The sequence below is a fragment of the Lolliginicoccus lacisalsi genome (assembly GCF_014841105.1).
Taxonomy (GTDB): Bacteria; Actinomycetota; Actinomycetes; order Mycobacteriales; family Mycobacteriaceae; genus Lolliginicoccus; species Lolliginicoccus lacisalsi.
This window is the reverse complement of record NZ_JACYWE010000002.1, coordinates 90903-147892: the sequence shown is the minus strand read 5'-3', so window position 1 is coordinate 147892 and position 56990 is coordinate 90903. Positions and strand designations below refer to the sequence as shown.

General features: G+C 69.0%; 53 protein-coding genes and 1 pseudogene (2 of these 54 cut by a window edge). 38 read left to right on the top strand and 16 right to left on the bottom strand.

Going from position 1 to position 56990, the window contains the following annotated elements; translation table 11 throughout:
* On the top strand, positions 1-676 hold the end of the coding sequence (locus tag HT102_RS04160) for a S9 family peptidase (RefSeq protein WP_333473274.1). The gene continues 1379 nt to the left of window position 1, outside the view; the window shows 676 of its 2055 coding nt (coding positions 1380-2055); the start codon falls outside the window, past its left edge; its stop codon occupies positions 674-676.
* A 3-nt stretch (positions 677-679) separates the two neighbouring features.
* Here HT102_RS04160 and HT102_RS04155 read toward each other — a convergent pair whose 3' ends face one another.
* Positions 680-1657 carry a pirin family protein gene (locus HT102_RS04155; RefSeq protein ID WP_192038157.1) on the bottom strand — a complete coding sequence of 326 codons (978 nt, stop codon included), beginning with the start codon at positions 1655-1657 and terminating at the stop codon, positions 680-682.
* 110 nt (positions 1658-1767) lie between these two features.
* Positions 1768-2118, bottom strand: coding sequence for a hypothetical protein (locus HT102_RS04150; RefSeq protein WP_192038156.1), 351 nt, complete (start codon positions 2116-2118; stop codon positions 1768-1770).
* Between the two features lie 176 nt (positions 2119-2294).
* On the opposite strand from HT102_RS04150, the gene HT102_RS04145 reads away from it, so the two are divergent.
* From HT102_RS04145 to proB, 9 genes are all read left to right on the top strand, one after another.
* Positions 2295-4919, top strand: a complete 2625-nt coding sequence (locus tag HT102_RS04145) for a valine--tRNA ligase (protein ID WP_408611310.1) — start codon at positions 2295-2297, stop codon at positions 4917-4919.
* Between the two features lie 63 nt (positions 4920-4982).
* Positions 4983-6476 carry a bifunctional tetrahydrofolate synthase/dihydrofolate synthase gene (gene folC / locus HT102_RS04140; protein WP_192038154.1) on the top strand — a complete coding sequence of 498 codons (1494 nt, stop codon included), beginning with the start codon at positions 4983-4985 and terminating at the stop codon, positions 6474-6476.
* A 65-nt stretch (positions 6477-6541) separates the two neighbouring features.
* Entirely contained in the window at positions 6542-6916 is a 375-nt protein-coding gene (locus tag HT102_RS04135; protein ID WP_192038422.1) for a DUF4233 domain-containing protein, read from the top strand.
* A gap of 34 nt (positions 6917-6950) precedes the next feature.
* The gene (gene ndk, locus HT102_RS04130; RefSeq protein WP_192038153.1) at positions 6951-7364 is read left to right on the top strand and encodes a nucleoside-diphosphate kinase; all 414 of its coding nucleotides are present in this window, start codon (positions 6951-6953) and stop codon (positions 7362-7364) included.
* 467 nt (positions 7365-7831) lie between these two features.
* Complete coding sequence (locus HT102_RS04125) at positions 7832-11311, top strand: translation initiation factor IF-2 N-terminal domain-containing protein (protein WP_408611301.1); 3480 nt, start codon at positions 7832-7834, stop codon at positions 11309-11311.
* Positions 11312-11793: 482 nt separating this feature from the next.
* Positions 11794-12102, top strand: coding sequence for a 50S ribosomal protein L21 (gene rplU, locus HT102_RS04120; RefSeq protein ID WP_149361451.1), 309 nt, complete (start codon positions 11794-11796; stop codon positions 12100-12102).
* A 47-nt stretch (positions 12103-12149) separates the two neighbouring features.
* The gene (gene rpmA / locus HT102_RS04115) at positions 12150-12413 is read left to right on the top strand and encodes a 50S ribosomal protein L27 (protein ID WP_192038152.1); all 264 of its coding nucleotides are present in this window, start codon (positions 12150-12152) and stop codon (positions 12411-12413) included.
* A 283-nt stretch (positions 12414-12696) separates the two neighbouring features.
* Entirely contained in the window at positions 12697-14160 is a 1464-nt protein-coding gene (gene obgE / locus HT102_RS04110) for a GTPase ObgE (protein ID WP_192038151.1), read from the top strand.
* Positions 14157-15254: a glutamate 5-kinase gene (gene proB, locus HT102_RS04105; protein WP_192038150.1), complete on the top strand. Its 1098-nt coding sequence runs from the start codon at positions 14157-14159 to the stop codon at positions 15252-15254. Before obgE ends, proB begins: the two co-directional genes overlap by 4 nt.
* A 22-nt stretch (positions 15255-15276) precedes the next feature.
* Here the strand turns inward: proB and HT102_RS04100 are convergent, their stop codons facing one another.
* The 9 genes from HT102_RS04100 to HT102_RS04060 all read right to left on the bottom strand — a co-directional run bounded on the left by HT102_RS04100 (position 15277) and on the right by HT102_RS04060 (position 22271).
* On the bottom strand, positions 15277-15705 hold the full coding sequence (locus HT102_RS04100; RefSeq protein ID WP_192038149.1) for an arsenate-mycothiol transferase ArsC: 429 nt from the start codon (positions 15703-15705) through the stop codon (positions 15277-15279).
* A complete protein-coding gene (locus HT102_RS04095) occupies positions 15702-16112 on the bottom strand; it encodes an arsenate reductase ArsC (protein ID WP_192038148.1) in 411 nt (136 codons plus the stop codon). The genes HT102_RS04100 and HT102_RS04095 overlap by 4 nt, the downstream gene beginning before the upstream one ends.
* Positions 16109-17200, bottom strand: coding sequence for an ACR3 family arsenite efflux transporter (gene arsB / locus HT102_RS04090; RefSeq protein ID WP_192038147.1), 1092 nt, complete (start codon positions 17198-17200; stop codon positions 16109-16111). The genes HT102_RS04095 and arsB overlap by 4 nt, the downstream gene beginning before the upstream one ends.
* 34 nt (positions 17201-17234) lie before the next feature.
* Positions 17235-17561: an ArsR/SmtB family transcription factor gene (locus HT102_RS04085; protein ID WP_192038146.1), complete on the bottom strand. Its 327-nt coding sequence runs from the start codon at positions 17559-17561 to the stop codon at positions 17235-17237.
* Between the two features lie 81 nt (positions 17562-17642).
* On the bottom strand, positions 17643-18509 hold the full coding sequence (locus HT102_RS04080) for a Sir2 family NAD-dependent protein deacetylase (protein ID WP_192038420.1): 867 nt from the start codon (positions 18507-18509) through the stop codon (positions 17643-17645).
* A 347-nt stretch (positions 18510-18856) separates the two neighbouring features.
* The gene (locus HT102_RS04075) at positions 18857-19255 is read right to left on the bottom strand and encodes an ectoine synthase (RefSeq protein WP_192038145.1); all 399 of its coding nucleotides are present in this window, start codon (positions 19253-19255) and stop codon (positions 18857-18859) included.
* Between the two features lie 89 nt (positions 19256-19344).
* Entirely contained in the window at positions 19345-20652 is a 1308-nt protein-coding gene (gene ectB / locus HT102_RS04070) for a diaminobutyrate--2-oxoglutarate transaminase (protein ID WP_192038144.1), read from the bottom strand.
* Positions 20653-20727: 75 nt separating this feature from the next.
* Positions 20728-21249 (bottom strand): diaminobutyrate acetyltransferase, encoded by a 522-nt coding sequence (ectA, locus tag HT102_RS04065; RefSeq protein ID WP_192038143.1) that lies wholly within the window; start codon positions 21247-21249, stop codon positions 20728-20730.
* Positions 21250-21410: 161 nt separating this feature from the next.
* A complete protein-coding gene (locus tag HT102_RS04060) occupies positions 21411-22271 on the bottom strand; it encodes a ribokinase (protein WP_192038142.1) in 861 nt (286 codons plus the stop codon).
* A gap of 75 nt (positions 22272-22346) precedes the next feature.
* Between HT102_RS04060 and HT102_RS04055 the strand changes: the two genes are divergently transcribed.
* From HT102_RS04055 to HT102_RS04040, 4 genes are read left to right on the top strand one after another with little or no spacing between them, the layout of a single operon-like run.
* On the top strand, positions 22347-23633 hold the full coding sequence (locus HT102_RS04055; protein ID WP_192038141.1) for a glutamate-5-semialdehyde dehydrogenase: 1287 nt from the start codon (positions 22347-22349) through the stop codon (positions 23631-23633).
* Positions 23634-23692: 59 nt separating this feature from the next.
* The gene (locus HT102_RS04050; protein WP_192038140.1) at positions 23693-24571 is read left to right on the top strand and encodes an AAA family ATPase; all 879 of its coding nucleotides are present in this window, start codon (positions 23693-23695) and stop codon (positions 24569-24571) included.
* 10 nt (positions 24572-24581) lie between these two features.
* Positions 24582-26027, top strand: a complete 1446-nt coding sequence (locus tag HT102_RS04045) for a vWA domain-containing protein (protein ID WP_192038139.1) — start codon at positions 24582-24584, stop codon at positions 26025-26027.
* Positions 26028-26066: 39 nt separating this feature from the next.
* Positions 26067-26366, top strand: coding sequence for a DUF1905 domain-containing protein (locus HT102_RS04040; RefSeq protein ID WP_192038138.1), 300 nt, complete (start codon positions 26067-26069; stop codon positions 26364-26366).
* Positions 26367-26372: 6 nt separating this feature from the next.
* Here the strand turns inward: HT102_RS04040 and HT102_RS04035 are convergent, their stop codons facing one another.
* Positions 26373-27533 (bottom strand): adenylate/guanylate cyclase domain-containing protein, encoded by a 1161-nt coding sequence (locus HT102_RS04035; protein WP_192038137.1) that lies wholly within the window; start codon positions 27531-27533, stop codon positions 26373-26375.
* 251 nt (positions 27534-27784) lie between these two features.
* Here HT102_RS04035 and HT102_RS04030 point away from each other — a divergent pair, with 251 nt between their 5' ends.
* The 9 genes from HT102_RS04030 to holA all read left to right on the top strand — a co-directional run bounded on the left by HT102_RS04030 (position 27785) and on the right by holA (position 36000).
* Positions 27785-28126, top strand: a complete 342-nt coding sequence (locus HT102_RS04030; RefSeq protein ID WP_192038136.1) for a 2-oxo-4-hydroxy-4-carboxy-5-ureidoimidazoline decarboxylase — start codon at positions 27785-27787, stop codon at positions 28124-28126.
* Between the two features lie 70 nt (positions 28127-28196).
* The gene (gene nadD, locus HT102_RS04025; RefSeq protein WP_192038135.1) at positions 28197-28913 is read left to right on the top strand and encodes a nicotinate-nucleotide adenylyltransferase; all 717 of its coding nucleotides are present in this window, start codon (positions 28197-28199) and stop codon (positions 28911-28913) included.
* Complete coding sequence (gene rsfS, locus HT102_RS04020) at positions 28910-29305, top strand: ribosome silencing factor (protein WP_192038134.1); 396 nt, start codon at positions 28910-28912, stop codon at positions 29303-29305. The genes nadD and rsfS overlap by 4 nt, the downstream gene beginning before the upstream one ends.
* An 88-nt stretch (positions 29306-29393) precedes the next feature.
* Positions 29394-30074: a histidine phosphatase family protein gene (locus HT102_RS04015; RefSeq protein WP_192038133.1), complete on the top strand. Its 681-nt coding sequence runs from the start codon at positions 29394-29396 to the stop codon at positions 30072-30074.
* The gene (gene octT / locus HT102_RS04010; RefSeq protein WP_192038132.1) at positions 30064-30819 is read left to right on the top strand and encodes a diglucosylglycerate octanoyltransferase; all 756 of its coding nucleotides are present in this window, start codon (positions 30064-30066) and stop codon (positions 30817-30819) included. The genes HT102_RS04015 and octT overlap by 11 nt, the downstream gene beginning before the upstream one ends.
* A gap of 16 nt (positions 30820-30835) precedes the next feature.
* Positions 30836-31669, top strand: coding sequence for a DegV family protein (locus HT102_RS04005; RefSeq protein WP_192038131.1), 834 nt, complete (start codon positions 30836-30838; stop codon positions 31667-31669).
* 93 nt (positions 31670-31762) lie between these two features.
* Positions 31763-32671: a ComEA family DNA-binding protein gene (locus HT102_RS04000; protein ID WP_192038130.1), complete on the top strand. Its 909-nt coding sequence runs from the start codon at positions 31763-31765 to the stop codon at positions 32669-32671.
* On the top strand, positions 32652-35051 hold the full coding sequence (locus HT102_RS03995) for a DNA internalization-related competence protein ComEC/Rec2 (RefSeq protein WP_192038129.1): 2400 nt from the start codon (positions 32652-32654) through the stop codon (positions 35049-35051). Before HT102_RS04000 ends, HT102_RS03995 begins: the two co-directional genes overlap by 20 nt.
* A 1-nt stretch (position 35052) precedes the next feature.
* Positions 35053-36000, top strand: a complete 948-nt coding sequence (gene holA, locus HT102_RS03990) for a DNA polymerase III subunit delta (RefSeq protein ID WP_333473273.1) — start codon at positions 35053-35055, stop codon at positions 35998-36000.
* A 181-nt stretch (positions 36001-36181) separates the two neighbouring features.
* Here holA and rpsT read toward each other — a convergent pair whose 3' ends face one another.
* Positions 36182-36445, bottom strand: a complete 264-nt coding sequence (gene rpsT, locus HT102_RS03985; RefSeq protein ID WP_192038128.1) for a 30S ribosomal protein S20 — start codon at positions 36443-36445, stop codon at positions 36182-36184.
* 642 nt (positions 36446-37087) lie between these two features.
* On the opposite strand from rpsT, the gene HT102_RS03980 reads away from it, so the two are divergent.
* The 4 genes from HT102_RS03980 (at position 37088) to HT102_RS03965 (ending at position 41375) form a co-directional block, all read left to right on the top strand.
* Positions 37088-37675 carry a hypothetical protein gene (locus HT102_RS03980; RefSeq protein ID WP_192038127.1) on the top strand — a complete coding sequence of 196 codons (588 nt, stop codon included), beginning with the start codon at positions 37088-37090 and terminating at the stop codon, positions 37673-37675.
* Between the two features lie 301 nt (positions 37676-37976).
* Positions 37977-39551 carry a circularly permuted type 2 ATP-grasp protein gene (locus tag HT102_RS03975; protein ID WP_408611309.1) on the top strand — a complete coding sequence of 525 codons (1575 nt, stop codon included), beginning with the start codon at positions 37977-37979 and terminating at the stop codon, positions 39549-39551.
* A gap of 13 nt (positions 39552-39564) precedes the next feature.
* Positions 39565-40536: an alpha-E domain-containing protein gene (locus HT102_RS03970; protein ID WP_192038126.1), complete on the top strand. Its 972-nt coding sequence runs from the start codon at positions 39565-39567 to the stop codon at positions 40534-40536.
* The gene (locus HT102_RS03965; protein WP_333473272.1) at positions 40533-41375 is read left to right on the top strand and encodes a transglutaminase family protein; all 843 of its coding nucleotides are present in this window, start codon (positions 40533-40535) and stop codon (positions 41373-41375) included. The genes HT102_RS03970 and HT102_RS03965 overlap by 4 nt, the downstream gene beginning before the upstream one ends.
* On the opposite strand, the gene HT102_RS16240 is transcribed toward HT102_RS03965, so the two are convergent.
* The gene (locus tag HT102_RS16240) at positions 41359-42609 is read right to left on the bottom strand and encodes a peptidoglycan recognition protein family protein (RefSeq protein WP_192038125.1); all 1251 of its coding nucleotides are present in this window, start codon (positions 42607-42609) and stop codon (positions 41359-41361) included. The genes HT102_RS03965 and HT102_RS16240 overlap by 17 nt on opposite strands.
* A 251-nt stretch (positions 42610-42860) precedes the next feature.
* Between HT102_RS16240 and lepA the strand changes: the two genes are divergently transcribed.
* The 4 genes from lepA (at position 42861) to HT102_RS03940 (ending at position 47255) form a co-directional block, all read left to right on the top strand.
* Positions 42861-44732, top strand: a complete 1872-nt coding sequence (gene lepA, locus HT102_RS03955; RefSeq protein WP_192038124.1) for a translation elongation factor 4 — start codon at positions 42861-42863, stop codon at positions 44730-44732.
* A gap of 164 nt (positions 44733-44896) precedes the next feature.
* A complete protein-coding gene (locus HT102_RS03950) occupies positions 44897-45793 on the top strand; it encodes a potassium channel family protein (RefSeq protein WP_192038123.1) in 897 nt (298 codons plus the stop codon).
* A gap of 32 nt (positions 45794-45825) precedes the next feature.
* A complete protein-coding gene (locus HT102_RS03945; protein ID WP_192038122.1) occupies positions 45826-46761 on the top strand; it encodes an NAD(P)H-dependent flavin oxidoreductase in 936 nt (311 codons plus the stop codon).
* Positions 46762-46880: 119 nt separating this feature from the next.
* Positions 46881-47255 (top strand): hypothetical protein, encoded by a 375-nt coding sequence (locus HT102_RS03940; RefSeq protein ID WP_192038121.1) that lies wholly within the window; start codon positions 46881-46883, stop codon positions 47253-47255.
* A 258-nt stretch (positions 47256-47513) separates the two neighbouring features.
* On the opposite strand, the pseudogene HT102_RS03935 reads toward HT102_RS03940, so the two are convergent.
* A pseudogene (locus tag HT102_RS03935) lies at positions 47514-49403 on the bottom strand (glycoside hydrolase family 15 protein); the annotation flags it as partial.
* A gap of 251 nt (positions 49404-49654) precedes the next feature.
* Between HT102_RS03935 and HT102_RS03930 the strand changes: the two are divergent.
* The 7 genes from HT102_RS03930 to HT102_RS03905 all read left to right on the top strand — a co-directional run bounded on the left by HT102_RS03930 (position 49655) and on the right by HT102_RS03905 (position 56435).
* Positions 49655-49891: a hypothetical protein gene (locus HT102_RS03930; RefSeq protein ID WP_225443258.1), complete on the top strand. Its 237-nt coding sequence runs from the start codon at positions 49655-49657 to the stop codon at positions 49889-49891.
* Positions 49776-50135: an Ms4533A family Cys-rich leader peptide gene (locus HT102_RS16385; RefSeq protein ID WP_408611300.1), complete on the top strand. Its 360-nt coding sequence runs from the start codon at positions 49776-49778 to the stop codon at positions 50133-50135. Before HT102_RS03930 ends, HT102_RS16385 begins: the two co-directional genes overlap by 116 nt.
* Before the next feature lie 159 nt (positions 50136-50294).
* Entirely contained in the window at positions 50295-51344 is a 1050-nt protein-coding gene (locus tag HT102_RS03925; protein WP_192038119.1) for an extracellular solute-binding protein, read from the top strand.
* A gap of 4 nt (positions 51345-51348) precedes the next feature.
* Entirely contained in the window at positions 51349-52179 is an 831-nt protein-coding gene (cysT, locus tag HT102_RS03920; RefSeq protein WP_192038118.1) for a sulfate ABC transporter permease subunit CysT, read from the top strand.
* Complete coding sequence (cysW, locus tag HT102_RS03915) at positions 52176-52985, top strand: sulfate ABC transporter permease subunit CysW (protein ID WP_192038117.1); 810 nt, start codon at positions 52176-52178, stop codon at positions 52983-52985. The genes cysT and cysW overlap by 4 nt, the downstream gene beginning before the upstream one ends.
* Positions 52982-53947: a sulfate/molybdate ABC transporter ATP-binding protein gene (locus tag HT102_RS03910; protein WP_192038116.1), complete on the top strand. Its 966-nt coding sequence runs from the start codon at positions 52982-52984 to the stop codon at positions 53945-53947. Before cysW ends, HT102_RS03910 begins: the two co-directional genes overlap by 4 nt.
* Positions 53948-54053: 106 nt before the next feature.
* Entirely contained in the window at positions 54054-56435 is a 2382-nt protein-coding gene (locus HT102_RS03905) for a hypothetical protein (protein WP_192038115.1), read from the top strand.
* 137 nt (positions 56436-56572) lie between these two features.
* Here HT102_RS03905 and HT102_RS03900 read toward each other — a convergent pair whose 3' ends face one another.
* A protein-coding gene (locus HT102_RS03900) for a sulfate adenylyltransferase subunit 1 (RefSeq protein ID WP_192038114.1) crosses the window boundary here: on the bottom strand, positions 56573-56990 show its end. Its footprint extends 875 nt past the window's final position; the window shows 418 of its 1293 coding nt (coding positions 876-1293); its start codon lies beyond the right edge, outside the window; its stop codon occupies positions 56573-56575.

Below are 56990 nucleotides of genomic sequence, written 5' to 3'. Positions count from 1 at the left end.
GTGGCTGATGGTCGCGCGCGGATACGCGGTCCTCCTGCCGGACCCTGCGCTGTCGACAGGATTCGGGCGCAGGTTCATCCAGCGTGGCTGGGGCGAGTGGGGCAAGGCGCCGTTCACGGACCTGATGGCGCTGACCGATGCGACGGAGCAACTGCCGGAGATCGATGAGGCGCGCACCGCCGCGATGGGTGGCTCGTTCGGTGGCTACATGGCCAACTGGATCGCTGGGCACACCAACCGGTTCCAGGCCATCATCAGCCATGCGGGCCTGTGGGCTCTCGATCAGTTCGGGCCCACCACCGATGCGGCGTGGTACTGGGCCCGGGAGATGACGCCAGAGATGGCAGTGGAGAACTCGCCCCACCTCTACGTCGCTGATATCACCACTCCCATGCTGGTCATCCATGGTGACAAGGACTACCGCGTGCCCATCGGGGAGGCGCTGCGACTGTGGTACGAGCTCAATTCCGAGTCCGGGCTGCCCTCCGATGATCACGGCATCTCCGAGCATCAGTTCCTGTGCTTCCCCGATGAGAACCATTGGATCCTCAAGCCGCAGCACACCAAGGTCTGGTATGAGACGATCCTGGCGTTCCTCGCGGACCGGATGGGGGCCGGTGCCGCCGCGCTGCCGGATGTGCTGGGCGTCGAGTTGCCCGAGGACGACGAGGAGTGATGCCTACCGGCTCGACGGGTTGCGGCGTGGCTTGAGCTGGGCGTTGGGCAGCGGGGGAGCCGGGATGCGCTCGGTCTTGCCGACGTAGCCCTCCACGGCGCCGAACCGATCGGAGCGCTCTTCCCAGTCCTCGCGGAAGCGGGCGATCTCCTCATGGGTGCGGCCGACGAAGTTCCACCACATGATGATCTCCTCCTCGAAGGGAGTGCCGCCGAGCAGGATGATCCGGGTGGGGCCTTCGTGCGTGTTTTCCAGCGTGATCGTGCTGCGCCCCGTGGGCAGGTAGGCGAGAGCGCCCGGGGCGATGCTCGTGGCCCCGGCGCGGGCCTGGCCGGTGTCGACGAGGATGCCGTGCTCGAAAGCGGGGTCGACCTCGAGCTCGACGGTGCCGCCGGGCTCGAGCACGAGCTCGGCGCCCAGGAGGGGGGTGTGGGTGCTGACCGGCGAGGTGCTACCGGCGAGGCTGCCGAGAAAGACCCGGAGGCTGGCGCCGTCGAGCTCCACGAGATCGGGGGAGTGGTGCTGGAACTCGCGGGGGGCATCGCGCGCGTGCGCGGGCAGCGCCACCCAGAGCTGCACGCCGTGCAGGGTGGGGGTGTTGCTGGTGGAGACCTCGGAGTGGCAGATGCCGTGGCCGCCGGTCATCAGGTTGATCTCGCCCGGCCGGACGAAGCCGTGCACGCCGCCGCTGTCGCGATGCTCGATCTCGCCGGTGAACAGCCAGCTCACGGTTTGCAGCCCGGTATGGGGGTGGGGGGCGACGTCCATCCCGCCGCTGCTGGCGACGTCCTCGGGGCCGTAGTGGTCGGTGAAGCACCACGCGCCGGTGAAGGAGCGCTGGCGCTGGGGGAGGGTGCGGCGCACGCGCATGGCCCGGGGGCCACCGAGGGGCACGTCGCGCGGTTCGAGGATCTCGACCTCGCCGTGGCTGCTCGTGGCGGTGCAGGTGAGTTCCGCGGGGTGGGCTTCGGTGTTGCTCATGGCTATGCTCCCGGCTTCGTGGGCCCAGGGCGGGGCCCGGTGCGGATCGGCTCCGAGTCCGATCATATGTGGCGCGCCGGGGCCTCCGATGGGCGACCATCCAGCGTGGTCTACCACATGGTGGCGAGGAGGATATTGATGGTGGTGAGCGCGCCGATGCTGCCGAGCACGGCGGGGGCCACCGTGGTGGCCTTGCGCTTGGCGACGACGAGCACGAGGACGGCGAGCAGCACGATCAGCTTGATGCCGATCTTCATGTGGTTGACGTCCGCGTCGTTCATCTCGTTGAGCCCGACGAGGAGCAGTCCCGTCACGAGCATCGTGAGGGCACCGTGCAGCATGCCGGGGGCGATCCGGGCTGTCCCCGCCTTGATGTCCTTCATCTGGTAGAGCACCCCGCCGAGCAGGGCGACGATGCCGATGATGTGCAGGGCGGCGAGGAACCCGATCGCGATATCCATACGACGCACTGTAGTAGATCGTGTGCTTTGCTGCTCTTGGAGGAACGGATGTGACCCCGGGCAGTGCTGTTCCCTAGAATCGCGGGGTGACCAGTGCAGCGCCAGACCCCCAGGACACCGCCACCCCCAGCGGCACGAGCCCGCAAGGCTCGAGCCCCGAAGGGTCCAGCCCCGCCGTGGACCTGCCCAAGGCGTGGGAGCCGCAGGCCGTGGAGGCCGGGCTGTACCAGCGCTGGGTCGACGCGGGATACTTCACCGCGGACCCGCGCAGCGACAAGCCGGGCTTCTCGATCGTGCTGCCGCCGCCCAACGTCACCGGCAGCCTGCACATGGGACACGCGCTCGATCACACGCTCATGGACATCCTGTGCCGCCGCAAGCGCATGCAGGGCTTCGAGGTGCTGTGGCTGCCCGGGATGGACCACGCCGGCATCGCCACCCAGATGGTCGTGGAGAAGCAGCTCGACGCCGCGGGCACCAGCCGCCACGAGCTGGGCCGCGAGGCGTTCGTGGAGCGGGTGTGGCAGTGGAAGGCCGAGTCGGGCGGCGCCATCATGGAGCAGATGCGCCGCATAGGAGACGGGGTCGACTGGGGCCGCGAGCGCTTCACCCTCGACGAGGGCCTCTCGCGCGCGGTGCACACGATCTTCAAGAAGCTCTACGACGCCGGCCTGATCTTCCGCGCCGAGCGGCTGGTCAACTGGTCACCGGTGCTGCAGACCGCGATCTCCGACATCGAGGTCAAGCACGAGGAGGTCGAGGGCGAGCTGGTGTCGCTGCGCTACGGATCCCTCGACGACGACGAGCCGCACGTCATCGTCGCCACCACCCGTGTCGAGACGATGCTCGGCGATACCGCCGTCGCGGTCCATCCCGAGGACGAGCGCTACCAGCACCTGATCGGCATCACCGTCTACCACCCGATCACCGAGAACCAGATCCCCATCGTCGCCGACGACTACGTCGACCCCTCCTTCGGGTCCGGCGCGGTGAAGATCACCCCCGCGCACGATCCCAACGACTTCGAGCTCGGCCTGCGCCACGACCTGCCCATGCCCACGATCATGGACGAGCACGCCCGCATCGCAGGAACTGGCACCGAGTTCGACGGCATGGATCGTTTCGAGGCCCGCGCCCGCATCCGCGAGCAGCTCGCCGCCGAAGGCCGCGTGGTCGCCGAGAAACGCCCCTACGTGCACAGCGTCGGCCACTCCGAGCGTGGTGGCGAGGTCATCGAGCCGCGACTGTCCAAGCAGTGGTGGGTCAAGGTGGACGAGCTCGCACGGATGGCAGGCGATGCCGTCCGCGATGGCGATACCGTCATCCACCCCAAGTCGCTGGAGCCGCGGTGGTTCTCCTGGGTCGACGACATGCACGACTGGTGCATCTCCCGCCAGCTGTGGTGGGGCCACCGCATCCCGATCTGGTACGGGCCCGACGGCGATGTCGTGTGCCCCGCGCCCGGGGAGACAGCGCCCGAGGGCTACGTGCAGGACCCCGACGTGCTCGACACCTGGTTCTCCTCGGGGCTGTGGCCGTTCTCCACGATGGGCTGGCCCGAGCGCACCGATGAGCTTGCCAAGTTCTATCCCACGAGCGTGCTCGTCACCGGCTACGACATCCTGTTCTTCTGGGTCGCTCGCATGATGATGTTCGGCCGGTTCGTCGGCGAGGACACCGAGCAGGGCCCGGGCGGCAAGGTCCCGTTCCACGATGTGTTCCTGCACGGCCTCGTGCGCGACGAGCAGGGCCGCAAGATGTCGAAGTCGCGCGGCAACGGCATCGACCCGCTCGACTGGGTGGAGCGATTCGGCGCGGACGCCCTGCGCTTCACCCTGGCCCGGGGCGCCAACCCGGGCGCTGACCTGCCCGTCGGCGAGGACCACGCGCAGGCGGCCCGCAACTTCGCCACCAAGCTGTTCAACGCCACCAAGCTGGCCCTGATGAACGGGGCCGCCCCCGGCGACCTGCCGGCCCGGGAATCCCTCACCGACCCGGACCGGTGGATCCTCGACCGCCTCGAGCACGTGCGCGGAGAGGTCGATGCCGCGTTCGATCGCTACGAGTTCGGCAAGGCATGCGAGGCCCTCTACCACTTCGCGTGGGACGAGTTCTGCGACTGGTACCTCGAGCTCGCCAAGGTGCAGTTCGCCGACGACGCCATCGCCCCCGCCACGCGCATCGTCGTCGGCACCGTCCTCGACACCTTGCTGCGCCTGCTGCATCCCGTCATCCCGTTCGTCACCGAGACGCTGTGGACCAAGCTCACCGGCCAGGAATCCGTCGTCATCGCGGACTGGCCCGGAACGCTGGGCGCGGACCGCGACGAGCACGCCGCCCGCCGCATCGAGGACGTCCAGCACCTAGTGACCGAGATCCGCAGGTTCCGCTCCGACCAGGGCCTGCGCCCCGGCCAGCGCGTGCCCGCCCGCATCGTCGGCCTCGACCAGGCGGACCTCGCGGCGCTCGACCCCTACATCGCCAGTCTCTCGCGGCTCACCCCCGCCGAGGAAGGGTTCACCGCGTCGGCCGCAATCGAGGTGCGCACCAGCCGCACGACCCTGCACGTGGAGCTCGACACCTCCGGCACCGTGGACCTCGAGGCGGAGAAGCGTCGCCTCGCCAAGGACCTCGCCGCCGCGGAAAAGGAGCTCGCGCAGACCTCCGCCAAGCTCGGCAACGAGGCATTCCTCGCCAAGGCGCCGGCGCACGTCGTCGAGAAGATCACCACCCGCAAGGCAATCGCCGAGGAGGAAGTGCAGCGCATCGGCGAGCGGCTCGCCGCGCTGGGCGCACGATGAACCGTGGTGCATGATGAAGCAAGCGCACCTCGAGGCCGGGCACGCCACCAACATGGGAGCACGATGAATATCGATGACCTCGACGGACCCGACCTCCTCAAGGCGCTCGGGGTGCCGGACGACGAGTCCAAGCCGGACCCCGATACACCGATCTACATCCCGCCCACCGCGGAGGACCTCGCCGAGCTCGCCGAGGTGGAGGCCGAGCTCGACCAGCGCTGGCCCGAGACCAAGATCGAGCCGAGCCTGACGCGGATCTCCCTGCTGCTCGACGTGCTCGGCGGCCCGCACACGGCGTACCCGTCGATCCACATCGCCGGGACCAACGGCAAGACCTCGGTGGCCCGCATGATCGATGCGCTGCTCACTCGCATGGGGCAGCGCACCGGCCGCACCACGAGCCCGCACCTGCAGCTCGTCACCGAGCGCATCAGTGTCGATAACGCGCCCATCAGTCCGCGCACCTACATCGATACCTACCGCGAGCTCGAGCCCTACATCGGCATGATCGATGAGAAATCGGTCGCCGCCGGCGGTCCACGCATGAGCAAGTTCGAGGTGCTCACCGCGATGGCGTTCACCGTCTTCGCTGATGCCCCCATCGACGTCGGTGTCATCGAGGTCGGCCTCGGCGGCACCTGGGACGCGACCAACGTCGTCACCGGGGACGTCGCGGTGATCACCCCGATCGGCCTCGACCACACCGAGTACCTCGGGTCGACGCTCACGGCCATCGCTTCCGAGAAGGCCGGCATCATCAAGCGCGCTCCCGAGAAGCTGATCCCCACCGACACCGTCGCGGTCATCGCCGAGCAGGAGCCCGAGGCGATGGATGTGCTGCTGCACCAGGCCGTCGACGCCGATGCCGCGGTGGCCCGGGCCGGCAGCGAGTTCCTCGTCCTCGAGCGGCGCGTGGCGATCGGGGGCCAGCAGATCACCCTCCAGGGGCTCGGCGGCGTCTACGACGACATCTTCCTGCCGCTGCACGGCGAGCACCAGGCACGCAATGCCTCCCTCGCGCTCGCCGCGGTCGAAGCGTTCTTCGGAGCGGGCAAGGATCGCCGGCTCGATATCGACGCGGTGCGCGAGGCCTTCGCCACCGTGGCCAGCCCCGGACGGCTCGAGCGGGTCCGGCCCGCCCCCACCGTGTTCCTCGACGCAGCGCACAATCCCCACGGCGCTCAGGCCCTTGCCCGCACGCTCACCGACGAGTTCGATTTCCGACGCCTCGTTGGCGTGGTCGCCGTCATGGCGGACAAGGACGCGGCCGGCATCCTCGACGCCCTCGAGCCAGTGCTCGACGAGATCGTCGTGACCACCAACTCCTCGCCCCGCGCCATGCCTGCCCAAGATCTCGCCGAGCTCGCCATGCCGCGGTTCGGCGACGATCGCGTCATCATCGCGCCCGTGCTGGCCGATGCCATCGAGACCGCGGTGGAGCGGGCCGAGGAAGTCGCCACGGGCGACGAGCACGTATCCGGGGCGGGAATCGTCATCACCGGTTCCGTCGTCACCGCCGGCAACGCGCGCAGCCTGTTCGGAAAGGAACCCTTGTGACCGAGACAACCGCAAGCACTGGTCCCGGGGCGGCCCCCGACCCCTGGAAGGGCCTGCGGGGCGTGATGGCCGGCACGCTGATCCTTCAGGCGATCGTCGTGCTGCTCGCCCTGCCCGCCGTATGGCGAGTCGGCGACGGCATCACCTGGCTATCGGGCAGCTACATCCTCGGGCTCGCTGGCTTGATGATCATCGGATCCGGCCTGCAGCGCCGCCCGTGGGCGCTGCGCTTCGACTTCGCCCTGCAAGCGCTGATGGTCGCCACGTTCTTCTTCAGCATCGCGCTCGGCGTCCTTGGCCTGATCTTCCTCGCGGTGTGGGTGTATATCCTGTACCTGCGCAACGACATCCGCAAGCGCATGGCCGAGGGATTGCTCCCCGCTCAGCGACACGACCAAGCGGACACGGCTGCCAGGGAGAACGATGCGCAAGGGCGATGACGCAACGCGTGGCGGGAGCCGCTAGGCTAAGCGCGTGAGTGAGCGCACCCTAGTACTGATCAAGCCCGACGGCGTGGCCCGCGGCCTCGTCGGTGAAGTCATCTCCCGCATCGAGCGGCGCGGCCTGAGCCTCGCTGCGCTGGAGCTGAAGAATGTCACCGAGGAGACTGCCGCCCAGCACTACGCCGAGCACCAGGGCAAGCCCTTCTACCAGTCCCTGATCGACTTCATCACCTCCGGGCCCCTCGTGGCCGCAGTGATCGAGGGACCGCGCGCGATCGCCGCGTTCCGCCAGATCGCCGGTGGCACCGACCCCGTGGAGAAGGCCGCGCCCGGTTCCGTCCGTGGTGACTTCGCCCTCGAGGTCCAGGAGAACATCGTGCACGGATCGGATTCCACCGAGTCCGCCGTGCGCGAGATCGCCCTCTGGTTCCCCGGCCTGGGCTGACCCAGGCCCCCATCGCGGCCCGCGCAGGGCCGTGCCACACCGAGGCTCGGCAGCACCGGCTGCGTGCATGCGCACCAGCCACGCTGCCGAGTCTTTCCCATCGTGGCGAGCCTGGCCCGAGGAGTGTGGGATAGTAGGAGGCAGTGGCATCACATCCGCCGCGACGGGACGGGGAACGATCTCGTTCCAGCGAGGATGACACGGTGCCGCTGCAGGGCTTCCGAGGGGGAGCCCGGCACGTTCCCGGTACCGGTTCAGGCGCGGCATGACGGTCATGCCAGGCGCCGAGCCCAACGGAGGATCGAGCCGGGCGAGCCACGGTGCCCGCAGCGATGACCCGCTGGATCCTTTTTCCCGGCGAGGCACCGCTGGCAGACCTGACAATGAACTCGCGCCGGTACGCGCGCGAGAAGGCTTATGCCCCTGTGTGGCCGCGTCCTACGCGCCCGGGGGCGCGAGGAGTATACGTGGCTGATCACGTGGCGCCCGATGACGCTACCCAACTGAACACCAGCGGTGAATCCGCAGCTCAGTCCGCCGACAGTGAGGACTCACGCCCAGTGTTCCCCGCCAAGATGCGCGTTCACGCGCTCGCCAAGCTTCTAGGGCAGACCAGCAAGCAACTGCTCGCCAGCCTCAAGGAACAGGGCCACGAGATGCGCAGCGCGCATTCCACCGTGGAACGATCGCTCGCCGAGCAGCTGTGGGACGATGCGCAAGCAACCGCGGGCCCCGAGAAGGCTGCTGCCGCAGAACCAGGCCCGAGCACTACCGAGCCCGCGCCGTCGGCCGAGGCGGAGGGGCCCGCGAAGCGATCAGGACCCGAGGGCTCTCCCTCGCTCTTCTCGGAGCCAGCGGCAAAGCGCGAGGCCGCAGCGGCCCAGCAGGGCTCGGTCGACGAGCCCGCGGTCGACGTGGGCCCGCCCCTGTTCCTGTCGCCGCCGGAAGTGGACCGCGATGAGGAGCCCCGGTCCCGGTCCCGGGCTCGCAAGCCCAAGCGCGCGAGTGAGGAGCAAGCACCGGAGCAGGGCGAGTCGAGCACGACCAGTGATGCCAAGGCCGAGCCGGCCAAGTCGGACGGCGCCAAGGCTGCCAGTGGCAAGGGGGATGGCGGCAAGGGCGCCAGCGCCAAGGCCAGCGAGCCCGACGAGGACGAGGACGAGACCTCGGAATCCGGTACCGACGACGATGACGGCGGCAAGCGGAACAGGCGCCGTCGCCGGGGACGCCGCGGCCGGGGCCGGGGCAAGGGCGAGAACACCTCGGGCGACGAGGGATCCTCGGAGAGCGACAGCGACACTAGCGCCGAGCAGTCCGACGATGCCCCCAGCGCCAAGGACTCGGGCTCGTCGGGCACGGACCAGCCTGGTAAGGCCGAGCCTGCGCAGGGCGGTAGCGACACGGCCAAGGCCGCGGCGGATGAGCCCGGCGACAGCGAATCCACCGACGAATCCTCGGGGGACGACAGCGATGAGACGTCCGGCTCCTCGAGCAGTCGCCGTCGCCGTCGCCGTCGTCGTCGCCGGGGCAGCGGTGATGATGCGAGCGATGCCACCCCGGGCGAGGACCCGCCGAACACCGTCGTGCACGAGCGAGAGCCGCGCAGCAAGCCCCGCAAGGACGAGGTGCAGGGGATCAGCGGATCGACCCGCCTTGAGGCCAAGCGCCAGCGTCGCCGGGACGGACGGGAAGCAGTCCGCCGCCGCCCGCCGATCCTGACCGAGGCCGAGTTCCTCGCGCGCCGCGAATCGGTCGAGCGTGTGATGGTGGTGCGCGAGAAGCGTGCCAGCAACCAGCCCGGCACGACCACCCAGATCGGCGTTCTCGAGGACGGGATGCTCGTCGAGCACTTCGTGACCAGCGCCGCATCCGGCTCGATCGTGGGCAATATCTACCTGGGGCGCGTCCAGAACGTCCTGCCCAGCATGGAAGCCGCGTTCGTGGATATCGGCCGCGGCCGCAATGGCGTGCTGTACGCCGGCGAGGTCAACTGGGATGCCGCCGGGCTCGATGGTGGCGCGCGCAAGATCGAGCAGGCGCTGCGGCCTGGCGACCAGGTGCTCGTGCAGGTCTCCAAGGATCCCGTCGGCCACAAGGGTGCCCGCCTGACCACCCAGGTCTCGCTCGCTGGCCGTTTCCTCGTGTACGTGCCCGAGGGCTCGTCCACCGGGATCAGCCGCAAGCTGCCCGACAACGAGCGCCGCAGGCTCAAGGAGATCCTTCGCGAGATCGTCCCCGACGATGCTGGCGTTATTGTTCGCACGGCATCCGAGGGCGTGCCGGCCGAGGAGCTCGCCCGGGACGTCGATCGGCTCCGCAAGCTGTGGGCATCGATCTCCGAGGAGTCGAAAGCCGACAAGGGCAAGGCGCCACGAGCGCTGTACGAGGAGCCGGACCTGCTCGTGAAGGTCGTGCGCGACATGTTCAACGAGGACTTCGCGCAGCTCGTCGTCCAGGGCGATCGAGTGTGGGAGACCGTCGAGGGGTATGTCCGCAAGGTCGCGCCCGATCTGCTCGACCGCGTGCACAAGCACGAGGAGAAGATCGATGTGTTCGAGCGGTTCCGCATAGATGAGCAGATCTCGAAGGCACTCGACCGCAAGGTCTGGCTTCCCAGCGGCGGAACACTGGTCATCGACCGCACCGAGGCGATGACGGTGATCGATGTCAACACTGGCAAGTTCACCGGTTCCGGCGGCAACCTCGAGGAGACGGTCACGAGGAACAACCTCGAGTCCGCCGAGGAGATCGTGCGGCAGCTGCGCCTGCGCGACGTCGGCGGGATGATCGTCATCGACTTCATCGACATGGTGCTCGAGTCCAACCGGGACCTCGTGCTCCGGCGCCTCACCGAGGCATTGGCGCGGGACCGGACCCGGCACCAGGTCTCCGAGGTCACCTCGCTCGGACTCGTCCAGATGACGCGCAAGCGCATCGGCACCGGACTCGTCGAGGCGTTCTCCACCACCTGCGAGCACTGCCACGGCCGGGGCATCGTCATGCACGACGAGCCCGTCGACGCGCAGGCCGAGCCGGACCGGGGCACCAGTTCCCGCCGCTCGCGCCGCACACGCCCCGCCAAGCCAGAGGCAGAGGCGCCCGAGGCCCCGAAGCAGCACACGCAGCAATCCTCGCCCGATGACCTCAAGGCACAGGCGGAGAACCACTCGAAGCATCCGATGATCCTCGCGATGTCAACGTCGCCGGAGGACGCCGACGAGGACGATGCTGGAGCGGCATCCGCTGGGGCGAGCTCGCCGGACAAGGCGCCGGACGCGACCGAGGATGCTGCACCCGAGCAGGCAAGCAGGCCATCGAGGTCTCGTCGGCGCAGCCGTTCGAGTGGCTCTACCAGCGCCGCCAAGCCCGAGGCCGAGCAGCAGGACACCGCATCGCAGGCTGCGGAGCCGCAGGAGCGGGAAGCCGCGGCCACCGCATCCGAACCGGGCGATACGAGCGGGCCGGCAGCCGCCCAGGAACCCGCCGCGGCTGATACGACGAGCGGCAGTTCAGCCACCAGCGCCGGGTCCGATGCTCCTGCGGGAGCAGCCGCGGAGCCCGTGCGCCCCCCACGTCGGCGACGCGCGCGGCGTCCCGCGGGCGGGGCGGCTCCTTCGACTCCTTCGGCTCCCTCGGCTCCGGAGTCCCCGGAGGCCGCAGCCTCGGCATCGGCTGGCCCGGTCTCGGCTGCCTCGGCCCCGGCTGGCCCGGTCTCGGCTGCCAGCGAGGAGCCTGCGCCCGTCGAGCCTGCGCCAGTCGTGACGGTCGTTCCGGCGCAAGAGGCCGAAGTGGTCGCTAGGCCTGTGCAACGCCGTCGGCGCGCAGCAGGACGGCCGTCGGGCCCGCCCGCGGACACGGCCGATGCAAGCCGGGAGACCGCGGGTTCCGAAGCGGCTGGGTCCGAGGCAGCTGGCGCCGATGCAGTTGGGGGCGCCGCCGAGTCCTGATCCGTTGAGCGGCGGTGCGCCGCTTGATGGGGTCGTGGCCGCAAGGCGTCCGTGGCCGCAAAAGCACCGGATACCGTCAAACGCGATAGAAGCAGCAGTGGATTCACTGCTGCTTCTATCGCGTTTGGGGCTGGATCGCGCTGGATCGGCCTGGCTCTGGCTGGAACGGCCGGGATCGCGCTGGATCGGCCTGGCTCGGGGGAGGGGCGGCGGAGCCTGGTTTGACCAGGCTGCCCCCTGTCCACTAGCCTTGGAAAGTCGCTGCCCGGCGATGCCCCTTCATGCTGCGATCGCGCATAGTCAAGTGGTCATGGGAGCCCCGTCTCCCGTGCGCACGATGTGCCCGCGAGACGTGGTGACGGTGTGAACCCCCGTGTTCGCCGCAGGTGCATTGGTGAACTGGGTGGCTAGCATGATGGACCAGTCGTATCGCGCCCTGCGGTACGAGCACACACGTTTGATGAAGCAAGGGGTAGCCCTCCATGTACGCGATCGTCAAGTCCGGCGGCAAGCAGTACAAGGTTGCTGTTGGTGACCTCGTGAAGGTCGAGAAGATCGAGGGTGCTCCGGGCACTGCAGTTGAGCTTCCTGTCGCCCTCGTCGTGAATGGCGCAGAAGTCACCTCCGATTCCGCCGCGCTGGCCAAGGCCTCGGTCACCGGTGAGGTCGTCGAGCAGACCAAGGGCCCGAAGATCCGCATCCACAAGTTCAAGAACAAGACCGGCTACCACAAGCGTCAGGGTCACCGGCAGAAGCTGACCGTCTTGAAGGTCACCGGCATCAACGCGTAAGTCACTGTCTCGATCTCAGTACTTCAGGCCTTCAAGGAGGACCAGCAATGGCACATAAGAAGGGTGCTTCCAGCTCGCGCAACGGGCGCGACTCGAACTCCAAGCGGCTCGGCGTCAAGCGCTACGGTGGCCAGCTCGTCAACGGTGGCGAGATCCTCGTCCGCCAGCGTGGCACGCACTTCCACCCCGGTGTCGGCGTCGGCCGCGGTGGCGACGATACTCTCTTCGCTCTCGACGGCGGAGTGGTCGAGTTCGGCCGCAAGCGTGGCCGCAAGACCATCAACGTCGTCCCCGTCGAGGTATCGGCGTAGCGACACCAAGCACCTCGCAGGGACACGCGTTCAGCGCAGCGTTCACGCTCTCGCAGGGGCGGGCCCGGGCAGCACGCCCGACAGCCCGCCCCTGTTTGCATTACCGCCCGCCGAGATCGGGAACGCAGCGGACGACATGCAGCGGTCCCGCCCAGAGCGCTCACTGATACAGAGCGCCGATTGATACCCAGCACCAAGCGACCCCAGAGCCAAGGGGCACCAGGCGCGGCACCGCCGCGCGGACCAGTACCACCGGCGATCCCGGTGGGAGGAGGATCCACTCGTGGCACGATTCATCGACCGCGTCGTTCTGCACACCCAGGCAGGAAACGGCGGGCACGGCTGTGCCTCCGTCCACCGCGAGAAGTTCAAGCCCCTTGGTGGGCCCGACGGGGGCAACGGCGGCCGCGGTGGCAGTGTCATCCTCGTTGTTGACCCGAACGTGCACACCCTCCTTGATTTCCACTTCCGCCCGCACGCGAAGGCGTCCAACGGCAAGTCCGGCATGGGCAGCAACCGCAATGGCGCGGAGGGCGAGGACCTGATCCTGCACGTCCCCGAGGGCACCGTTGTCCTCGACAAGAATGGCGAGCTCCTCGCGGACATGGTGGGCGCCGGTACGGAGCTTGTCATCGCTCGCGGGGGCCGCGGTGGCCTCGGCAACGCCGCGCTGGTCTCCCGCGCCCGCCGCGCCCCCGGGTTCGCGCTGCTCGGCGAGGACGGCGAGCAGGCCGAGGTCGTGCTGGAGCTGAAATCGGTTGCCGACGTCGGACTGGTTGGCTTTCCTTCCGCCGGGAAGTCCTCGCTCATCTCGGTGCTCTCGGCGGCCAAGCCGAAGATCGCTGATTACCCCTTCACCACGCTGCGACCGAACCTGGGCGTTGTCGAGGCGGGCGATGTCACCTACACCATCGCCGACGTGCCGGGCCTGATCCCCGGCGCGAGCGAGGGCAAGGGCCTGGGCCTGGACTTCCTGCGGCACATCGAGCGGTGCGCGGTGCTCGCTCACGTCGTCGATTGCGCCACGATGGACCCGGGGCGCGATCCCATCTCCGACATCGATGCCCTCGAGGCCGAGCTGGAGGCGTACACGCCGTCCCTGGAGGGCGACGCGAGCCTCGGCGACCTGCGTGATCGTCCGCGCATCGTGGTCCTCAACAAGGCCGATGTGCCCGAGGCCGCTGAGCTCGCGGAGTTCGTCCAGTCCGAGCTCGAGGAACGCGGCTGGCCCGTGCACATCGTCTCGGCGGTGGCGCGCACTGGCCTGCGCGAGCTGTCGTTCGCGCTCGCCCGGATCGTCGCGGAGTACCGGGCAGCCCACCCGAGGGCGACCGAGCGCAGGCAGATCATCCGTCCCGTGCAGTCCGCCGAGGACAGCTTCACCGTCACTCCTGACCCGTCGGAGCCGGGCGGGTTCATCGTGCGCGGTGCCAAGCCGGAGCGGTGGATCAAGCAGACGCAGTTCGACAATGACGAGGCCGTGGGCTTCCTCGCGGACCGGTTGAACAAGCTCGGCGTGGAGGACGAGTTGCTGCGGCTCGGAGCGCAGCCTGGCGCGTCGGTCACGGTCGGCGATGTCACGTTCGATTTTGATCCGCAGACCCCGGCCGGGGCGGATGTCGTGCCCACGGGTCGCGGCACTGATGCGCGCCTCGAGCAGACCGAGCGCGTGGGCGCGAAGGAGCGCAAGCTCGCTAGCCGAATTCGCCGGGGACTGGAGGAGAACGAGAGCGAGCTCGAGCAGTGAGCATCCGCGCGACCATTGCCGGAGCGCGCAGCGTGGTCGTCAAGGTCGGCTCCTCGGCGATCACCACCGTCGAGGGCGGACTTGTCACCGAGCGGATCGATGCGCTCGTGGACGCGTTCGAGGCTCGCATGCAAGCAGGCTCCGACCTGGTTGTGGTGTCCTCCGGCGCGGTGGGGGCCGGTATCGCGCCGCTCGGACTGCGCAAGCGTCCCCAGGATCTCGCCACGAAGCAGGCCGCGGCCAGCGTCGGGCAGCTCGCGCTCGTCGAGGCGTGGAGCGTGTCGTTCGCGCGCTACGGGCGCACCGTTGGGCAGGTCCTGCTGACCGCCGACGATATCGCCCGGCGCGCCCAGCATCGCAACGCGCAGCGCACCCTCGATCGGTTGCGCGCGCTGCACGCCGTCCCCGTGGTCAACGAGAATGACACCGTCGCGACCACCGAGCTGCGCTTTGGTGACAATGACCGGCTCGCGGCCCTCGTCGCGCATCTCGTGGGCGCGGACGCGCTCGTCCTGCTCTCCGATGTCGACGGGCTCTACGACGGTGATCCCCGCAAAGGGGGAGCGAGGCTCATCAACCAGGTGGATGGCCCCGCGGACCTCGATGGTGTGATCGCGGGCAGTGGTGGGGCGCTGGGCACGGGCGGGATGGCCTCGAAGCTATCGGCAGCGCGCCTCGCCGCGGACTCCGGCATTCCCGTGCTGCTCGCCGCTGCCACCGATGCGTCCGCGGCGCTCGCCTCCGCCACTATCGGCACGGCCTTCGTGGCCCGGCCCGAGCGCATGTCCGCGCGCAAGTTCTGGGTGCGGCACGCCGCGGATACCAATGGCTCGCTGCATCTCGACGACGGCGCCGTGAAGGCAGTCCTGGGGCATCGCCGGTCGCTGCTGGCCGCGGGCATCACCGCCGTCGATGGGCGCTTCTACGGCGGCGATGTGGTGGAGCTGTGCGCGCCCGACGGCAGCCGCATCGCACGCGGGGTCGTGGCCTACGATGCGTCCGAGCTCGCGGGCATGCTGGGCCGGTCCACCGCTGAGCTATCCCCGGAGCTGCGACGGCCCGTCATCCATGCCGACGACCTGGTCGCGCACTAGCAGGCCTCGTCCGTAGCCAGGCCTAGGAGTCGCCCAGCGCCACGCCGAGGCGGGTGGCGAGCTCGCGGACGTGCGCATCGATATCGTCGCGCACGAGCCGCATGCGCTCCATTCCGGTGATGCCGCGCTCGGATGGTTCATCTGTGATCCATCGCTCCACCGTGGCCGGGGCATTGTCGATGGTGGCCTCCTCGCCGAGGATCACGACGACATCAGCGGCGGCGAGCAGGTGCGGGTCGATCGGCTTGGGATGCTCGCCCTCCATCGAGGCGCCCAGCTCGGCGATGCTGCGGGCTGATTCAGTGTTGAGCGCGGTGCCGGGGTCCGTTCCCGCCGAGTGCACGACCACGGCGTCTCCGGCATGGTGGCGCAGCAACGCCGCTGCCATTTGGGATTTGCCACCATTCCGGGCGCACACGAACAGCACGCTCGGCGCGGCCACCGGGATCATTGGCGCGCCCCGGTGAGCTCGGCGATGAGCTCCTCGACGCGGCGGCGGATCTCGTCCCGGATCGGACGGACCGCGTCGATGCCTTGTCCGGCGGGATCGTCGAGCACCCAGTCGCGGTAGGACTTGCCGGGGAACACCGGGCAGGCGTCGCCGCACCCCATGGTGATGATCACGTCGGAAGCCTGGACCGAGTCGACGGTGAGGACCTTGGGCAGCGATCCGCTCATGTCGATGCCGTCCTCGGCCATCGCGGCCACAGCGGCTGGATTGATCGCATCGGCGGGGGCGCTACCGGCGGATCGGACCTCGATGCGGCCCGCGGAGAGGTGGGCGAGGTAGGCGGCGGCCATCTGGGAGCGTCCCGCGTTGTGGACGCAGACGAACAGGACGCTGGGTCGGTCGCTCATGCCGTGGTCCTCTCCGGGCTCGACGTATTGCTCCAGTAGCGGCGGCGCAGCCACAGGGAGACGTAGACGAGGCCCACGAGCACCGGTACCTCGATGAGCGGTCCTACCACGCCTGCGAGCGCCTGCCCGGAGGTCACGCCGAACGTGGCGATGGCAACGGCGATGGCCAGCTCGAAGTTGTTGCCCGCCGCGGTGAACGCGAGGGTCGTCGTCCGCTCGTAGCTGAGGCCCAGCATGATGCCGGTGAGGTAGCCGCTGCCCCACATGATCGCGAAGTACAGCAGCAGCGGCAGCGCGATGCGCACGACGTCGAGGGGGTTGGCGGCGATCTGCTCGCCCTGCAGCGCGAAGAGCATCACGATGGTGAACAGCAGCCCGTAGAGCGCCCAGGGGCCGATGCGCGGCAGGAAGGTTGCCTCGTACCACTCGCGGCCGCGAGCGCGCTCGCCGAGCCTGCGGGTGAGGTAGCCGGCGGCCAGCGGAAGGCCGAGGAAGATCAGCACGGAGCGAGCGATGTCCCACGGTGATGCGTCGATGGTGGCCTGGCCGAGCCCGAGCCAGCCGGGCAGCAGGTCGAGGTAGAACCAGCCGAGCAAGGCGAACATGACGATCTGGAAGACCGAGTTCAGGGCCACGAGCACGGCTGCCGCCTCGCGGTCGCCGCAGGCCAGGTCGTTCCAGATGATGACCATGGCGATGCAGCGGGCCAGCCCGACGATGATGAGCCCGGTGCGGTACTCGGGAAGGTCAGGCAGGAGCATCCAGGCCAGCGCGAACATGATGGCCGGGCCGACGACCCAGTTGAGGATGATCGAGCTGGCGAGCAGTCGGCGGTCGCCGGTGACGGTATCGAGGCGGTCGTACCGGACCTTCGCGAGGACGGGGTACATCATGATGAGCAGGCCGAGCGCGATGGGCAGCGAGATGCCGTCGACGGTGATGCTGTCGATGGCGGTGTTGATGCCGGGGACGAAGCGGCCGAGGAGCAGGCCGAGGATCATCGCGGCGCCGATCCAGACGGGCAGGTAGCGGTCGAGGGTGGAGAGCTTGTCGACGACGTGGGTTCCGGTGCTCGGGGGAGCGGTCACTGTGAAGTCCTTCTCGAGTGCCGTGCGGGCGGGGCTAGCAGCATTCGGTGGTGGTCGCGAGGGGCAGTGTGGTGGCTGTGCTGGCACCACTGGCGGAGAGGATCGCGGTGATGATCTCCTTGGCGCGGGGGGGGAGGGTGTAGTGCATCCATGTGCCGTGCCGTTCCGCGGTGACCATGCCAGCGTCGCGCAGCACCTTGAGGTGGTGGGAGACGGTGGGCTGCGAGACGGTGAACAGGCTGGTGATGTCGCAGACACAGACGCTGTCGGTGCTCGCCGCCAGGGTGGTGGCTATCTGGAGCCGGATGGGGTCGCCGAGTGCCTTGAGCAGCGCGGCGAGATCCTCGGTCTGGTTCGACATGTATCTATATTGACAGAAGTCGATATAGTCGGCAATCCGAGGCGGCGGCCACCTCCCCGGGGGAGCCCCAGAGCAAGACCTCTAGAGCAAGACCGCGGCGAGGGCACCCAGCGTCTCCGAGCAGCCCCCGTCGATGCGCGCGCTCGCGAGCTCATCGCCCCGGGTGCCGCCGCGATTGATGACGACGATGGGGATGCCACGCCGGGCCGCGCGGCGCACGAACCGGAGTCCCGACATGACCGTCAGCGAGGAGCCCGCGACGAGCAAGCCATCGGCGGCCTCGACCTCGGCGTAGCAGCGCTCGACGGTCGGGCGCGGAACCGACTCGCCGAAGAACACGATGTCGGGCTTGAGGATGCCCCCGCAATCAGCGCAATCCACCATGCGGAACCGTGCCACGTCCTTGACCAGGGCATCTGCGTCCGGGGCGATCTCGAGGCCGTCGATGGTCGCGGCCCGCGCGAACTCGGGGTTGAGCTGCTCGAGCTGCTTCGCGAGCAAAGCCCGATTGGTGCGAGCCCCGCAATCGAGGCACACCACGGTGCGGTACGTGCCATGCAGGTTGATGACATCGCGGTGCCCGGCGCGGGTGTGCAGCAGGTCGACGTTCTGGGTGATCACCGAGCGGATCACGCCTGCGTCCTCGAGCGTGGCCAGCGCGCGATGCCCAGGGTTGGGCGAGCGAGATTCGATGAATCGCCAACCGATATGGTTGCGGGCCCAGTATTGCTGGCGCGCCTCCCGGCTGCCGAGGAACTGTGAGATCGTCATGGGCGTGCGCCGGGGCGCCGAGGGGCTGCGATAGTCGGGTATGCCCGAGTCGGTGGACAAGCCCGCCCCGGTCAGGGCGACCGCGTTGCGGCCCGCGAGAATCTCGATGGCCCGGGCGAGGCCTTCGTGCCCAATGGCTCTGGGGCGCGGCACGGGCGCCTGGGGCTCGAGGGGCATCGGTGCGGGCGGCATCGGGCTTCTCACCCCGCCCAGGATAGGCCGGGGGGCAGCATCGCCGCACCCCGCTCCGCGAATGGGGGCTTGGCGCACATGGAGAGACGCGGGGCACCTTCCCCAGCTGCCCCGCGTCCTCTTCCGGTATACCAGCCCAGCCAGCGGAATCGTGGATCATCCGGCCATCAGTCCCGGATTTGTTATACCCCGACATCATTCCCGGCCTAGAATTCATATTTCGTTTCCGGTCGATGCGAAACCGTCAACGTTGAGCAGGAAGGCGTGCCGCGCGCGAAAGGCCCGGCGGCTGGGTTGATGCTGGGCCGCCGGGCCTTACGCGCGCTGGGGGATTACTCGTCGAGCGTGATGAGCGGGTACACGCCGTGCTCGTCATGCACCTCGCGTCCCGTGACGGGCGGGTTGAACACGCACATCATGCGCATCTGCTCATCGACCTCGAGGCGGTGCTTCTCGAAGCCATTGAGCAGGTACATGGAACCCGGGCCGATGTCGTAGATGGTGCCGGTCTCGAGGTCGGTGAGCCTGCCGCGCCCCTCGACGAGCCAGACCGCCTCGACATGGTTCGCGTACCAGAAGTCGTTGACCGTGCCGGCCTTGATGACGGTCTCGTGGAACGAGAAGCCGACCCGATCGTCAGCGAGGACGATGCGCTTGGAGCGCCAGTTGCCGTTCTCGGCCTCGACGTCGCGCTCGGTGTTGGTGATGTCCTGGGTGGTGCGAACGATCATGCTGGGTGCCTTTCTCTGCGGTCCGCTCTAGCAGCGCGCCGCCGCGCTGGATATCGCGCGGCGACGGCCTGATGATGGGGTGGCCCGGGTCAGCGCAGGACCTGTCGGGCTGCATCGCTGAGGATGTCGAGCCCGAGGTTGAGCTCCTCATCGGTGAGGGTCAGCGGCGGAAGCAGCTTGACCACCTCGTCGGACGGGCCGGAGGTCTCGGCGAGCATGCCGTTGTTGAACGCGATCTCGCATGCGGCCGAGGCAAGCTCGGGCTCGTCGAACACGAGGCCCTGGACCATGCCACGACCACGGTGCTGGAGCCCGCCGATCTCTTGCGCGAGCGCCTCGAACCGCTCGGCGATCTTCTCCCCCTTGCGGGCCGTCTCGAGCTCGATGGCGTTGTCCGCCCAGAACGTCTCGATGGCGAGCCTCGCGGTGACGAAGGCCGGGTTGTTGCCGCGGAAGGTGCCGTTGTGCTCGCCCGGGGTCCAGATGTCGAGCTCAGGCTTGAACAGGGTCAGCGCCATCGGGAGGCCGTAGCCACTGATGGACTTGGAGATGGTCACGATGTCTGGCTTGATGCCAGCCGCCTCGAAGGAGAAGAACGGGCCGGTGCGGCCGCAGCCCATCTGCACATCATCGACGATCAGCAGGATGTCGCGGCGGGCGCAGAGGTCCGCGAGGGCGCGCAGCCACTCGTAGCGGGCAACGTTGACGCCACCCTCGCCCTGCACGGTCTCGACGATCACGGCGGCGGGGCGGTTGAGGCCCGAGCCGGAGTCATCGAGGACCCGCTCGAACCACTGGAAGTCCTCGGTGACTCCGCCGAAGTAGTTGTCGTACGGCATCGGCGTGGCGTGGACCAGCGGGATGCCAGCGCCGGCGCGCTTCATGGAGTTGCCGGTGACGGAGAGGGCACCGAGCGTCATGCCGTGGAAGGCATTGGTGAAGTTGATGATTGCCTCGCGGCCGGTGGCCTTGCGGGCGAGCTTGAGGGCAGCCTCGACGGAGTTGGTCCCGGTGGGGCCGGGGAACTGCACCTTGTAATCGAGGCCGCGCGGCTTGAGGAGCTTCTCCTCGAACGTCTCGAGGAACTCCTTCTTCGCCACGGTGGCCATGTCGAGCCCGTGGGTGATGCCGTCCTTGCTGAGGTAGTCGAGGAGTGCTTCCTTGAGCACGGGGTGGTTGTGCCCGTAGTTGAGGGAACCAGCACCGGCGAAGAAATCGAGGTACTTGCGGCCGGAGGTGTCGGTGATCCAGGAACCCTTGGCGGTCGTGAACGTCGTGGGCCAGCCACGGCAGTAGCCCCGGACCTCGGACTCCCGGTTGAGGATGATCGACGGGACGCCCGGTCCGGTACCGGGCTTCTCGGACTTATCGTCAGTAGGCAAGTCAGCGATGGTCATGTCTATCTCCTTGAAAATGCGAATCGACGTCAGGGACGTGATGGTGATGCCGTGGCCGCGCTCGGGCGGCCCAGGTCAGCGCGGGGCGAACTCACCGATCCGGTAGAGATCCTCCGCCTCGTGGCTATCGGGGAAGAGGTCCGGCGGGAACAGATCGCTGCGCACGATCTCGGTGTCACGGGAGCGCGCGAGCGAGCTGAACAGCTTGATGGACGCTTCATTGTCCGGGCTGATGGTCGTCTCGAGATGGGTCGCGCGCTGCACCGGTGGCTGGTCGAGCAGCCAATCGAGCATGTTGTGGGCGATCTTGAGGCCCCGGTAGTCGCCGTCCACGGCGACCTGCCACACCATGATGGTGAGCGGGTCCGGCGGACGGAAGTAGCCGGTGACGAATCCGGCCACGCGGCCATCGACCTCCGCGACCACCGAGGACTCCCGGAAGTCGCGGCACCAGAGCACATAGGCGTAGCTCGAGTTCAGGTCTAGCACTTGTGAATCGCGGGCGATTTCCCAGAGTCGAATCCCATCCGAGATTTCTGGAAAGCGGAATCGCACCGCACGGCGGGCGGTGTCTGTGTTTTCGATGTCAGATTTCATCGGTAACCTGAGATTAACAATGCGGCGCCCCGTTGTCAGGGTGCGTCGCGCGGGCAGGGGACTTTAGAGCCTGTTTTCGCTGGACAGCCATGCAATGTGGCCATCGTCACATTGTGATCATAGTTCACATATGCACGGACGGCATCCGTAGCGGTCGCTGCTCAAACCTCATCGTGCTCGACATACTCCGCTACCAGCGTCAACGGTGGCGCGAAAGCTCCGGGCCGCGTGGTTGCCACCGCGCCAGCGGCAGTCGCCCAGCGCAGCGCCGTGCGAGGTCCAGTGTGCCAGAAAGCCGCGAGAGCGCCAGCGAACGCATCGCCCGCCCCGGTCGTATCGACCACATCAACGGCTGGCGGCGCCGTCTCGATCTCGCCCCCGCCAGGCCCCCGGTAGGACGCTCCCGCGCCACCACGGGTGGTCACCACATGCCGGACATGCCGCAGGTCCGCGTGCAGGACCGCGGCCTCATGCTCATTGACGATCAGCACGTCCGTGCTCGACGCGAGATCGCTTGGCAGCTCCCGGGCAGGGGAGGGGTTCAGCATCACCGTGGCGCCTGCCGCGCTCGCGGCCATCGCTGCCTCCGTGACGATGCTGATCGGTAGCTCGCACTGCATCAGAAGCACATCGCACTCAACGATCCGGCGCCGCTCCTCCGGCAGCAGTGCTGTCATGGCGGCGTTCGCGCCCGGGACAACGATGATCGCGTTGTCGCCGGCATGATCGACACTGATGGCCGCGAGCCCGCTGGCGGCGTCCACCGCGCGGGCCTCGGGAAGATGCACCCCGGCCTGCTCCAGCGACTCCCGGAGCGTCCCGGCGAAGCGGTCGGCGCCCAGCGCGCCCAGGAACCACACCTCCCCGCCAAGCCGCGCCGCCGCCTTCGCCTGGTTGGCGCCCTTGCCGCCAGGGATCTCCGCCAGCGACTCGCCCAGCACGGTCTCGCCCACGGCAGGGATGCGGGGAGCCCGCGTCACCAGGTCCATGTTCACGCTGCCCAGCACTGCGATGCGGCTCATCCACCTAGCATCCCACGCGCCTCCAGGGCACGAGGCACGATCCGCGCGCGATCCTGACCCGCTACCCTGGAGGCCATGACGACCGGCTCCACCCTCGCGGGCTCGCCCAGCCACACCTCCACCGACCTGCGCACGCACGTCCACGACGCGGCCCGGCGCGCCCGCTCCGCGTCCCGCGTGCTGGCGCTGCTCACCACCGAGCAGAAGAACGCGGCGCTGCACGCCGCCGCTGATGCCATCCTTGCCGCCACGAGCGCCATCCTGGCCGCGAACGACGAGGACATCGAGCGCGCCCGCGCCGCAGGGACAGCGGAGTCGCTCATAGACCGGCTGCGCCTCACAGGGGCCCGGGTGGAGGGCATCGCTTCCGGGCTGCGGCAGGTCGCGGGGCTCGCCGACCCGATCGGCGAGATCGTGCAGGGCAAGACCCTCCCCAACGGCCTCGAGCTCGTGCAGAAGCGTGTCCCGCTCGGCGTCATCGGCATCGTCTACGAGGCCCGGCCCAACGTCACTGTCGACGGGTTCGGCCTGTCGCTCAAGTCCGGCAATGCCGTGCTCCTGCGCGGGTCCGGATCCGCGGCCTCCTCCAACGCCACCCTCGTCGAGACCCTGCGCGGCGCGCTGACGGAGCAGGGCCTGCCAGCCGATGCGGTGCAGCTCCTCCCCGCAGAGGACCGGGCGTCGGTGACCCACCTCATCCAGGCCCGCGGGCTCGTCGATGTGGTCATCCCCCGAGGCGGGGCCGGGCTCATCAATGCGGTGGTGCGCGACGCCACCGTGCCCACCATCGAGACCGGCGTCGGCAACGTGCACGTCTATGTCCACGCGGCCGCTGATCTCGACATCGCCGAGAAGGTCGTGCTCAACTCCAAGACCCGGCGCCCCAGCGTGTGCAACACGGCCGAGACGCTGCTGATCGACCAGTCTATCGCCACCACCGCCATCCCGCGGCTCACCCAGGCGCTCCAGGAGCAGAGCGTCACCCTGCACGGCGAGCTGCCCGGCATGGTGCCCGCCACCGACCAGGACTGGACCGACGAGTACCTGAGCCTCGATATCGCGGTGAAGGTCGTCGACGGCATCGATGCCGCCATCGAGCACATCGATAAGTACGGCACCAGCCACACCGAGGCGATCATCACCAGTGATCTCGCCGCGGCCCGCGAGTTCACCAATCGCGTCGACGCCGCGGCCGTGATGGTCAACGCCTCCACCGCGTTCACCGATGGCGAGCAGTTCGTCTTCGGTGCCGAGATCGGCATCTCCACGCAGAAGCTGCATGCCCGCGGCCCCATGGGCCTGCCGGAGCTCACCTCCACCAAGTGGATCGTATGGGGGAGCGGCCACACCAGGCCCGCCTAGCAGCTCGACGGGCCCACGCATCGGGCCCACCTACTGGCCAGCGCGCCCGAAAGGCACCCATGGATCCCCTCAGCGTGACCACCCCCGCGTTCGCCTCGCCCGCCGAGGTCATCGACCGGCTCGCGTCCACCGGCTACCTCGCCGATACCGCCACCGCGACCGCTGTGTTCCTCGCCGACCGGCTGGGCAAGCCGCTGCTCATCGAGGGGCCCGCCGGGGTCGGCAAGACCGAGCTGGCGCGCGCGATCGCCACGGCCACGGGGGCAGGCCTGATCCGGCTGCAATGCTACGAGGGCGTCGACGAGGCACGGGCCCTCTACGAGTGGAACCACGCCAAGCAGATCCTGCGCATCCAGGCCGCGCACGAGAACAGCTGGGAGGACACGCGCGACGACGTCTTCTCCGAGGAGTTCCTGCTGGCCCGGCCCCTGCTCGCCGCGATCCGCCGCACCGATCCCACCGTGCTGCTGATCGACGAGACCGACAAGGCCGACGTCGAGTTCGAGGGGCTGCTGCTCGAGGTGCTCAGCGACTTCGCGGTCACCGTCCCCGAGCTCGGCACCATCACCGCGACGCGCCGACCGCTGACGATCCTTACCTCCAACGCCACTCGCGAGCTCTCGGAGGCTCTCAAGCGACGGTGCCTGTTCCTCCACATGGACTATCCCGATCCCGACCGCGAGCGACGCATCCTCGCCGCGCGGGTGCCCGAGCTGCCAGCAGCGTTCGCCGCCCGCATCGTCGACGTGATCGGTGCGCTCCGTGCGCTGCAGCTGAAGAAATCGCCATCAGTCGCCGAGACCATCGACTGGGCCCGCACGCTGCTCGCGCTCGGCGCGGGGAAGCTCGACGACGAGGCGATCCGCACCACCCTCGGCGTGGTGCTCAAGCATCGCGCCGATCACCAGCGCGCGCTCGCCGACCTGAAGCTCGCTTAGCCAGGCCCGCATGGACAGCCCCGACATGCCGGCCCGCCCCGCGGAGCATCCCCGGATCACCGGGCACCTCGCGGGCTTCGTCGAGGCCCTCCGCGCCAAGGGCATGCCAGTCGGCCCCGCCGAGACCGTGGATGCCGCCCGCGTCCTCACCCACCTGGGCCTCGACGAGCGCGACGTGGTGCGCGAGGGGCTCGCCTGCGCCCTCGTGCGCCGCGATACCCATCGGCCGACCTTCGATACCACCTTCGACCTGTGGTTCCCCGCCGCGACCGGCGCCCGGGCCGCCACCGAGGACGCGGTCGCCGAGCATCAGCGCGACGAGGACGGTGCGCTCGATGTCGCCGCGCTGCGCGATACCGTGGCCGACCTGCTCGCTAGCACGTCCCTGAATGCGAAGGACGAGCTCGACGAGACCATCACCCTCATCGTCGATGAGCTAGGCCGCTACCGCTCGATGAACGGCGAGTCCTTCTCCGCCTACCAGGCGATGCAGGCCATGGCTCCCGACCAGGTCCTCGACAAGGTCCTCAAGGGACTCCTCGAGCGCATCGCGCCGACGGCGGGAGGCACCCCCGAGCCGTTCGCCCTCGAGGTGGCCAAGCGCAATGCCGCCGCCCTCGTCGCGCGGTTCCGCGCCCAGGTCGAGTCCGAGACGCAGCGCCGCGTCGCCCAGCGCCTTGGCGTGCAGAAAGTCACGACCTACGCGGTGCCGAAGGTCGCCGAGCAGGTCGATTTCCTCCGCGCCAGCGATACCGAGCTGCAAGCCCTGCGCGCCAGTGTTGCCCCGCTCGCCCGGCTGCTCGCCAGCAGGCTCGCCGCGCGCCGCAAGCGCATGCGGGCCGGCTCCATCGACGTGCGCAAGACCATGCGCAAGTCCATGACCACCGGGGGCGTGCCCATCGACCTCGTCGCGCAGCGCCCCAAGCGCACCCGGCCCGAGCTCGTCGTGCTCTGCGACATCTCCGGCTCCGTCGCTGGCTTCAGCAACTTCACCCTGCAACTCGTCCATGCGCTGCGCGAGCAGTTCTCCCGGGTGCGGATCTTTGCCTTCATCGACGCCACCGACGAGGTCACCGCGTACCTCGACGCCCAGTCCGGCCTCGGCACCGCCATCTCGCGGATGATGGCCGAATCCCGGCTGATCACCTACGACGGCCACTCCGACTACGGCAATGCCTTCGCCACCTTCACCAACGAGTTCGGCCACGCGCTCACCCATCGCGCGTCGCTGCTCATCCTCGGCGATGGTCGCACCAACTATCGCGACCCCAATCTCGCCGCCCTCGCCGGCATGGTCACCACGGCCCGGCAGGCGCACTGGCTCAATCCGGAGCCCGCCGCCCAATGGGGCAGCGGCGACTCCGCCGCCGACCTCTACCAGCAGATCATTCCCATGCATGAATGCCGTACCGCCGAGCACCTCGCGGCTGTCGTGGCGCGACTGCTGCCCGTGTAGCACCCGCTGCGCACGGGCCTCGCGAGCTAGCATCGAGCCATGCGCTGGGTGTTCGATGCGGACCTGTTCCTCTGGCACGGCGATGCCGTCTCCTGGACGTTCCTGCGCCTGCCCCTCGACGTCGCCGAGGAGATCGATGACCGGCAGGCCGGGCCCCGCGCTGGCTTCGGATCCGTCCGCGTCGCCGCGACGATCGGCGCCACCACCTGGCACACATCAGTGTTCCCCGACAAGCCGACAGGCAGCTTCCTGCTGCCGATCAAGAAGCAAGTGCGCGCCGCGGAAGGCATCGCCGAGGGCGACACCGTGACCGTCGCCCTCGAGATCGCCGAGGCGTGAGGCGGCTCAGGGGCGCGCTCCCGGCGGCGCCCCGACGGTGAACAGGGGAGTCGGCCCCGGCACTCCCTTGAAGTCGAACGCGCCAGCGGGAGCAGTGCTCCAGCCCGCTTGCTGGAGCGCCTGGCTCACGCTCTCGGTGACCAGAACCTGGTGGGGCAGGGCGGCAGAGAGCACCCGGCTCGCCAGGTTGATCGGACGCCCGTACCAGTCGCCCGCCCGCGAGATCGCGGTGCCGAGGGTCACCGACGCGCGCAGCGGTGGCAAGCCACGAGCCTGCGCCTGGTCAACGATGTCCACCGCGGTCCGGGCGAGGGCGACGGGATCCAGGCTCATCAGCATCACCGCGTCCCCGATGGCCTTGACCACCCGCACCGGGGCCTCGGCCAGATCGGTGGCCAGCGCGCCGAGATCGTCGGCCATCTCCCCGAGGATATCCACGGGCAGCTTCTCGCCCAGGCGGGTGAAGCCGACGAGATCAGCGAAGCAGAACGCGACCTCCTGGGCACCCGTGATCGCGATGTCCCGGGAGCCCGCCGCGCTCACGGCATCCGACCGAATGCGCTGGGCAAGCATGGTGCCGAGCAGATGGGCGACGATCTGCGCCTCTGCCTCGGCGAAGCGACGCACCTCCATCGCATAGCGCAGGACAACATCCGGATCGTCGTGCGAGGCCAGGAGCACATCCTCGACCATGCCGGACATCGCATCGACGAAGCTCCCGAGATTGCGTCCCCACACGCGGGCCGTGGCGAACAGCTTCTCGGTGTCGAACCCCAGCCTCAGGTACTCGCGGAAACGTTCCGCGATCAGTAGATCGTCGTGGCTATAGACCGGCGCGTCGGTGGCGGGCACGCCACGGCCGAGGGCCCGGAACCAGGAGCGCAGCTGCCCCGCCTCCACGCCCGACTTGCGGGAGAGCTGATGGATGGTGAACACCCCGGGCGGGTCCAGAGCTTTCTCGAGGATGAGGCTCGCGAGCCGTCCCGCGCGCGCCGCGACCACGAGATCCTCGATGGGCACGCCGTCGCCCGCGAGCGCCCGCAGGGCCGCGAGCCGGAGCGAGCGCGGCTCGCCGCTCAGGCCATCGAGCAAGCCCGCGCGCTCGAACTCCTCGTCCAGCGCCGAGACCGTGCCAGATGGCCGCGGCGCGGGTTCCCTGCCGTCCATGATGGCCACCTCCCGATCGTATCCATCGCGGAGGAGAACTGGCCGGGGATGAGCTAGAAAGAAGCTTGCGAGAGTGCGTGAAACGACAGCTCTTGCGCCTGGATGTGTCGCTTTTCGCACACACGCGGGGGATTGGCTCCGTGGGCCGAGGTAGTTAACGCAACCTTCACAGTGGCGAAAAAATTGCGGCCATCGCCCGCAATACGGTCATCCCATCGGCATGTGGATCGCTCCGCTGGAGGTGGTTGGCCATGAGGATCGCCCAGTTCAACGCATTGACCGGGCAGCGCGCGGCAACAATGCTCGCTACATGCGCGGCGATCCCCAGATGGGTGGACACCATCGTGGCCCACCGCCCCTATCCGTCCGTGGACCGGCTCATCGAGTTCGCCGAGCGCGCCTCGCTGTGCTGGACCGCGAGCGAGGTAGCGCGGGTCCTCGACCAGGACCTTGTTGCCAGCGAGCAGCGGACCCTGCACGGTTCGCCCCGCCCAAGCCAGGGAAGCCCCGGGCCTGGCGCCATTGCCCAGGGGCGGACCCGTGAGTTCCGGGCGCTGGCGCTGCATCACCTCGAATGGTTGTTCGACGAATAGGTCATCGCTACCGCCAGGCAGTGCCACCGGCGCACCCGCTCGGCGGCGGGGCGCCGTATTGTCGAGTTCCATGCGCGCAGACACACGACGCCTCGGAGTCATGGGTGGCACCTTCGATCCCATCCACCATGGCCACCTCGTGGCAGCGAGCGAGGTGGCCGACCGGTTCGCCCTCGACGAGGTGATCTTCGTGCCCACCGGGCAGCCCTGGCAGAAGGCGGCCGGCGCGGTGAGCCCCGCCGAGGACCGCTACCTGATGACCGTCATCGCGACCGCGTCGAACCCGCGCTTCTCGGTCAGCCGTGTCGACATCGACCGGCCCGGCATCACCCGCACGGCGGATACCCTGCGGGACCTGCGCGCCACCTATCCCGAGGATGAGCTGTTCTTCATCACCGGAGCCGATGCCCTCGCGAACATCCTGTCCTGGCAGAGCTGGGAGGAGATCTTCGATCTCGCGAAATTCGTCGGCGTGAGCAGGCCCGGCTATGATCTACACGCCGAGCATCTCTCCGCCCACCTCGATGATCGTCCCGATGACATCATCACCCTGATCGAGATCCCGGCCCTGGCGATCTCCTCGAGCGACTGCCGGGCCAGGGCCCTCGAAGGGCGGCCCGTCTGGTACCTGGTGCCCGATGGAGTGGTGCAGTACATCGCCAAGCGCGATCTCTACCGGAGAGCCACCGACGCCCCGGTAGCAGGCGCGAAGCCCGAGATCGCCCCGGCATCCGCAGACATACGGCCCGCGTCCGCGCGGGCAACCCCACATGAGGAGAACCCATGACCGCCACGCACGAGGCGATCGAGGCCAGCGCCGTAGCGGCGCGCGCCGCATCCGAGAAGAAGGCCACCGACGTCATCGTCCTCGACGTTTCCGAGCAGCTCGTCATCACCGACTGCTTCGTCATCGCCACCGGCGGCAACGAGCGGCACGTCAGCTCCATCGTCGACAATGTCGAGGAGAAGCTGCGCGCGATCGGCCGCAAGCCCACCCGCCGCGAAGGGGCGAGCGAGGGGCGCTGGGCCCTGCTCGACTACGTCGATTTCGTCGTCCACATCCAGCACGGCGAGGAGCGTTCCTACTACGGCCTCGAGCGGCTCTGGAAGGACTGCCCCGCCATCACCGTCGACGGGCTCGACGAGGCCCGCGCCGACGACGAGGCCGAGCAGGCCTGACGCGGCGTCCCGCCCGACGAGGCGGGGCCAGCGGCTAGAGTGATCCGGGGCCCGCGGGCCGCCGCAGCACAAGGAACGAGGAGTCACCATGGCGCCACCAGTCACGATCCGCAGGATCGTGCTGCTCCGCCACGGACAGACGGTGTACAACGCGGAGAGCCGCATGCAGGGGCAGCTCGACACCGCGCTCTCGAGCCTTGGCATCGAGCAGGCCAAGCGCGCCGCCGAGGTTCTCGCCCAGTGCGATCCGCTCGCGATCGTCTCCTCCGACCTGCATCGTGCCTACGACACCGCCCTCGCGCTCGGCGCGGCGACCGGGCTGGCCGTCAGCACGGACAAGCGGCTCCGCGAGACACACCTCGGCGAGTGGCAGGGCCGTACCCACGCCGAGGTCGATGCGCTCCACCCGGGCGCCCGGGCGGCCTGGCGCCTCGAGCCCACCCTGGCGCCGCCGGGCGGCGAGAGCCGCGTTGATGTGGCTGCCCGCGCCACGCCGCTGATCGAGGAGCTGGTAGCGCGCTCCATCGAGGGCGACCCCGGGCTCGAGCATTGGCCAGAGCATCCCATCGTGCTGGTCGCCCACGGCGGCCTGATCGCGGCCCTCACCGCCCAGCTCCTCGACCTCCCGGTGAGCAGCTGGCCGGTCCTCGGTGCGCTGGGCAACGCTAGCTGGGTCCAGCTCAGCCACTACGGCGCGCCCGACGGCACCGGCCAATGGCGCCTCGATGTCTGGAACTCCTCGGCCCAGGTGGCGCCCGATGCTGCCTGAGCCCAGCACCACACCAACACTGCTCGTCCTGGGCGACTCCCTCGCGTTCTACGGCCCATCCGGTGGCTTGCCTGCTGATGACCACCGCATCTGGCCCAGCCTGGTCGCCGCCGAGCTCGGCTGGCGCACGCACCTGTGCGCGCGCGTGGGCTGGACGAGCCGCGACGCTTGGTGGGCGCTGACCCAGGACCCGCTCGTATGGTCAGCGATCCCGCGCGCAGGGGCCGTCGTCATCGCGGTCGCGGGCATGGATTCCCTGCCATCGCCCCTGCCCACCGCGCTGCGGGAGCAGATCCGGTACGTGCGTCCCTCCTGGCTGCGCAGACGAGTGCGCGCCACCTACGCGCGGGTGCAGCCCGTGCTCGCGCCCCTCGGCTGGCCCATGGCGCTGCCACCCGCGGTGACCGTCGCGTACCTGGAGCGGATCCGGGGCGCGATCGACGCCGTGCGGCCCGATATCCCCATCCTCGCCGTGCTGCCGGCACAGCACCACAGCCGCTACTACGGCTACACCCAGCCCGGGCAGCCCCGCACCTCCCGCGCCATTACCCAGTGGGCCAGCGAGAAGGGCGTCCCGCTCATCGACATACCTGCCGCCACCATCGACCACCTCCGCGCGCACGAGGGCAACCCGGACGGAATCCATTGGGGCTTCGCGGCCCATCGCCGCGTCGCCAGGCTGATGCACACCGCTATCGTGTCCGGTGAGAGTGATTCGCCCGGAAGTGCCAGGGCGGCGCGGTAGCGAGAGAGGACATGCAATGGCAGTCACAGTAGTAACGGACTCGTCAGCAACGCTACCGATCGATCTCGTTCGCCGGCACGGCATCCATGTCGTGCCGCTGCACATCATCTATCACGGCGAGGACCTCCGCGAAGGCATCGACCCCATGCCCTCCGATGCGTGGCGGGGCAGTGGCGTCTCCACCGCGGGCGCCTCCCCGCAGGAGCTCCTCAGCGCGTTCGAGGAAGCCCAGGCCGCCAGCGATGGAGACGGCGTCGTGGGCATCTTCCTGTCGCGCAAGCTCTCCTCCACCTGGGAAGCCGCCCACCAGGCAGCAGGGCAGGCCGGGCCGCACGTGCGCGTCGTCGACTCCCAGGCCGCGGCGTTCAGCCTTGCCTTCATCGTCCTCGCGGCCGCCCGCGCTGCCCAGGAGGGATGCGATCGTGACGCGGTCTACGAGACGGCTGTCCGCGCGGCTACTCGCACGCGATCGTTCGTCTACGTCAACCAGCTCGACAACCTGCGGCGTGGAGGACGCATCGGCGCCGCGTCCGCCATCCTCGGCACGGCGCTGGCCATCAAGCCCGTCCTGCACCTCTCCGACGGTGCGCTCGCCGTGCGGGACAAGGCCCGCACCGCCACCAAGGCCCTCAATCACCTCGTGGACCTTGCCGTCGATGCCGGGGCGCCGCACCGCGATATCCGCATCGCCGTCCAGCACATCGAGGCCGAGGACCGCGCCCGCCAGGTCCTCGATCGCATCACGACCCGGCTAGGGAAGGTGCACTCGACCCACATCTCGGAGCTCGGGGCGGTGCTTGGCGTGCACCTCGGCCCCGGCGCGATCAGCGTCTCCCTCTACCACGAATAGCTGGGCGCTGGGGGTTATCCCCAGGCAGCCCGCTTCTCCACAGGACCGCGCTCGGCCCCCGGTCCCAGGACCCCGCTGCCCTAGCGTCGCACCATGCCCTATGACGCTGACGCGGCGCGGGAGAGGTTCCGCGCTGTCATGTCCCTGCCACGCGAGCCAGACCCCGGGACCACTCCTTCCGGCGCGCCCAACGACTCCGGCGCGCCTAACGACTCCGGCGCACCGCGCGACGCTTCGGGCAGCCGGGATGCGGCGCCTGGCGAGGGAAGCGCGGCGCCCGCCGAATGGAGCACGCCCGCTGCCCCGGCCGCGCGTGCGCGCATCGACCTCTCCCGCGCGGGGGCAGTGGCACTGATCGCGACCGGCCTGATCGGCGTCCTCATCGCCGTCCTGCTGACCAGGTCCGCGGCCCCGCGCGAGTCGCCCGTGCTCGCGCAGGCCACGCACGGAACCGAAAGCAGCCAGGCCAGCGCCACACCCGCGCGCGAGGTTCCGCGGCCCGCGCCCGTGGCAAGCGAGGAGAAGGCCCCCGAGCAGCCCGAGCGCCTGATCGTCAGCGTGGCAGGGCACGTCACCCGGCCAGGACTGGTCACCGTGCACCCCGGAGCCCGCGTCGCCAATGCCCTGGACGAGGCCGGAGGTCCCCTCCCGGGGGCCGACACGCTCACGCTCAACCTGGCACAGCCACTGCGCGACGGCGACCACATCATCGTCGGGGACCGGAACGCCGACGGAGCAACCAAGCCCGTGGTGAGCGTCATCCTCGGCGCAGCCACGCCCTCGCCCGCCAGCCCCGGGGACGATGCGCCAACGCTCGTCAACGCCAACACCGCCACAGCGACGCAGCTCGAGGCGCTGCCTGGCATCGGCCCCGTGACTGCCGCAGCGATCGTGCAATGGCGAGAGGACAACGGTCCGTTCCGATCGATCGATCAGCTCCGCGAGATTCGGGGGATCGGCCCCGCCAAGCTCGAGCAGTTCCGTGACCACCTCACGTTCTGACGCAGCGACCATCGATGTCCGTCTCGTGCCCTGCGCCGTCGCGGCCTGGGCGGCCACGGCCCTAGCGATCGCGCACGGTCCGCGCGCCGCGCTCGCGAGCATGGCCGTCGTCGCGTCCCTCGCCATCGTGCTGCTCGGGCGAGGGAGGGCCTCCCCGCGGAGGCGGTCCATCATCGCCACCGCCTGCCTGTTCTGGATCGCGCTCGCCGCAGCGGGCGCCCTGCATGCGCAGGCTGTCGCAGCCCATCCGCTGCGCGCGCACGCCACCGGCGAGCCGATCAACGTGCAAGCACGTGTGCTGAGCGACCCGCGGGCCCTCGACGGTCCTGCGCGGCCCATGTGGATGCTGCGGGCCCGCCTCGAAGCATTCACCGCCGAGAACCGCACCACGGTCGTCGGCGGCACAGTGACCGTGCTCGCGGGCGCCACGGACACGTCCAGCACCGACAGGACCCCGAACTGGGCGACACTGCTCCCCGGGGACCACGTGCGCTTCACCGGAGCGATCACAGAGCCGAGCCGCAACGACCTCACCGTCGCCACCATCTTCGCCCGGGGAGCCCCGGACCTCACCGCGAGCACGCCTTGGTGGGGACGGGCCGCCGGGCACGTGCGCGACCGCTACCGCGAGGCGGTGGCCGCCACCCTCGACGAGGAAACGGCCGCGGTGCTGCCGGGAATCGTCATCGGGGACCGGTCCGCCATGCCACCGGAACTGCGCGAGGCATTCGTGACCAGCAGCCTCACCCACCTCACCGTGGTCTCCGGCACGCACGTCACCATCGTGTGCGGCGCGATCCTGCTCGCCGCCCGGCTAGCCACAGGCTCCCGCCGCGCCGCGGCCATCACCGCGGGGATAGCGCTGCTCGCCCTGGTCATCGTGTGCCGGCCAGAGCCAAGCGTGCTGCGCGCCGCGGCCATGGGATCAGTCACGCTGCTAGCGATCCTGTCCGGACGGCGCCGGCACGCACTGCCCGCGCTCTGCACCGCAGTGATCGTGCTGCTGCTCCTGCTGCCGCAACTCGCCGTCCACATCGGGTTCGCGCTATCGGTCATCGCTACCGCCGGGCTCGTGCTGCTCGCGCCGCCAGTCGCGGACTGGCTGCAACGCCGCGGGCTGCCCAGGCGGATCGCGGCCGTGCTCGCGGTCGCCATCGCCGCGCAGATCGTCACCGCGCCCCTGATCGCCGCCGCCTTCGGCCAGTTCAGCGTCGTCGGCGTGCTGGCAAACCTGCTGGTTGCCCCCATCGTGACCGTGGTGATCGTCTGCGGTTACCTTGGCCTGCTGCTCGCCCCCGTCTCCACCACGCTCGCAGCGGTGCCGATCTGGATCGCCGGGCACCCGACAGCGTGGATCGTCACCGTGGCAACCTGGTGCGCCGCGCTGCCCCGCTCGAGCATCAGCGTCCCCACGGGCATCGGAGGTCTCGCGCTCATGCTTGGCCTCACCGTCCTGTGCGTGGCGACAATGTGGGCCCGCCCCTGCCTGGCCTGGTGGCGCCGGGCACCGCTGCACCATCGCTGCGTGCTCGTGCTGGCCACGACCATCCCCGCATGCCTCGTCCTCATGCGGGTCGCGCTGCCCCCGAGCGTGCCGCCGGGCTGGCTCGTGGCCGCCTGCGATGTCGGGCAGGGCGATATGTTCGCCGTCGCCACCGGAGACCGCAGCGCCATCGTGATCGACGCCGGGCCGGACCCCGCCGCCGCGGGCCAATGCCTCGACCGCCTCGGCATCCGCACCCTCGATGCCGTGCTCCTCACCCACCTGCATGCCGATCACGTCAACGGGCTCGAGGCTCTCGCCGCCCGTGGCCCCAGCACACTCGTCATCGGCCCCGGCCGCGACCCCAAGCCGGCACTCGAAGACCTCCACGCCCTCGCCCAGGAACACGGCATTCCCGTGCGGACCGTCTCCGCCGGGGACACCCTCGCCTTCGGGGCACTCCGTGCCACCGTCCTCGGCCCAGATCCGCAGCTCGCGCTCCACCACGATCCCAACGACCCATCCCTTGTCCTCTCGATGACGCTCCACGAGGACGGGCCGCCCCTCCTCGCGGCGGGTGATGCCGAGCAGCCCGCCCAGCAATGGCTGCTCGACACCTATCCCGCCGAGGAACTGCGCGCCGACATCATGACCGTCCCGCACCACGGCGCCGCCACCACCGAGCCACGATTCCTCGCCGCTGTGAGACCGAGCCTCGCGCTCATCGGAGTCGGCTCGGACAATCCCCACGGGCATCCGCGTGCCACGATCCTTGACGAGCTGCGCCGCCACGGAACCGTCGTCGCTCGGACCGACAAGCACGGCACGAGCACCGTGCGGCTCACCCCCGAAGGCCTCGGGATTGTGGCCGAGCACGCTGGTGTGGGAATGTCTTAGCGTGCCCCTCCACCTGCTGCTCGGGGACGAGGAATACCTCGTCGAACGATCCCTGCGCCGGCTCATCGACGCGGCCCGGGCAGCCAGCGACGACGCCGCTGGCATGCAGCTCACCCGTATGCGCGCCGGTGACGCCAGCAGCGCCATCCTCGCGGAGATGCTCAGCCCGTCCCTCTTCGGTGAGGACCGCATCGTCGCGCTCGACGATGCCCATGAAGCAGGCAAGGACGCCGTCGAGGTCATCTCCGGCACTGCGCGGGACATGCCGGACGGGGTCACGCTCATCGTCCACCACACCGGCGGAGGGCGCGCCAAGGCACTAGCCGGAACGCTGCAGAAACTCGGCGCGGAAACCCACCGCTGCGCCAAGCTCAACGCGAGCGAGCGCGTGGAGTTCGTGCGCACCGAGCTCCGCGATCACGGGGTGCGCGCCAGCCCGGACGTGATTACCTTGATTCTCGAAGGGGTCGGCTCCAGCCTGCGCGAGCTCGCCTCCGCCTGCTCCCAGCTCGCCGCCGACACCGGCGGTGCCGTGACAGCCGCGGCCGTGCAGCGCTACTACTCGGGGAAGGCCGAGGTCACCGGGTTCGACGTCGCGGACAAGGCCGTCGCCGGAAATCGCGCTGCCGCCCTCGAATCGGTCCGGTGGGCACTGCACACCGGAGTGCCGCACGTCCTGCTCGCAGACGCACTCGGCGAAGCAGTTCGTTCGATCGCCCGCGTGGCCGCGGCAGGCAGGGGAGACCCCGGACGACTAGCGGGCCAGCTAGGGATGCCGCCATGGAAGGTTCGCAAGACCCAGCAGCAGGCCCGCGCCTGGCGGCCCGACACCCTCGCCGTGGCCCTGCGCGCGGTGGCGCGGCTCAACGGGGATGTGAAGGGCGGGGCGGCCGATCCTGACTACGCGCTCGAGCGGGCAATCGTGGAGATCACGGGCCTCGCTGGCTGACCCGCCGTGGCTGCGCCCGCCTCGGGGTGGTGGCAATCGCCTTGGGGTGGTGGCAATCGGGGCATGCTGAAAGCGCTGTGGGAGCCATTGCGCGAATACGACGAAACGACCCAGGCCGACCAAGCGGCGCGGTTCGTGAACCGGGCGCTCGTCAGGCTGGGTCGTTCCGGGAAAGCTTGGATCAGGCGATCTTGTTGAACGCCGATGCCATGGCCGACTTCTTGTTGGCGGCCTGGTTCCGGTGGATGACACCCTTGGTGGCAGCCTTGTCGAGCTTGCGGCTAGCCGCACGGAGCCGCTCCTCGGCGGTGCTCTTGTCGCCTGCGGCAACTGCTTCCCGGAAGTTCCGGATGGCAGTGCGCAGCGCAGACCTCACCGACTGGTTGCGGAGCCGGTTACGCTCGTTGGTGCCGATCCGCTTCATCTGGGACTTGATGTTGGCCACGCGTACAACCTCTGGTCAGATTCGTCTAATGGATGACTTGGCACTCTTTTTGCAGGCCGCTTCGCTCGTCCCCACAGTGTGGGTGGCTCGAAGCGTCGCCTGCGCCGGGAGTGCGTGCGCAGCAGCCACTGGCTGACCGTGCGCGCCGAAGGGCAAGACTACCACCGGCGGTGCGAACAGGCCAATCCCCGGTTGACGCGGTCGGGGATGTCTCCTGCGCGAGGCGCGGAGGGCGGCTCCGGCGGGAGGCCCGGGGCGCGGGCCTTTGCGGCGGGGCCCTACGGAGGGGCGGGGCCTTTGCGGCGGGGGCTTTGCGGCGGGGGCTTTGCCGGGAGGGGAAACTATTCCCGCTCTGGGCGGGAAAAGTTTCCACTCTCTGAGCCGCCGCCCCCATCCGGAGCCGCCGCCCCCATCCGGAGCCGCCGCTTCCAGCCGTGCCTCCCGCCGCCCCCACCCGGAGCCGCCGCCCCCATCCGTAGCCGCCGCTTCCAGCCGTGCCTCCCGCCGCCCCCACCCGGAGCCGCCGCCCCCATCCAGAGCCGCTGCTCCAGCCGTGCCTCCCGCCGCTCCCGCCGCCGCAGCAGCGCGACCTGCTGGCGCAATGGCGCTGCCCCCGCGCCACCCGCGGATAAGGTGGTTCGCGTGAGCGACGACGAGCGATCCCTCCCAGGCCCGGCCGCCGCGAAAGGCCCGGCCGCCGCGAAAGGCCCGGCCGCCGCGAAAGGCCCGGCCGCTGCGAACGGTAGCGGCAAGAACCGCGCACCCCGGCCCGCGACCGGCGTGCGGAATGGCGTGCTCATCGCTATCCCGATCCTTGTGATCGCGGCGAGCACCGTAGTGATGATGGTGTGGTTGCCCTCGTTGCCGGATCCGGTCGTGACGCAATGGTCGCCGACGACCGGGCAGCCCACGTCGCTGAGCAGTACGACCACGGCGGTGCTGTCTTACGTGGTGCCCGCTTTGTTCACGGTGTTGCTGGCGGTGCTCGCGGTGTTGCTCGAGACGCGGGGCTCGGTTGTGCGGCGCGGTGCGGCGCGGTTCACGGCGGGGACGTCCTGGGCGATCACGGTGTTCATCTCGGCGGGGACCCTGGTGATGCTGTCTGGCCAGCGCGGCCTGGAGGATGCATCGCTGGCTGCTCAGCCGTCCGGCAGCGGCATGGTGGTCGGTGTGGTGCTCGCGGTGATGGTCGGCCTGGGCGGGGCGACGCTGCTCGAGCCACGGGAGTGATCACCTGGGTCCGCCCCGCCGGACACCCCTGCTAAGCATCATCGCCAGGAACCCCGGCGGCACCCGAACCCCGAAGCCGAACCCCTGCGAGGAACCCCCTCGGCACCCCAATTCCGGCGTGGCGGACTGGCCACGCCGGGCGGAAACGAGACTTTAACGCGATCTCCCGCGGTTCCGCGTGCTGTGATCGCGCGGGTGTAGCACCATGGAGTGAGTGAGTTCCGGTTCAAGGTCACCTCGTGCCCATAGCGCTTTGTTCGAGGCGCTCCAGCAAGCCGATGAGGCGGGGCATGGCGAGTACGTGTTCAGCGGTTACGCGGGCACGGGTCCCGTGCATGAGCATTACGCCAAGGCGTATGACGAGATGTTCGACAAGCAGGGCGATGTCCGCTCGGCCTACAAGGGCATCTTCTCGGCGCTGGCCCCGGTCTCGGCGATGGATCTGGCGGCCCGCGCGGATGCGCTCGGGCGCGCGTTCCTCGATCAGGGGATCACCTTCTCCTTGTCGGGGCAGGAGCGCCCGTTCCCGCTGGACCTCGTGCCGCGCGTCATCGCGGCCGCGGAGTGGACGCGCCTGGAGAAGGGCATCAAGCAGCGCGTGAAGGCGCTCGAGCTGTTCCTCGACGATATCTACGGCGAGCAGAACATCCTGCGCGATGGTGTCCTGCCCCGCAGGCTGGTGACGTCCTGCCAGCATTTCCATCGTGAGGCGATGGGTATTGTCCCGCCGAACGAGGTGCGCATCCATGTCGCGGGAATCGATCTGATCAAGGATGAGAAGGGCACGTTCCGGGTTCTCGAGGACAACCTGCGCTCGCCGTCGGGGGTGTCGTACGTGCTGGAGAACCGGCGGACCATGACGCGTGTGTTCCCCGATCTGTTCGCGAGCCATCGGGTGCGCGCGGTGGGGGACTACCCGTCGCACCTGTTGCGGGCGTTGCGGAACTCGGCGGCGTTGAACGAGGCTGATCCGACGGTGGTGGTGCTGACGCCGGGCGTGGCGAACTCGGCGTACTTCGAGCATTCGCTGCTGGCCCGCACGATGGGCGTGGAGCTGGTCGAGGGCCGGGACTTGTTCTGCCGCGACAATGTGGTCTACATGCGCACCACCGAGGGCGAGCAGCAGGTGGATGTGATCTACCGGCGCATCGATGATGACTTCCTGGATCCGTTGCAGTTCCGCCCGAACTCGGTGCTGGGCGTACCGGGGGTGCTGAACGCGGCGCGCGCGGGCAACGTGGTGATCTCGAGCGCGGTCGGCAACGGCGTCGGCGATGACAAGCTCGTCTATACCTATGTGCCCACGATCATCGAGTACTACCTCAATGAGAAGCCGAGCTTGCCGAATGTCGATACGTTCCGCTGCTGGATCCCCGACGAGCTCGAGGAGGTCCTCGACCGGGTTGATGAGCTGGTGATCAAGCCGGTGGAGGGCTCGGGCGGCTATGGCATCGTGTTTGGCCCGGATGCCTCGCCCGCGGAGCTCAAGTCCATCTCCCAGCAGGTGCGCGCGCATCCTCGTGATTGGATCGCGCAGCCGGTGGTGCAATTGTCGACCGTGCCCACGAAGGTGGGCGATGAGCTCGCCCCGCGGCATGTGGACCTGCGGCCGTTCGCGGTCAATGATGGCGAGGATGTGGTGGTGCTGCCAGGCGGGCTGACGCGGGTGGCCCTCAAGGAGAGCTCGCTGGTGGTCAACTCCAGCCAGGGCGGTGGCAGCAAGGACACCTGGGTGCTGGCGACGACGCGCTCGGCCGCGGAGGACCGGGAGCTCGTCGGTGATGAGCTGGTCTCCGAGCCGACGACGGCGCATCGTTCCGAGGTGGGGCCCGATCCTGGCACTGAGCAGGAACAACAGCAACAGCAGCAGCAATAGGAGGTGGGGGATCATGCTTGCGCGCAACGCGGAATCGCTGTACTGGATCGGCCGGTACGTCGAGCGGGCCGATGATCTCGCCCGGATCCTCGACGTGGCGGTCCACCACCTCCTCGAGGATTCCACGGTGGATCCGGATCGCACGTCGCGGAGCTTGCTCAAGGTCCTGGGGGTAGAGCCTCCGGACGGGACGCTCGATGTGTGGTCGCTGACGGAGCGGGTGGCCTATAGCCGGGAGAACTCGGGCTCGATCGTTGATTCGCTGGCGCGGGCGCGGGAGAACGCGCGCGGTGCCCGCGAGGTGACGTCGACGGAGATGTGGGAGTGCCTGAACACGACGGTCAACGGGCTGGCGTCGCGGGAGCGGGCGGCCCGGTTGCTGGGCCCGCACGAGTTCTTCCGGTATGTGGAGGAGCGGGCCGCGATGTTCGCTGGGCTCGCCGATAGCACCCTCAGCCGGGACGACGGCTACCGGTTCCTGCTGCTCGGTCGCTCGGTGGAGCGCGTGGACATGCTGGTGCGGTTGCTGCTGTCACGCGCGGGGGACCGGACTTTGTCGCCGTCGTGGGTGACGGTGCTGCGCTCGGCGGGCGCGCACGATACCTATCTGCGCACCTACCGCGGCGCGCTCGATGCGGGCCGCGTGGTGGAGTTCCTGCTGCTTGATCGCTTGTTCCCGCGCTCTGTCTTCCATGCGATGCGTACCGCGGAGACCGCGCTCGAGGAGCTGGACAATCGTCCGCGCAGCCGGATCGGGGCGCGGGCGGAGGCGCCGCGACTGCTGGGCCGCGCGCGCAGCGAGCTGGAGTTCCTGCGCCCGGGCATGCTGCTGGAGGAGCTGCAGCCGCGCTTGCTGGCCCTGCTTGATACGTGCACCGAGGTCAATGAGGCAGTGGCGCTGCAGTACTTCCATTCGGCGCCGTGGGTGGCGTGGACCGATGCCGATGCGCGGCAGGACGAGATGCACGTGGAGGCGGAGCTGTGACCTGGCGGATGCGAATCGTCCACACGACGGGCTATGCCTATGAGACGTCGGTGACGAGGTCGTACAACGAGGCCCGGCTGAGCCCGCGAAGCGAGCCGCGGCAGAACGTGATCCTCAACCGGGTGGAGACCAACCCGGCCACGCGGTCCTACCGCTACACCGATGACTGGGGCACTCATGTGACGGCGTTCGATCTGCACGCGCCGCACACCGAGCTCGCGGTGGTGGGCTCGTCGGTGGTCGAGACCGATCCGTCCACCCGGCCGGAGGAACGGGTCACCTGGAAGGACCTGGGCACCGACCGGATCCTCGACTGGTTCAATGAGTCGCTTCTCAACACCAACTATGTGCCGCGCGACAACGAGCTCACCGCGATCGCCGAGGGCTTGCGCAAGGGCCATCGGCCCGATGAGGCTGTCGAGATCATCTCGCGCTGGGTGCATGAGCAGATGTCGTACGTGCCCGGAACCACGGGCGTGCACACCTCCGCGGTGGAGGCCTGGGAGGAGCGCAAGGGCGTCTGCCAGGACTACGCGCACCTGACCTTGCTGATGCTGCGCGGCATTGGTGTCCCGTGCCGCTATGTGTCCGGCTACCTGTATCCCAAGCCGGATGGCGAAGTGGGCGAGACGGTCTCGGGGGAGAGCCACGCCTGGATCGAGGCATGGACCGGCGGCTGGTGGGGATTCGATCCGACCAATGCGATGGACGTCACCGAGCAGCACGTCGCGATCGGTGTGGGGCGCGACTACCGCGATGTTCCCCCGCTGCGGGGCATCTTCATCGGCGGCAAGTCCACGGCCCTCGATGTCGTGGTCGACATCACCCGCCTGGCGTAGGTGCCGTTCCCGCAGCGCCGGGGGCGAGCTGGATCGCAGCGGTCTCGGCCGAGGCGTGCGTGGGCGCGGCGGGCGCTAGCGGCTGGGGCTCGGGCGTTGCGGGGCTCGCGACGTCCTCGCTGGCCGCGCGCCGCGATGCCATGCGGGCCGGGACCACGGCGCGCAGCGCGCCGAAGATCGCCGCGAAGCCCTCGCCCGGGCAGGACGTGTCATTGAGATCGCGGTGCTGGGCGATGATGGGCACCGCGTGCCGGGCACCGAAGTCCGGCTCGACGTAGGTGAGGCGGCCAGCCGCATCGAGGCCGAGGTGCTGGCACAGCGCGGCGAGTACCGTGACGAGGGAGCGCTGGGCAGCGGCGCTGGGGCGCTGCGTCTCGTAGTCGCCGACCACGCAGATGCCGATGTTGCCGCCGTTGACGGCGTAGGAGTGCCCGGCGGTCACCACGTTGCTGGTGCCCGGCTGGAAGACCGGGGACGCATCCGATCCGGTGTCGCGCCCGGCATAAACCGCCCCTGCCGGATCAATGATCAGGTGGTAGCCGACATCGCCCCAGCCGAGCATCCACGCGTGGTACCGGTAGATCGCCCGCACGGATGCGGGCCCGGTCGACCACGGCGCCGACGCGGAATGGTGCACCGTGATCATCTGGGCGGGGGTGAACTGCTGCTGCCAGGGACTCTCGACGAGGCTGGTCTGCGCGCCCCAGCCGGGACGCGTGACCACCGGCAGGCCGAGGAAATCGGTGGTGGTGCCAGCGTTGGCGATCGGTCGCACGCCCCCACTGATCGTCATCGCGCTCGCTCCGGCGGCCGCGTCGTCGTGGGCCACCTCGATGCCGGTGCAGCCCTCGGGAATGCGCAGCAGGTCGGTGGAGATCCCGAGCGGGACCGAGTCCGGGCAATGGCTGCTCGGGCCCAGCTGATGCCAGCGGCCCGTGCCGCCACCACTGGTGAAGCGCACGCGGGCGGGGGCGGTCGTGGGGCGGGAGAACGTCATGCCGACGTATTCCGCGGCCGGGGGCGGCGTCACCGGGGAGCCGAGCGGGATGGCCGAGAACGGCTCGTCCGGACCGAGCACCGGGGTGGTGCGGGCCGAGGCCGTCCCTGTGCCCAGGGACGCTAGGCCGAGGGTGGTCAGGCCCAGGGCAGCGCTGGAGCCAGCGATCATGAAGCCGCGGCGATCAAGGGGCAACGGGTGGTGATGGTGGGCGCGCGGCTGGTGATGGTTCGTCACGATGGCATCCCGGGAGGTGTCGGTGCGAGGTGTGCTTCTGCGCCCCCACCGTAGGGGGCACGGGTCCGGGGGCGTGGCGGGGCTGCACGGACGCAACCCACTCGTTAGCAAAGCGCAACGGGCGCCCGTCCCTGGGCATGTGCATGGCCAGGAGCCCGGGGCGCTGGGTCACCGAATATCGATCCGGGCACCCGAAGCCATAGAATCGAGCACGTAGGCTCGTCAGCCGAGAGCCGACCCCACACGACAGCATGGTAAGGAGCCGAGTGCCTAGCTTCGCGGACACGACGTTCACCGATCCCGCGCGGATCAGGAACTTCTGCATCATCGCGCACATCGACCACGGCAAGTCCACCCTGGCCGACCGCATGCTGCAGATCACCGGCGTTGTGGACGAGCGCTTGATGCGTGACCAGTACCTCGATCGGATGGACATCGAGCGCGAGCGTGGCATCACCATCAAGGCACAGAACGTGCGGCTGCCCTGGCAGATCACCCTCGAGGACGGCACCGAGGAGGACTATGTCCTGCAGGTGATCGACACCCCGGGCCACGTGGACTTCACTTATGAGGTCTCCCGCGCGCTCGAGGCCTGCGAGGGCGCGATCCTGCTCGTCGACGCGGCCCAGGGCATCGAGGCGCAGACGCTCGCGAACCTGTACATGGCGCTCGAGCGGGATCTCGAGATCATCCCGGTGCTCAACAAGATCGACCTGCCCTCGGCGGACCCCGACCGGTACGCCGACGAGATCGCGCACATCATCGACTGCGAGGCCGAGGATGTGCTGCGCGTCTCCGGCAAGACTGGCATCGGCGTCAAGGAGCTCCTCGACGCCGTGGTGAAGAAGATCCCGCCGCCGGTCGGCGAGGACGAGGCCCCCCCGCGCGCGATGATCTTCGACTCCGTGTATGACACCTACCGCGGCGTGGTCACCTACGTCCGTGTGGTGGACGGACGCATCACCCCCAAGCAGAAGATCCTCATGATGTCCACCGGGGCCACCCACGACCTGCTCGAGGTCGGCATCATCTCGCCCGAGCCGAAGAAGTGCGACGGGCTCGGTGTCGGCGAGGTCGGCTACCTCATCACCGGGGTGAAGGATGTGCGCCAGTCGCGCGTCGGCGATACCGTCACCGCCGCCAGGAACAGTGCCACCCAAGCGCTCGTGGGCTACCGGGACCCGAGGCCGATGGTGTACTCGGGCCTGTACCCCGTTGATGGCTCCGACTATCCCGTGCTGCGCGATGCCCTCGACAAGCTGCAGCTCAACGATGCCGCCCTCACCTATGAGCCCGAGACGTCCGTGGCGCTCGGCTTCGGCTTCCGCTGCGGGTTCCTTGGCCTGCTGCACATGGAGATCACCCGCGACCGGCTCGAGCGCGAGTTCAACCTCGACCTCATCTCCACCGCGCCCAACGTGATCTACCGGGTGGTGCTCGACGATGGTACCGAGCTGACCGTCACCAACCCCTCGGACTGGCCCGACGGCAAGGTCCGCTCCGTGCACGAGCCCCTGGTCAAGTGCACCATCATCACCCCGTCGGAGTTCGTGGGCACCGTCATGGAGCTGTGCCAGTCCCGCCGTGGCGATCTCAGCGGCATGGACTACCTCTCGGAGACCCGCGTCGAGATGCGCTACCGGATGCCGATGGCGGAGATCATCTTCGACTTCTTCGACGCGCTGAAGTCCCGCACCCGCGGCTACGCCTCGATGGACTACGAGGAGTCCGGAGAGCAGGAGGCGCAGCTCGTCAAGGTCGACATCCTGCTGCAGGGCGAGGCCGTTGATGCGTTCAGCGCCATCGTCCACCGCGATGCCGCGCACACCTACGGCAACAAGATGTGCACCAAGCTCAAGGAGCTGATCCCGCGCCAGCATTTCGAGGTGCCCATCCAGGCAGCCATCGGCTCGAAGGTCATCGCCCGCGAGAACATCCGCGCCATCCGCAAGGACGTGCTGGCCAAGTGCTATGGCGGTGACATCAGCCGCAAGCGCAAGCTGCTCGAGAAGCAGAAGGAGGGCAAGAAGCGGATGAAGACCATCGGTCGCGTCGAGGTCCCGCAGGAAGCCTTCGTGGCCGCCCTCTCGACCGACTCCTCGACCGACAAGCCGAAGAAGTAGTTGTCCCTCCAGCTTGCCTGGCCGCTCGCTGCGTCGACCATGCCGGATGGGGGCGCGCGAGCAGGATTATTTGCGGACCGGCCGGGGTAGGCCCTGGGAATGAGGGCTGCAAGCGGAGGCGCGACGATAGTCGACGCTGGCCCGGCGGGTCGAGCGGGTGAGTCGTGAGCACTCTCGCGAACTGGCTGGTCAGTGTGTGCGGGGCATTGCTGGTGTGCGTTGGCCTCCGCGACATCTATGCGACCCTCTGGCATCCACAGGGGCTGGGCACCATCTGCCGGGGGGTGTTCGAGCTCCTGTGGCGCGTGGCGGGCAAGCTGGGGAACGGGCGCAAGATGGCGTCGGTGGGGCCGCTCGGTCTGGCTGTCACCACGGTCACGTGGGCGGTGATGCTCGTCCTCGGCTGGGCGCTTCTCTACCTACCGCACATGCCCGCGGGATTCGTGTTCAGCTCCTCGTTGCAACCAGCGAGCTCGTCGGATCCCTTGGCCGCGCTGTATCTCTCGCTAGTGACTGTCGCGACATTGGGCTTCGGTGACATCACGCCCGTACTACCTGCCTTGCGGGTTCTCGTGCCACTGCAGGCCCTGGCTGGCTTCTGGTTGTTCACGGCTGCGATCACCTGGGTGCTCCAGGTCTATCCGGCGCTGGGGCGGCGCCGGACCGTCGCTCGTCAGCTCTCGCTGATGGCCACCACGGGAGCGGAGGAGGTGGTAGCTGGAGGGGAAGCGAGCATCGCGGCCCAGTGGTTGGTCTCGATGTCCGATGCACTGGCAACGGTCGAGATGGATCTCGCCCAGTACGGCGAGACGTACTTCTTCAGCGAGGCTGATTCCGATCGCTCGCTCGCGGCCACGCTGTCCTTCGTGCCGCGGCTCGTCGATGCTGGCCGGTCCTCGTCCGCGTTCGAGGTACGGCGTGCCGCGGAGATGCTCGATGATCAGCTGGTGCGGCTAGCGCGCCGCCTGGCCGACTACTACCTGCGCGATGGGGAGAGCGCGCACCAGGTCTGCCAGTCGTACGCCGCGGATCATGGCCACTCTCCGATCGCGAACCTGTAGGGGCCGGCGCGGTGCTGTGGTAGGCAGAACATGTGCTGACGACATGGTTGACGCGGGAGCTTGGTATCACCTATCCGATCGTGGGCGCGCCCATGGGCGGTCGCGCGGGCGGCAAGCTGACGGGGGAAGTGAGCCGCGCGGGAGGCATCGGCATGCTCGGCGCGGCCCGCTACACCACGCCGGAGTGGATCGCGGCGGAGGCGACCGTGGCGCGGGACATCGGCGGGGTGTTCGGCGTGGGCCTGATGACCTGGGCGCTCGACGACGATGACGCGCTGCTCGATGCGGCCCTCGCGGCGCGGCCCGCGCTGGTATCCCTGTCCTTCGGCGACCCCGCGCCGTACGTCCCGCGCGTGCACGAGGCTGGGGTGCTCGCCATCGCCCAGGTCAACACGATCGAGGACCTGCGCGTGGCGGAGAACGCCGGAGTGGACGCGGTAGTGGCGCAGGGCGCGGAGGCCGGCGGGCATACCGGGCGCATAGCGACCCTGCCGCTGCTGCAGGAGGTCCTGGAATCGACGACGCTGCCCGTGCTCGCGGCGGGTGGCATAGCGACGGGACGCGGGCTGGCCGCGGTGCTCGCCGCGGGAGGCGCGGGTGCATTGATCGGGACGGTGCTGCTCGGTAGCCCGGAGACCATCGGCCCCGCGTATGCGGTGGACCGGCTGCTGCGGGCGGCAAGCACGGACACCGTGTATACCGACGTGTTCGACAAGGCCCGGCACCAGCCGTGGTCGCCGCGCTGGTTCGGGCGCGCGATCCGCAACAGCTTCAGCGACCAGTTCCATGGCTCGGGGGCGGGGGAGGACCAGATCGCGGCCGAGTATGAAGCGGACGATCCGGACCACGGCGTGGTGTATGCCGGGCAGGCCGCGGGCCTGGTGAAGGCGTCCCGGCCAGTGGCGGAAGTGGTGTCGGGCATCGGAAGTGACGCGGAGAAACTGTTGAGCCGGTTTTGCGGCATGTGACCGGCACTACGTTCACTCGCCTGCGCCGATCCGGTCGCAGTGCCCTAGGATTCAGGCATACGGATTCGCCCCAGGGCGGATCCCGAGACCAGGGCCGGCGTGCTAGCTAAGGAGAACCCATGACTGATTCACCGCAGGAGACCACGAAGGGCTGGGGCCCGGGCCGCAAGATCAAGCAGCTGACCAATGCGGTGCTCAACCTGGACGAGACCCTCGGTCGGCTCGACATCATCACCGATCGCTTGCTCCTCGTGCTCGAGAAGCTCGACAACACCCTTGGCAAGCTCGATGGCAGCCTGAACACCCTGAACTCGTCGCTCGATTCGCTGAACGAGTCGCTCGGTCGGCTCGACAACGTGCTCGACAACGCTGATTGGATGCTCAGCCCGGCGCAATCCCTGCGCAAGCCGCTCAAGCGGTTCACCTCCCGCGGCGGCAAGGAAGCGATCGTCGTCCGTGACGAGGAGGAGAAGGACACCGAGCTCGAGAAGTAGGAGCGCGGAGGTGGCCACCATGCCGTGACCACCCTGCTGCTCGTTCGCGATCCCGCCCTGCCACCGCCTAGTCCTTGCGGCGGCAGGGCGGGATCTGCTTTCGCGGCTCGGCCCGGCCCTGGCTCGGTGGCTGCGCTGAGCGGCCGTGGAATCTGCTAGCCAACGTCACGCGACACGCCGCGACACGTGGCTCGAAACGTGACATTGGCTAGCGAATCCGAAAAGGGCGCCTCGCCCCGGCCCGGCGAGCTCGCGCGGCTAGTGCGAGTGAGCCGGGCTGAACGCCCCGGCCTCCTGCTCCTCCTCCGCGCGGATCACATGCACGACAGCATTGATCAGCGCGAGGTGCGTGAAAGCTTGCGGGAAGTTCCCGAGGTGCCGGCCGGTGCGGGGATCGATCTCCTCGGCGTAGAGCTCGAGGGGGCTCGCGAAGCCGAGGAGCCGCTCGAGCAAGTGCTTGGCGCGCTGCACCTCGCCGATCTCGACCAGTGCCGAGACCAGCCAGAACGAGCAGATCGTGAACGTTCCCTCTTCGCCACTGAGCCCGTCGTCGGTCTCCTCGACGCGGTAGCGCAGGACGAGCCCCTCCTCGGTGAGCTCGTCGGCGATGGCGAGCACGGTGTTGCGCACGCGGTAGTCGTCGGCAGGCAGGAATCGCATCAGCGGCACGAGCAGCAGCGATGCGTCGAGCGCGGGGTCGCCGTAGCGCTGGGTGAACACGCCCCGGTCGTCGACGCCGTGGGCGAGGATGTCCTCCTTGATCTCGGTGGCGATCGCCGACCAGCTCGTGGCGTAGTCGTCCTCGCCGTGCATCGCGGCGAGCTTGGCGCCCCGATCGAGGGCCACCCAGCACATGATCTTCGAGGAGGTGAAGTGCTGCTTGGCGCCGCGGACCTCCCAGATGCCCCGGTCGGGCTTGCGCCAGTTGTCGATGGCCTCCTCGACCTGCCTCTTGAGCAGGGGCCAGAGCGACTCGGGAACCTGGTTGCGGGACCGGACGTGCAGGTAGACCGAGTCGAGGATGATGCCCCAGATATCATGCTGCTGCTGATCGAACGCGCCGTTGCCGATGCGGACGGGCCGGGCTCCCTCGTAGCCGGTGAGGTGGCCGAGCTCGGCCTCGGTGAGGGTCTTCTCGCCCCCGACGCCGTACATCACTTGCAGGGACACGGGCTCGCCCTGCTCGTTGACGCCCATGTCCGAGATGAAGGCGAAGAAGTCGTTCGCCTCCCGGTCCAGGCCGAGCGTGTAGAGGCCCCACAGGGCGAACGTGGAGTCGCGGATCCAGGCGTAGCGGTAGTCCCAGTTGCGCTCGCCGCCCGGGGTCTCGGGCAGCGAGGTGGTGGCGGCGGCGAGCAGCGCCCCGGTCGGCGCGTAGGTGAGGCCTTTCAGGGTGAGGGCGCTGCGTTGCAGGTAGCTGCGCCACGGGTGGTCGGGGAAGCGACCGATGGTGATCCATTGCCGCCAGCACTCGGCTGTCTGCCACATCTTCTCCGCGGCCTCGTCGTAGGTCGGCGGCGCGGCGAGGTCGCCCCAGGAGAGCGCGACGTAGGCACGGTCGCCCTCGCTCATGCGGGTGCGGGCGCGGGCCTCCCTGCCCTCGAGCCCCAGCCGCAGGTTCGTGGTGAGCGTCAGCTGGGGCTCCCCGTCGGGGGACTCGATGCAGTACGCGGTGGCTTGCTCGTACACCTTCCCCGAGTAGTCCCAGGCCGCGGACTTGCGGTGGTAGTCGAACGCGGGCTCGCAGGTCAGCTCGAGCTCCACGGTGCCGCTGACGCACTTGACGGTGCGGAGCAGCATGTGCTCCGCGTCCCAGTCGGTGGGGGTGCGGCGGTGGGTGCGGGAGCGCTCCTCGGTGTTGTGCCAGGGGCCCATGACGAGGGCATCTCGCACGGTCAGCCAGCCGGTCTCGGTCTGCCAGGTCGTCTCCAGGATCAGCCCGCCTGGCAGGTATCGGCGCGCGGCGGGCACGGTCTGGCCGTAGGGGCCGAGGCGGAAGTGCCCGGCGCTGCGGTCGAGGATCGCGGCGAACACCGAGGGCGAGTCGGGGCGGGGCACGCACATCCATTCGACCGCGCCGTTGGGGGCGATGAGGCAGGTCGTCTCGCAGTCGGAGAGGAACCCGTACTCGCCGATCGGGGGGAACCCGGTGTGGTGGGCGCGCGGCGGGGCGGGCAGGCCAGGATCGGCAGCGCCTCGATCGCGGCGGTTCGGGGATGTCTCCTCCGGGGGAGTCTCCTTGGGGGGTGTCGCCATGGTCCTATTGTGGCCCGGCCAGGGGACGCTCGCGCGCATTCGGCGTCCGGCGGTTTCCACGGCGGGGCCGGGCAGGCGGCGGACCCCTGGAGCGATCCCGCGGGGTGGCCAGGCGTGGCGGCAGCTAGAGTGGTGGCGTGGAAATGGTGGCCCGTTGGTGGGATGGAGCCGAGCTGTGGATCATCGGCTTGCCGTTCCTGCCGCAGGTCGCGATCGTTGCCCTGATCGTGGTGCCGCTGTGCTTCGTGCTCGCTCGCTGGCTCGATGCCGTGGGCAGCGCGGTGTATTACCGGGTGCTCCGGCGGGGCGCGCATCGCGCAGGCGAGACGGGTCCGCAGCTGGGCGATGGTGCTGCAGAGGCAAGGAATGGAGAGCACTGATGCCGAGGTCCCGTGTGTCGCTGGCGCTGGTGGCGCTGCTGGTGCTGGTGCTCATCGCGTGGGGGCTATCGATGCTGTGAGACACGCGAGGGCCCGTGGGAGGTCGTCGTGCGTTTTCCCGCATGCGGCTGCCCCTGTTAGGATTGGCCCCGTGGAAGCAGCCGAGCAGTATGTAGTACGCCATCGATTGGCGCTCATTGCTGTCGGCCTGCCCGCCGTCGCTGACATCATGTGTTGTCGCTGAGCTGAGCCTTGCTCGTCACGCGTTGCGTGCATAGGAGCTGGCCGGGCGCCGCCCCCGAATCATGGCGGCAGTTCATATCCCTGGAGTGATCGTGGCTGCACGCCTCCGATATGAACCGCTTAGTGTCATGTCAGTCGAGACGGGAAGGCTAGTTCACCAATGCGACCTCAGCCGCGCGGATACTGGGCGAGGCGGTTGCCTGTCCTGGCCGCCGCAGCCGCCCTATTGCTGGCAGGCTGCGCGGGCGGGCCAAGCGATATCCCCGGCCAGTCCACCATCGGCGGCGACGGCAGCCGCGGCACGCTCGGGCTGTTCGCCTACGCGGTCGCCAAGCCGGGCTTCGACGAGGTCATCCCCGCGTTCGCGGAGACCCCCGAAGGCTCGGGCATCTCGTTCCTCCAATCGTTCGGCGCCTCCGCCGACCAGTCCCGCAAGGTCGCCTTCGGCGCCCCGGCCGATGTCGTGACGTTCTCCACCGAGCCCGATGTGGACCGTCTCGTCGACGAGGGGCTCGTGCGCGAGGACTGGAACGACGGCCAGCACGGTGGTGTTCCCTTCGGCTCCGTGGTGACGCTGGTGGTGCGGGAGGGCAACCCGCTCGGCATCGAGGAGTGGGAGGATCTGCTCCGTCCCGGCCTCGAGGTCATCACCCCGAACCCGTTCAGCTCCGGCTCGGCGAAGTGGAACCTGCTCGCGCCCTATGCGGTGGCCAGCAATGGGGGCGAGGATCCCGAGGCAGGCCTCGAGTATGTCGAGCGCCTGGTCAACGATCACATCACTATCCAGCCGGGCTCGGCGCGCGAAGCCACCGAGGCCTTCCTGCAGGGCCGCGGCGACGTTCTGATCACCTATGAGAACGAGGCGATCTTCCTCGAGCGCAATGGCGATCCGCTCGAGCATGTGATCCCGCCGCGCACGCTGCGCATCGACAACCCGGTGGCGATCATCGATCGTCCCGGCGCGGCCACCCGCCCGCTCGCGGAGGACTTCATCCGGTTCCAGTACACCGTGGCGGGACAGCGCGCCTGGGCCGAGGCCGGCTACCGGCCGGTGGTGCCCGGGGTCCTCGATGAGTTCGCCGAGGAGTTCCCCGAGCCCGAGCGCCTGTGGTCGATCGATGATCTCGGTGGCTGGGACGAGGTCAACGCCACCTTGTTCGATCCCGACGAGGGCTTCATCTCCGTCATCTACTACGAGGCATTGAGGTAGCAGCATGACCACGACATCAGCCCCGGCGAGGCCCCGGCGCCGATCACCGAGCTTCGGCTCGCTCGGCGTCGGCATGGCCGTCCTGTGGCTCAGCATCATCGTGCTGCTGCCGCTGGCCGCGCTCGCCGCCACCGCGCTCGACGGTGGCATCGGAGGATTCTGGGAGGCCATCACCGCCCCCGGCGCGCTCGCGTCGCTGCGCATCACCGTTTTCGTCTCGGTCGTGGTCGCCCTGATCAATGTCGTGTTCGGCACGATGATCGCCTGGGTGCTGGTGCGCGATGAGTTCCCCGGCAAGCGGTTCGTCAACGGCCTCATCGATCTGCCGTTCGCGCTGCCCACCATCGTGGCGAGCATCGTGCTGCTGTCCCTCTATGGCCCGGCCAGCCCCATCAACGTGCACCTCAATGCCACCAAGGCGGGCCTCGTGGTGGCGCTCGCCTTCGTCACCCTGCCGTTCGTGGTGCGCTCGGTGCAGCCCGTGCTGATGGAGCTTGACCGGGATGTCGAGCAGGCAGCGGCCTCGCTCGGAGCGGGCAACCTGACGATCCTGCGGAAGGTCGTGCTGCCCGTGCTCGCCCCCGCCATCCTGGGCGGCGCGGGGCTGGCGTTCGCCCGCGCGATCGGCGAGTTCGGCTCGATCATCCTCATCGGCGGCAACATCCGCGGCGAGACGCAGGTGACCTCCCAGTACATCCAGCAACTCCTCGAGATGGACCGGCCCAGCGATGCGGCCGCCACCTCCGTGGTGCTGCTCGCCATCGCGTTCGTCACGCTGCTCGTGCTGCGCATCCTGTCCAACCGCGCTACGCGGCGGGAGGAGCAGGACACATGATCCTGAGCAAGAACGCCCGCTACCTGCTGCGCTTCGTCTCGCTGGCCTATCTCGCGCTGCTGCTGCTCATCCCGATCGGCATGATCCTGTACCGGTCCTTCGAGAATGGCTTCATCGCGTTCTGGGAGGCCATCAGTACCCCCGCCGCGATCTCCGCGCTGAACCTGTCGCTGCTGATCGTCGCCATCGTCGTGCCCATCAACGTGATCTTCGGGATCGTCACCGCTCTCGCGCTCGTTCGGGGACGGTTCCCCGGGCGGCGGCTCCTCGAGGCCGTGGTGGACATCCCGTTCGCGGTCTCGCCCGTGGTGGTGGGCGTCGCGCTCATCACCTTGTGGGGCGTCGGTGGCTGGTTCGGCAGCCTCGTGGAGCTCACGGGGGTGCGCGTCATCTTCGGCCTGCCCGGCATGGTGCTCGCGACGATCTTCGTGACCCTGCCGTTCGTGGTGCGCGAGGTCGAGCCGGTGCTGCGCGAGATCGGGGAGGAGCAGGAGCAGGCCGCCGCCACCCTCGGGGCGAGCAAGTGGCAGACGTTCCTGCTGATCACCCTGCCCGCGATCCGCTGGGGGCTCACCTACGGGGTGGTGCTGACCGTGGCGCGAGCGCTCGGCGAGTTCGGCGCCGTGCTGATGGTCTCGTCCGGGTTCGCGGGAGTGTCGCAAACCCTCACCCTGCTCGTCCATGCCCGCTACATCGACGATCACAACACCTTCGGTGCCTACAGCGCCGCGACCCTGCTGATGGGCATCGCGATCCTGACGTTGCTGCTCATGACCCTACTCGACCGCAAGCGGAGCACACCATGATCACCGTGACCGACGTTCGGAAGAACTATGGGGATTTTGTCGCTCTCGACGGCATCAACCTCGACATCCCCTCCGGCAGCCTCACCGCGCTGCTCGGCCCCTCCGGTTCCGGCAAGTCCACGCTGCTGCGATCCATCGCTGGGCTCGAGAGCCCCGACTCGGGCATCATCACCATTAGTGGGGAGGACGTCACCGGGGTGCCGCCGCAGAAGCGGGGCATCGGGTTCGTGTTCCAGCACTACGCGGCGTTCAAGCACATGACCGTGCGCGACAACATCGCCTTCGGCCTGCGCATCCGCCGCCGCCCCAAGAACGAGATCAATGATCGTGTGGACGAGCTGCTGCGCATCGTGGGCCTCGACGGCTTCCAGCGCCGCTACCCCTCGCAGCTCTCCGGCGGGCAGCGGCAGCGCATGGCCCTCGCCCGGGCGCTGGCCGTCGATCCGAAGGTGCTGCTGCTCGACGAGCCATTCGGCGCGCTCGATGCCAAGGTGCGGGCCGATCTTCGTGAATGGCTCCGCCGGCTCCATGACGAGGTGCATGTCACGACCGTCCTCGTCACCCATGACCAGGAGGAAGCCCTCGACGTCGCCGATCGCATCGCGGTCATGAATCGCGGCAACATCGAGCAGGTCGGCTCGCCCGACGATCTCTACGAGCGGCCCGCCAACGACTTCGTCATGTCCTTCCTCGGGCCCGTGGCCACCATCAACGGCAACCTCGTCCGGCCGCACGATCTTCACCTCGACCGGATATTCCACCCGGGGGCCGTCGAGGCCACCGTTGATCGCATCGTCCGGCTCGGCTTCGAGGTGCGCGTGGAGCTCGCGCCCCTCAACGGCGATCCGCGCCTGTCCGCGCAGATCACCCGGGGCGACGCTGACGATCTCGGCCTCGAGCGGGGGGAGCAGATCTACGTGCGCGCCGCCCACATCCCCGGAGCGGCCACCGCCCGCGTCTGATCGCCGGCGCCCAGCTCAGCGAGGACGGCGCGGGACCGGCAAGATCCCGTGGTGAACTCGGGCAATCTAGTCATAGCCGCGAGCGATACGCATTAGTGTCGGAATCATGGCGCACCCTGGGCACGCGAACAGGACACACCACGCTCCGCCGAATCGTCTCAAGGCTCGGCGCCACTTCGCTGTCCTCGCGGCCGCGCTGCTCGCCGCCTCGTGCGCCTCCACGCCGGACGAGGCCCCCGAAGCTTCCACCGAGCCCACCACGGAGACCACCGAGGCGCAGCCCGTGGAGCTGCGCGAGCTCAACAGCGTGCCCGTCGATGTGCCCGGCTCGCTCTTCCGGGCAGGGGAGTTCGCCGGCCGCGGCCTCGATCTGCTGCCTCCCAGCGAGAACGCGCCGTATGCCGTCGCCCTCAACATGGCTGCCCCGGGGCGCTCCACCCGTCCGGTGGTGTGGGTCGCGGACAATGGTGAGGCGTGGACACCCGTCGAGGTAGCGCCCGATTATCCGCACGCGTTCTCCGGAGGCCTTGTTGGCAACGAGGCTGTCAGCGCCGTGGTGGGAACCGCCTTCGAGGAGGGCTCCCTCGTATCCCGCATCTGGCGCTCCACCGATCGCCGCGGTTGGTCGGCCGTGCCGCTGCCGCCGGAGTATGCCAACGAGTTCAGGGTCGTCACCGGAACCGTCACCGCCACCAAGATCATCACTGCGGGCAACTCGCTGGACAAGGAAATTGGCGTTGCCATCGTCGAGGGTGACTCGATCGAGTACACGCTGCTCCCCGGCATCCCGGACCGGGAGCAACGCCTCATCGTGGACATGGCGGCCCACGGCGACACTGTCGTGCTCATCGCGCAGCGCGGCGACGAGGGAGCAGCCGGCACGTTCGTCTCCTACACCTCCAGCGATGCGGGCAGCACCTGGGATGGCCCGCACCCCATCGGCAGCAGCAACGAGATGGTCATCTCGGGCGTCGAGAGCATCGGCGATCAATTCGTCATGACCGGCGGAACGCTCAACCCCCAGGCTGAGCGCGGGCAGGTCCCCGCCGCGTGGTCCTCCGGCGACGGCGCCGAGTGGAACGCCGAGACGGTGCCCGCGCCACCCGCCGAATCGGTCTTCTATGTCGCAGAAGGGGTCGACACCACCCTCGGCCGGCCCTCTGCCCGCGGCGGTGACCTCTTCGCCGTCGCGAGCAACAACGATTCCCTCCGGGCCGGCTTCTACCACCGCACCGCCGACGGCCAATGGTTCTTCAACGGAGTCTCCGAGCCCATGGACTTCCCTGGGGTCGGCGGAGTCGTCCTCGGCATGAACCCCGAGCAACGCGCCGTGCTGCTCGGCTCGTTCGCCGTCGGAGAGGTCGTGATGGGGGTCAAGGGCCCCGGCGAGGAATGGCGCGAGGTCCAGCGCGTCGGCACCAGCGAACAGGTCGCGCAGGTGGAGGATATCGTTTCCGCTGCCGGTCGCGTGCTCGCCACCACCTTGCAGGTGCGCTACGAGATCGACGGAGCGGACTTCAGCAGCTCCGAGCAGCGCGACCTCCTTGAGCTCCGCGGTGGCACCGCGCCGGAGGATCCGCTTGTCCTCGCTCCGATCACCCTCGACCCGCCCGAGGTCGCCGGGCTCATCGGCGGCGTCGTCTCTAGCACCGATGCCGACGAGATCATCGCGCTGGGCTCCCAGTTCAGCCTCGAGAGCAACCGCATCGAGGCGCGCGGCTGGTTCCAGCCCGCCAACGACCAGCCCTGGATCCCCGTCGAGGGATTCGGAGCGGTCGCGGACGCCAGCCTGGCCGCCGTCACCCGGACCGATGAGGCCTGGTACGCCGTCGGCACCTCCACCGGCCCCGAAGCCGACCAACCGCCCACTGCCACGGTCTGGTCATCCCCGGACGGACGCGGCTGGACCATGGAGCAGATCCTCGGCGGCAGCGATGAGGGCAGCGCCGCGAGCGCCGTCTGCCAGATCGGTGGCGGTCCCGTGCTCGTTGCCGGATCCACCTTGGACGGTGGCGCGTCCGTGCCCGCGATCTGGCGCAAGGACACCGACGGATGGACCCGCGCCACCGCGGACATCCTCGGCAGCGGCCAGGGAGAGCTGACGGGCTGCGCCGCAAGCGACGAGGAAGCCGTCCTCAGCGCCACTACCGGTGGTCGCAACATCGTGCTCCGCACCGAGGATGGCATCGAGTTCGAGGGCACCTTCCGAACCGGGTTCGGCGCCACCATGCGCGAGCCAGTCCGCGTCGCAGGAGGATTCGCCGCGGCTGGCCGCTACACCTCCAACGAAGCCAGCGGACCCGTCGTGTGGCTCTCCGAGCACGGTGCCCGGTGGGAGCCGTGGCGCGTTCCCTCCCGCAGCGACGGGCTCGTCCGGGCCGTCCAGCCCTTCCGCGACGGCATTGCTATCACTATGGATTCCGAGGTCGGCCACCCCGTGCAGGTCGTCGAGCAGCTCGACTTCGCGCCGAACGGCGGCGGCGAGTAGTCCTCGCGGGGGTCGGGACCAGTAGCCCGGCTGCGCTGGTGGATGCATGCCCGTCGCCAGTGGAAGCTTTTCCTCACTGGAGCGGGAAAAGCTTCCACTGGCGAGTGGCTACCGCGCACTGGCGAGTGGCTACCGCCCTAGCTGTTGCGCCGTTCGCCGATCTCCACAGCCGAGAGCACATCGCCCACGAGCCCGGCGGCGAGAGTGTTGCCGCTAGCGGGGTCGATGAGCAGGAAGCTGCCCGTGTGGCGGTTGATCGCGTAGTCATCGGCGACGATAGGGCTGGCAACACGGATCTGGACGCGCCCGATGTCGTTGAGCGCCAGGGTCTCGGGCGCGGGATCGGCGCGGAGCTCCTGCTCGTTGAAGCGCTCGATGAGGGAACCCACGATCGCCTGGGTGGTGTGCGTGCCGTGCTTGAGCAGCAGCCGGGCGCCGGGACGCAATGCCTTGTCCGCGAGCACGCACACGGTGGCCTCGAACTCGCTGATGGGCTCGGGGGCGTCGCCGGGAGACGTGATGACGTCCCCGCGCGAGATGTCGATGTCGTCGGTG

Bases quoted from the DNA above. Each gene is read 5' to 3' on its own strand.
- HT102_RS04155 (WP_192038157.1), bottom strand. From the start codon at position 1,657: ATGAGCAACACCGAAGCCCACCCCGCGGAACTCACCTGCACCGCCACG.
- HT102_RS04150 (WP_192038156.1), bottom strand. From the start codon at position 2,118: ATGGATATCGCGATCGGGTTCCTCGCCGCCCTGCACATCATCGGCATC.
- folC (WP_192038154.1), top strand. From the start codon at position 4,983: ATGAATATCGATGACCTCGACGGACCCGACCTCCTCAAGGCGCTCGGG.
- HT102_RS04135 (WP_192038422.1), top strand. From the start codon at position 6,542: ATGGCCGGCACGCTGATCCTTCAGGCGATCGTCGTGCTGCTCGCCCTG.
- rplU (WP_149361451.1), top strand. From the start codon at position 11,794: ATGTACGCGATCGTCAAGTCCGGCGGCAAGCAGTACAAGGTTGCTGTT.
- rpmA (WP_192038152.1), top strand. From the start codon at position 12,150: ATGGCACATAAGAAGGGTGCTTCCAGCTCGCGCAACGGGCGCGACTCG.
- HT102_RS04100 (WP_192038149.1), bottom strand. From the start codon at position 15,705: ATGATCCCGGTGGCCGCGCCGAGCGTGCTGTTCGTGTGCGCCCGGAAT.
- HT102_RS04095 (WP_192038148.1), bottom strand. From the start codon at position 16,112: ATGAGCGACCGACCCAGCGTCCTGTTCGTCTGCGTCCACAACGCGGGA.
- HT102_RS04085 (WP_192038146.1), bottom strand. From the start codon at position 17,561: ATGTCGAACCAGACCGAGGATCTCGCCGCGCTGCTCAAGGCACTCGGC.
- HT102_RS04080 (WP_192038420.1), bottom strand. From the start codon at position 18,509: ATGCCCCTCGAGCCCCAGGCGCCCGTGCCGCGCCCCAGAGCCATTGGG.
- HT102_RS04075 (WP_192038145.1), bottom strand. From the start codon at position 19,255: ATGATCGTTCGCACCACCCAGGACATCACCAACACCGAGCGCGACGTC.
- ectB (WP_192038144.1), bottom strand. From the start codon at position 20,652: ATGACCATCGCTGACTTGCCTACTGACGATAAGTCCGAGAAGCCCGGT.
- ectA (WP_192038143.1), bottom strand. From the start codon at position 21,249: ATGAAATCTGACATCGAAAACACAGACACCGCCCGCCGTGCGGTGCGA.
- HT102_RS04060 (WP_192038142.1), bottom strand. From the start codon at position 22,271: ATGAGCCGCATCGCAGTGCTGGGCAGCGTGAACATGGACCTGGTGACG.
- HT102_RS04055 (WP_192038141.1), top strand. From the start codon at position 22,347: ATGACGACCGGCTCCACCCTCGCGGGCTCGCCCAGCCACACCTCCACC.
- HT102_RS04050 (WP_192038140.1), top strand. From the start codon at position 23,693: ATGGATCCCCTCAGCGTGACCACCCCCGCGTTCGCCTCGCCCGCCGAG.
- HT102_RS04045 (WP_192038139.1), top strand. From the start codon at position 24,582: ATGGACAGCCCCGACATGCCGGCCCGCCCCGCGGAGCATCCCCGGATC.
- HT102_RS04040 (WP_192038138.1), top strand. From the start codon at position 26,067: ATGCGCTGGGTGTTCGATGCGGACCTGTTCCTCTGGCACGGCGATGCC.
- HT102_RS04035 (WP_192038137.1), bottom strand. From the start codon at position 27,533: ATGGACGGCAGGGAACCCGCGCCGCGGCCATCTGGCACGGTCTCGGCG.
- HT102_RS04030 (WP_192038136.1), top strand. From the start codon at position 27,785: ATGAGGATCGCCCAGTTCAACGCATTGACCGGGCAGCGCGCGGCAACA.
- nadD (WP_192038135.1), top strand. From the start codon at position 28,197: ATGCGCGCAGACACACGACGCCTCGGAGTCATGGGTGGCACCTTCGAT.
- rsfS (WP_192038134.1), top strand. From the start codon at position 28,910: ATGACCGCCACGCACGAGGCGATCGAGGCCAGCGCCGTAGCGGCGCGC.
- HT102_RS04015 (WP_192038133.1), top strand. From the start codon at position 29,394: ATGGCGCCACCAGTCACGATCCGCAGGATCGTGCTGCTCCGCCACGGA.
- octT (WP_192038132.1), top strand. From the start codon at position 30,064: ATGCTGCCTGAGCCCAGCACCACACCAACACTGCTCGTCCTGGGCGAC.
- HT102_RS04005 (WP_192038131.1), top strand. From the start codon at position 30,836: ATGGCAGTCACAGTAGTAACGGACTCGTCAGCAACGCTACCGATCGAT.
- HT102_RS04000 (WP_192038130.1), top strand. From the start codon at position 31,763: ATGCCCTATGACGCTGACGCGGCGCGGGAGAGGTTCCGCGCTGTCATG.
- HT102_RS03970 (WP_192038126.1), top strand. From the start codon at position 39,565: ATGCTTGCGCGCAACGCGGAATCGCTGTACTGGATCGGCCGGTACGTC.
- lepA (WP_192038124.1), top strand. From the start codon at position 42,861: ATGGTAAGGAGCCGAGTGCCTAGCTTCGCGGACACGACGTTCACCGAT.
- HT102_RS03940 (WP_192038121.1), top strand. From the start codon at position 46,881: ATGACTGATTCACCGCAGGAGACCACGAAGGGCTGGGGCCCGGGCCGC.
- HT102_RS03930 (WP_225443258.1), top strand. From the start codon at position 49,655: ATGGTGGCCCGTTGGTGGGATGGAGCCGAGCTGTGGATCATCGGCTTG.
- HT102_RS16385 (WP_408611300.1), top strand. From the start codon at position 49,776: ATGCCGTGGGCAGCGCGGTGTATTACCGGGTGCTCCGGCGGGGCGCGC.
- HT102_RS03925 (WP_192038119.1), top strand. From the start codon at position 50,295: ATGCGACCTCAGCCGCGCGGATACTGGGCGAGGCGGTTGCCTGTCCTG.
- cysT (WP_192038118.1), top strand. From the start codon at position 51,349: ATGACCACGACATCAGCCCCGGCGAGGCCCCGGCGCCGATCACCGAGC.
- cysW (WP_192038117.1), top strand. From the start codon at position 52,176: ATGATCCTGAGCAAGAACGCCCGCTACCTGCTGCGCTTCGTCTCGCTG.
- HT102_RS03910 (WP_192038116.1), top strand. From the start codon at position 52,982: ATGATCACCGTGACCGACGTTCGGAAGAACTATGGGGATTTTGTCGCT.
- HT102_RS03905 (WP_192038115.1), top strand. From the start codon at position 54,054: ATGGCGCACCCTGGGCACGCGAACAGGACACACCACGCTCCGCCGAAT.